A 56,726-nucleotide genomic window follows, 5' to 3' on the forward strand; every position below is an offset into this window, starting at 1 on the left:
ACTTTAGAAGCCAAAGCATTCGTGAACCACCGTTCCGTGACAGCCTAACCATCGCAACCTTCTGATTTAAACATAATAACGTTGCTGGGATTGCAGGACCATTCCCCTCATCTCTCCATTGGTCACACTGTGTTCGGGCCTGTGATTGACAACATTAATCGTTTAAGTTAATTCACCAAAACTTACCCGGCGCAGCCCGCCTATAATGAAAGCAAGCAGTTTAACCGATGAAGTCCACCTCAGATCCTGCCCGACGCATAAAGCTTGGCGACATCGCTCAGCGCCTCGGCATATCGACTGCTGCGGTCTCGATGGCGTTACGTGGCGGCTCGGGCGTCTCTCAGGCGACGAAACAGCGGGTCGAAGCGGTAGCGCAGGAACTGGGTTATGTCTACGACAGGGGTGCAGCGCGTCTGCGCACTGGTCAATCAAATACCGTTGGGGTCGTGATTGGGACGTTGTCCAACAGCTTCTTCGGTGAGCTCGTTTGTGGTGTCGACGAGATAATCGGCGAAGCGCGTAAAATCTCGTTTCTTCTGAACACCCGCGAAGACGCAGGGCGTCAAAAAGAATTACTTGTCAGGATGCGTGAGCAATCGGTTGATGGGCTGATCCTGTGTCCGGCCCCGGGAACACGCAGCGACCTTCTTGATACGATGCACGACTGGGGCATACCCGTCATTCAGATGCTGCGTTCTGTTTCTGACACTAAGGGTGACTTCGTCAGCGCGGACTACCAAACCGGCATCGAGACATTGTGCGCTCACCTGATCCGACTTGGCCACAAGCGTATCGCATTCCTTGGCGGAAACCTTGATCACTCGGCCACGCGCCAGCGCATCAAAGGCTTCAAGGCCGCGCTCGACCGGGCTCAACTGCCTTCGGATCTGATCGTGAAAACGGCAAGCGACAGTAGCGGAGGGCGCGACGGCGCGGCCAAGTTGTTGAGTTCCGAGAACCCACCCACTGCCATCGCATGTTTCAACGACCGCGTCGCACTTGGCGCAATGGCTGCTGTACGTGCAGCGGGCCTTGTGCCGGGGCGCGACATTGCAGTGACAGGCTTTGACAACATTAATGCCGGTGCCGAAGCATACCCTGCCCTCACGACTGTCGAAACACATGCGCGTGATATCGGGCGTGAGGCCGGGCGGCTTCTGTTGCGTCGCATCGAAGGCCCCACCATGTCGAATGAAAGGATCATCGTGCCCACACGGCTGATCATCCGAGAGTCCTGCGGCGCGACGCTTGCCTCCAGAGACATTGAGGGAACAGGCGAGACCTGATCCAGACCGACACACCGCACTTTCGCTTAGGCAATAACGCCAATCCACAAGTAGGGAGGACCCACTGTGAAATTTACCAAGAAACTCTCAATGCTCGTCGCAGGCGCGACGCTGGCCTTTGCCGCTGGCAGCGCCAGCGCGGCCGACCTCACGCTGCGATTTGGCCATCTTGGCGCCGAAGACACGGCATACCAGGCGGGTGCGCTGGAGTTCAAACGGCTGGCCGAAGAGTACTCGGACGGCGCCATTGAGGTTCAGATCTTCCCAAACGGCGTTCTGGGTGGTGAAAGCCAGATGTTTGAACAACAAATGGCAGGTGCGCTTGATGTCTCGGTCATCAACCCAGGAAACATAACGGATTTCGCACCAACAGCGAATATCTTTACGTTTCCGTTCCTTTACAAGGACGAAGCCCATTGGCAATCCGTTCTTTCGGGTGAAGTTGGCCGCGACATTGCCGCAATTCTGAAAGAGGAAAGCAGCGTTCAGGTCATCGGGTATTTCGGTGGCGGTAAGCGGCAGGTCGTGTCCAACCGTCCGCTCGAGTCGCTTGAAGACTTGGCTGATATGAAGCTGCGGACCAACCCGACCGACCCGCTGATTGCGTCCTGGAGTGCTTTGGGCACCCGTCCGACGAATTTTGCCTGGAAAGAAATCTACACAGGTCTTCAACTGGGCTCGATCGACGGGCTGTTGAACGAAGCCGAGTGGATTCACCGGATGCGGTTCCACGAAGTTGCACCGCATATCGGGTTGTCCGAACATGACATCACTGTACGGCTGGTTACATTCTCGGGTGCAACCTGGGACCGTATGACCGATGAACAGCGCGACGTCGTCCTGCGTGCAGGTGCCGAAGCGTCCGCCCTCGCCCGCGAGGTTCAACTTCGCCAGGATGCCGAAGCCATGGAGCTTTTGAAAGCCGAAGGCGCAATCCTGTACAAAATGGATCGCGAAAAAATGCAGGAGATGGTTCGCCCCGCGGTGCTCGACGTTGCCGGACGCATGGGGCTGGCGGAACTTTATGATCGGATTCAGGCAAGCGCGGCTGACAACGCAAGCGGCAGCTAAGTCGCCCTGATCTTTCGGGCCAGCCCCAGAGGCGGGTTGGCCCACTTTTCACAACATCGAAACTTCGCGGACGTCTGCACATGCAGATGACAAGGAGGGTGCGTCATGCTTCGTGGTCTCGACGCCTTTAACAAATGGCTGGAAAAAGTCTTGGAGTGGGTTCTGCTCGGCCTGCTGGGACTGTTTCTAAGCCTCATTCTCTATCAGGTGGTCAGTCGCAACCTGCCGGTCCTGCCTACGATCTATTGGACCGAAGAGTTTTCGCGCTTTTCCTTCCAATGGGCGATCATGTTGGGCACGGCGCTTGGTGTTTATCACTTCGACCACTTTGTGCTGGATGCCTTCCCAAAGAATTCGCGGATTGACAGGTTTACGCGGTATTCACGCGAAATCGTCCTTGTCATCATTGCGGTCTTTTTCATCTGGTCCGGCTGGGAATTCGCCGAAACCGGCTGGCGGCGTCGGTCTACTGCGGCACAGCTTCCGATGTTTTGGGTCTATGTCTGCTTTTTCGCATCCGGTGTTCTTATGGCTTTGTTCTCGCTTCAAAGACTGCTGACGCTTGTCACCAAAGGGTTGGACGCGTTGGAGCATGAGCTGAACGCGTCGCCACCAGAAGAAGTGGCGTTACAGGAAAGCGATGCAGTCCCCAGCATTGCCGTTGACACTCAATCAGAGGATCGCTGAGATGTTGGGTCCTGACTTCTACTTCATCTTTCCATGGCTGCTTTTTGGCCTGCTGTTTCTATACATCACGCTTGGTATTCCGATTGCCTTCAGCCTTGTGCTTGCGGCGATGTCCATGGTGTTCCTGGATGATCGCGTCACCGCCTGGGTCGTGTTTCAACGGATGTACAACGGCATGGACAGCTTTGTCCTTCTGGCGGTTCCAATTTTTCTTTTGGCCGGAAACCTGATCAACAAGGCCGAAGTTACCGACAAGCTCATCCGCTTTGCCTTGAACATTTTCGGCAGGTTCAAGGGTGCGCTCGCGAATGTGAATGTCGCTGTTTCGATCATGTTTGCGGGGGTCTCAGGCTCATCCACCGCGGACAGTGCCGGGGTTGGCGCAATCCTTATTCCGTCGATGAAACGCGAAGGATACCCTACCCCATTTGCTGTTGCGGTAACGGCCGCTTCTTCGGTGATTGGAATCATCATCCCGCCCTCGATCAACATGATCGTCTGGGGCGCGTTGACGAACACGTCGATCGGCGGGTTGTTCCTGGCGGGAATTGTGCCCGGTCTCTTGCTTGGGCTATCGCAATTTGCCGTGAATTACTGGTTTGTCGGCAAATACGACGTTCCGGTTCACGAGCCCGCACCCATGCGTGAGGTATTGTCGTCGGCGCGCGATGGCCTGCTTGCTGCGGCTATCCCGGTTATCATCATCGGAGGTATCCGGATCGGTATATTCACCCCGACCGAGGCTGCCGTTATCGCGGTTCTCTACGCGTTGTTCCTGGGCTTTGTCGTGTACCGCACTTTGAACGGGCGCAAGGTTCTGGAAGCATCCAGTGCAACGGTGCGGCTGGCATCTCTCTCACTTTTCAGCCTGGTCGGCGCATCGGTCTTCGGCTATCTGATTTCCTTCTATCAAATCCCCCCGATGCTGATGGGTGGAATTGAGATCGGCAACCCAACTGTTCTTTTGATTGTCATGGCGCTTGTCATGTTGCTGATTGGGACCTTCATGGACAGCTTGCCTGCCATGGCAATCTTGGCACCGCTGTTTCTACCACTTGCCCTGTCTGCCGGGATTCACCCGGTCCATTTTGGCATCGTTGGAGTCATGGCTCTGGGCTTCGGGCTGATTACGCCACCGTATGGCCTGTGCCTGATGATCGCCTCCAAGATCGGGGGCATCGCCCTGCTGAGATCAATGGGGCCGACATTGGTGTACCTGACCGGCATGCTGGTTGTTTTGCTTGCGATCATCGTTTTCCCCGAGATCACGCTGGGCCTTCCCCGCTGGATTGCACCTGAAATGATTGGACTGCGCTAATGTTAATGCTCCGCTCACCTTTGCAACCGCCTCAGATCACGGATGAAATCCGCGCGCGCTTTGATACGCGTGACGAGGCCGAGGCCTTGGCAATGCCCGAAAAAATCACCGCAGTTGCAACCAAAGGTGACATCGGGTTGCCGGGCGAGGTTATGGCAAAACTCCCCTCGCTGCGCATGATTGCGGTTTATGGAGTCGGTGTGGACAAGATTGACCTTGCCCAGGCACGGGATCGAGGTATCGCAATAACCACGACACCCGGTGTGCTGACCGACGCCGTGGCCGAGCAGGCGATTGCGCTGATCCTTGCTGCAACCCGGCGCATCGCGGAAGGCGACCGCCATGTACGGACAGGGGCCTGGGCCAAGGGGAAACTGGGTCTTGGCTACAGCATCCGTGGGCGCACCTTGGGTGTGCTGGGCTATGGCCGTATCGGTCGGCGCATCGCTGAACTGGCACGGGCCATAGGGATGGACATTTTGTACACCGATCTTCAGGCGGTTGCGGGGGAAGAGGATGCCTTTCGATCCAGCCCTGCCGCGCTGGCGCAAGATAGCGATGTATTGGTGATTGCCGCAGCTGGCGGTTCCGGAACGGACGGGCTTGTCGACCAAAAGGTTCTGGCGGCACTGGGTCCAAACGGCCTTCTGGTTAATGTCGCGCGCGGCGGTGTCGTGAACGAAGAAGATCTGATCGCCGCCCTGAACACTGGTGGCATTTCTGGTGCTGCGCTTGATGTGTTCCAGAATGAACCAAACCCGCGCCCCGACCTTTTGAAAATGCCAAATGTCGTTCTAACGCCGCATCTGGCGTCTGCGACCATTGACGCGCGGATTGCAATGGGACGACTGGTTATTGACAATCTGGCGGCGTTTTTCGACGACCGGCCGCTTGTTACGCCTCTTGAGGTGCTGTCATGAAGACAGTGATCGCCATTGGGGAACCCCTCATCGAATTCACCCAGTCTGACGCAGACGCAGATATTTATCGCCGAGGCTTGGGCGGGGATACTTTGAACACCGCCGTCTATCTCGCGCGGCTGATTGGGCCCGGTGCTATCTCGTACATGACACGGCTTGGCAAAGACACGCAGTCCCGTTGGATTATTGAGACGCTGTCCCAAAATGGCGTCGGTTGCGGCTTGCTTCGTCAGTCAGAGACCGGTGCGCCAGGTATCAGCATGATAGAATGCGACGCGACCGGAGAGCGTTCGTTCACCTATTGGCGCAGCCAAAGCCCGGCCAGACAGATGTTCGCCCTTGATGACGGAGAGGACCTTGCACTGGACAAGGCTGAAGGGCTTTTTGTGTCTGCTGTGACGCTTGCCATCATCGAACCGGCAGGTCGAGAGCGGCTGTATAACGCCCTGAAACGGGCCCGTGCACGCGGCGCGGACATTTGGTTGGATCTCAACTATAGACCGCAGCTTTGGAACTCCACCACTGTCGCCCGCGAGACTATTGCACGTTTCATTACTCTGGCCTCGACCGTTCTTCCGTCTTTCGACGATGTTGCAGCGCTTTGGGATGCAGATACACCCGAGGCGGGTTTGGAAGTGCTTTCGTCCCTCGGTGCAACAGAAATTATTCTGAAAACCGGCGGTGGTCCTGTCTATCACCGTGACGCTCACGGCACCCTGAAAGTTCCCATGCTGCGCAATGAGAGACCCGTCGACACTACCGGCGCAGGTGACAGCTTTAACGCAGGCTATATCGCGGCAAGACTTTCCGGCAAACCCGTTTCCGAAGCGATTGAGCTGGGGCATGAGTTGGCTTCGGTCGTTATTTTGCACAAGGGGGCAATCATCCCGCGTGCCGCCATGCCCGCAATGTCAGAAGAAAGCGAGGCTGTGTGATGGATCGTGTCAGATGGGGCATCATTGGATGCGGTGACCTAACCGAGGTTAAAAGCGGCCCGGGATTTCAAAAGGCCTCAAATACGACGCTCACGGTGGTCATGCGGCGCAATCGCGATCTTGCGGCGGACTACGCAAACCGTCACGGGGTTCCCGAGTGGACGGACGATGCCGAGAAGCTTGCATTCTCACCCAATGTGGATGCAATTTACATCGCAACTCCGCCAGACACGCACCTTGCGCTCACGGAACTTGCAGCGAAGGCAGGTAAGCCGATCCTCGTTGAAAAGCCGCTTGCCAACCGCCTTGCCGATGCCGAGCGCATGGGAGAGTACTGTGCCGAACGCGGAGTACGCCTGTTTTGCGCATTCTACCGACGGGCGCTGCCAAGATTTCTGAAGATCAAGGACTTGCTTGATACAGGGGCCATCGGACAACCCAACTCCTTCAAAATCATGCATGCAAAAGCCCCGCCGAGCGAAGAAGAAGCCGGGTGGCGTCATGCACCGGGCGCAGGTGACGGTGGAATATTCATGGACATGGGGAGCCATGCGATTGACCTTACCCAGTTTCTGCTGGGGCATTTTACCGAATGCAGAGGTACCTCGAAAAACATCTCAGGGCAGTTTGATGTACCCGACGAGGTGACAGCCTCATTTCAGACAGAAACGGGTGTGACAGGCACCGGTGAATGGGTGTACCACAAACACGCCCACGCTGACCGCATCCACATAGAAGGCGAGGCCGGATCACTTGCGTTTTCGGTGTTCGACTCCGAACCGGTTCTGTTGACTTCAGCGGACGGTACGCGCCGGATCGAGGCGGATCTGCCGCCGCATGTGCACCAACCGATGATCCAAGCGGTCACGAACGCCATCGCAACTGGCGCTTCCAGTTCAAACGATTTCTCGGAATCTATACGCACGTCGCGTTGTCTGGATACGATCCTTTGTGGGTACCGCTGATCCTGAAACCCAATCGGTAGGGAAGAGGAAATGACTGAATTGAGGTTCGGGCAAGACGACCCCGAACCCCGCTGGCGGTGTTTTCGCAACCCTCAGACATATCGCCGAAGCTACGTAACGGAACGGTGGTATGCCAACGGTTCCTGTATTTTAGATAGTCTCAAAGTTAAAGCAGGGGCTGGGCCGGTGCGATCGGCCGGGGGACGCTATGTTTGGAAAAGCGATAGGGATTTTCATTGGTGGTTTTGTGGGTATCGCCGTGGTTTTGGTGGGCTACCTGCTGCTTTTTCCGCCGGATCTTCTGCGGGTTGGAACGAACTATTCGGCAAAGATTGTTTGTTCGAACGTGTTCATCGCCGGACGCGATCCAGACCAAGTGTTATCCGTTGACGTTCAGGCCCCGGGGCACCCCTTGCTGAAACAGATTTCTATCGACGTTGACCGTGAGGCGCAAATCGTTGAGGCACGGTTATTCAAGATCTTTGCACCTGCCATTTCGCAATATCGTGCAGGTCTTGGGTGCACGAACGTGCATTTAGCCGGGCTAAGCAACCAAACGCTGGCCGCCTCGCCTGATTTGCCAGACAGTATTTGGCCCCTTGGCAATGATGTCGAACTGTCCGAAAACCCACGGATTGCCGAAGCACTTTCGGATGACGCCCTTTTAGGAGAAGGCTACCGCGCGGTTGTCGTTGTGCGAAACGGACGGATCGTCGGGGAACGCTATGCACAAGGCTTTGATGAGACGACACCTTTGCTTGGATGGTCGATGACAAAAACAGTGACCGCCAGCTTAATCGGGGCGCTGATCCAGTCGGGTGAAATGAGCCTGGGTGAAAGCCTGGTCGAAAGCTTTCCGAATTGGGCCCAAGACGGGCGCGGCGACATCACCATCGCAGATATGTTGGCGATGTCGAGCGGGCTGGAGTGGAACGAAGACTATGGCGATGTCTCGGACGTTACGAGGATGCTCTATCTAAAAGACGATCTGGCGGGTTTTGCGTCGGAGCGTCCGGCGGAAAGCGAAACCGGACGTGTTTTCAACTATTCGTCTGGCACATCCACAATTCTGTCGCGTGTCTGGCAGGACAAGTTGAACGATGGCGGGTTAAGCTATCCAAAAGAGGCGCTATTCGAGCCTTTGGGCATGACATCGGTTGTGTTGGAGACGGACGCCACCGATACGTACATAGGCTCAAGCTATATGTATGCTACGGCCCGGGATTGGGCGCGTTTCGGTCAGTTTTTATTGCAGCAGGGCGTTTGGCAGGGTCAGCAAATCTTGCCCAAAGGTTTTGCGAACTGGATGTTTGAACCTGTGGCCGCGTCAGACGGGATTTATGGTAAGGGGCATCTTTGGATCGAAGCTCCGGGTGATCTGCCGCCATTTGAGGACGCTGTCTGGCTACAGGGTCATGACGGACAATCAATCGGGATTTTCCCCTCGTACGACATGGTGGTTGTCAGGCTTGGATTGACGCCGTCGAAGCTAAGCTACTCTCCGCTCCCATTGGCGAAGAAACTGATCGCGGCGTTTGATAGCCAATAGTAGCGGCGTTTGCCCGAGCGTTGAGTGACTATGAACGCTTCGAATAAGTTAAACTGCTTACGACCCCAGCCTCGCAAAAGCGTAAAAGGTTTTGGATCAAGCCATCAGCGTCGGGCTGAAGTTCGGACCCACCAAGCGCCGAAATCCGCCAGTCCGACGTACACAGCGCCAGCATCGAGGACACGGCGAAAACCAACGCCCCGGCAACCCGTACCGGATCAGCCTCTGGGTGCTTCTCACACAGTTTTTGCACAACCAGCGTGGCGACGGGGTCGAAATGCGTCGCGGCCAATGAACGCCAACGCGTGTCAGCCGAGACAATCGCCACGATGCGCGCATAAGCCAGCCATTGGGGGTCTTTGCCAAAAGCGCGCGTTACGAGCGGGAGCATGAAAGCGGACAAGAGATCACCAACGCCCCACGCGCCCTGCGCTTCCAGAAACCTGATTGCGTCAATACGTTCCTGCGCCAACACCGAAGCGCGTCGCGCAACGATGCGTTCGAACAATTCCTCTTTTGGCCCGCCGTGAAAATTCACGCTGGCCTTCTGAACCCCTGCCCGTTCGGCGATGTCCCGGATTGAGGCGCCGTCGAATCCCCTCTCGGCAAAAACCTGTTCGGCGGCGTCAAGGATTCGCTCTCGCGCAGCGATGGATCGCTGCGACGGTGCTCTTTTTCGTTCTGTTACAGCATGTTGCGCCATTTCAACAACCAGATTGCCTTATTTCGAACGTTCGTTCAAGATAAACGATGTCGCAGGAGGAGAGATGCATGGAACAGGGGCAGGTAGGAGCGGGCCAACCGATCGCGGTGAAGGCCCGCCCACAAGAGTGTTTTGCACTGATAGGTGCCGGGCCGATGGGTCTGGCCATGGCAAAAACACTGAACGAGCAGGGCGTGCCGTTTCAAGGGTTTGAATTGGCCGATGACGTGGGGGGTCTGTGGAACATCGACGCACCGCGGTCCACGATGTACGAGACCGCCCACCTCATTTCCTCCAAGCGGATGACCGAATTTGCGGACTTTCCGATGCGGGACGAGACGGCAGAGTATCCGTCGCACCGAGAAATGAAGTCATATTTTCAAGACTTTGCAAACGCGTTCGACTTGTATCAACACTTTCATTTCGGTGCCGAAGTCCTAAACACCAATCCGCGGCAAGATGGTGGCTGGGAGATAACCTGGCGCGACAAGACAGGTGCGCAGCACACTCAAACATTTGCGGGTCTTCTGATCGCAAACGGTACCTTGTCAGAGCCGAACATGCCAGCGTTCGAAGGCCAATTTTCAGGTGAGCTCATCCACGCCTCGGACTATCGGTATCCGACTCAGTTCACGGGCAAGCGTGTGCTTGTCATCGGTGCGGGAAATTCCGGGTGTGACATCGCCGTAGATGCGATCCATCACGGGGTATCGTGCGACCTGTCTATGCGACGGGGCTATTACTTCGTGCCAAAATATGTGTTTGGTGTCCCGGCCGACACGATGGGCGGGAAAATCCGCCTGCCTATGTGGCTGAAACGAAAGATCGACGGGATAATCCTCAAATGGTTTGTAGGCGATCCGCAGAAATACGGTTTTCCGAAACCGGACTATGCGCTCTATGAGTCGCACCCTGTGGTCAATTCGCTGATCCTGTTTCATGCCGGGCACGGAGACCTGAAAGTACGCCCGGACGTTGCGCGACTAGACGGGAACACTGTTCACTTCCAAGATGGCAGCTCGGCCGACTATGACATGATCCTCGCCGCCACAGGATACAAGCTGCACTACCCTTTCATTGACAAAGAGCTGCTGAATTGGAAGGGCGACGCACCGCATCTGTACCTCAACTGTATGCACCCTGACCGGGATGATCTGTTTGTGCTTGGCATGATCGAGGCTACGGGTCTGGGGTGGCAGGGCCGCCATGAACAGGCCGAAATGGTCGCCCGATACATAGCCGGATTACGTTCTGGCAATGCGGCAGCTAATTCAATCCGTGACGCTAAATCAAAAGGCTACGAGAGAGCGACTGGCGGCATGCACTACATCGATCTTCCTCGCATGGCCTATTACGTCGACAAGGCGACGTACAGGAAGCAAGTCACTGACAAGATCGCTGCTTTGAAGGCAGCCAAAGTATGAACGTGATTGATGAAGTCGCGCTGAACTTCGACGCCGGAAACCTCAGAGTGTTGAATTCCATCCTCGCGATCGTCATGTTTTCGATTGCCTTGGATCTGCGTATTGACGATTTCCGGCGCGTCTTGCGCGGGCCCAAACCGCTGATCGTTGGGCTTTTGTCCCAATTTCTGGTTCTTCCGGCGCTGACGTTTGCAATGATTGTTGCTCTCAAGCCCATACCCTCGGTTGCGATGGGCCTTATTCTCGTAGCAGCATGCCCCGGTGGAAACATTTCGAACTTCATGACGCACCGCGCCAAGGGCAACGTCGCCTTGTCAGTTTCGATGACCGCTTGTGCCACGGTCGCCGCCATTATCGTCACACCGGCAAATATTGCCTTTTGGGGCAATCTTTACGGCCCCACGCGGGACATCCTGCGGCTTACAGAAATCGACCCGGTCGCAGTGGCGATTACGGTCGGCTTCATGCTGATCTTGCCGCTGATTGTTGGAATGGTCATAAACGCACGCTACACGCCTTTTGCTGATCGCATTCGCAGACCTATGCAATGGCTTTCGATGGGCATATTCGTCGCGTTCATCGTGCTCGCGCTCGCTGCAAATTGGGGCAACTTTCTTCAGTTTGCCGGGGCCATCATCGGATTGGTTGTTCTTCACAACGCACTCGCATTTCTTGGCGGGTACGTGACCGCAACTCTGGCCGGCCTGCCCGACCGGGATCGCCGGTCCGTCACAATGGAAACGGGGATACAAAACTCGGGCCTTGGGCTGATCCTGATCTTTGCCTTCTTTGGCGGGTTGGGCGGTATGGCCGTAGCGGCGGCGTTATGGGGTATCTGGCACGCCATTTCGGGCATTGCGCTGGCAAGTTTCTTTGCACAGCGGGAAATACAAGAATGACCAGAATACTGATCACAGGCGCAGCCGGAGCCGTGGGAACGGCGCTTCTTCAACTTTTAGGGCAGCGCACCGACCTTGAGGTGATCGCAACAGATATCCACGAACCTTCAAATCTGCCGTCAAACACGCGCTTTGTGAAACTGGACGTGACCAGCGACGACCCACAGAGCGTGATCTTGGCAGAGCGCCCCGATACAGTCGTGCATCTGGCTTCGATCGTAACACCCGGCCCCAACTCAACGCGGGATTTGGAGTATCTCGTTGACGTAAACGGTACGCGCAATGTCCTTGGCGCCGCGATTGCAGCCGGAGTACAGCGATTGGTCGTAACGTCGTCTGGCGCGGCATATGGCTATCACCCCGATAATCCGGTTCCTTTGTCCGAGACCGACGCCCTGCGGGGCAATAAGGAGTTTGCCTATTCGTGGCACAAGCGATTGGTCGAGGAGATGTTGGCAGAGGCCAGGGAAACCGCCCCGGACTTGGAACAAGTTGTTCTGCGCGTGGGCACAGTGCTTGGTGATAAGATCGAAAACCAGATCACGGCGCTGTTCCACAAACCGAGATTGCTTGGCTTGATGGGTTCAGACAGCCCTTTCGTGTTCATCTGGGATCAAGACCTTGCACAGATACTAGTTCGCGCTGCTACTGACGGACCGGCTGGTATTTACAACGTCTCAGGTGACGGCGCGGTGACTGTTTCGCAGATCGCAGCCGCGATGGGTAAGCGCGTTCTCTGGCTGCCGCCTGGATTGGTCAAAAGCGCTCTGACGCTCGCCCGACCCTTGGGTCTGACGCGATACGGCCCGGAACAGGTGCGCTTTTTGCTGTATCGGCCAGTGCTGGAAAACACCGCCCTTAAATCCCGCTTCGGCTATCACCCCAAGCTTTCAAGCGCCGAGGCTTTCCAACGTTGGTGGGAGCACGCACAATGAAAAAGACAGCAGTCATAACCGGGGGTGCTGGCGGATTGGGGCAGGCGCTTTCGGCCGCGCTGTGTGAGCAAGGATGGCACACGGTGCTGATCGACCTAGCCGGGCCCGAGCTCGATAAGTTGGTCAACGGGAAAAATACCAGCGCTTATGCCTGCGATCTGACCAAGCCGGATCAATGTGCTGCGACATGCGAGGACATAGTACGTAAAAGACCATCTATCGATCTGGTCATCTACAATGCCGGCGTTTCACAAATTTCGGCTTTCGCTGACAGTGACATGAAAACGCATCGTGACCTGTTTGAAATCAACTACTTTGCGGCAGTAGAATGCGCAAAACACTTTCTACTTCCGATCCGGTTGTCGAAAGGAACGCATTTGGCAGTGTCTTCTGTTGCTGGGTTTGCCCCTTTGCTCCATCGAACGGCCTATGCTGCCAGCAAACACGCGCTTGAGGGGTTTTTCAAATCCCTTCGGGCGGAGGAAATGGCGCACGGTGTTCATGTGACCATTGCAGCCCCTTCCTTTGTTGCGACCAATATTGGTCAGCCTCAAGCGGCTGAAAAAGGCTTTGTTCGACCGGGATCAGCGACCGATGGCGTTGACTACATGGAGCCAAACGATGCGGCGCGTATTATTCTTGACGGCATTCAAAAGCAAAGAGACTTCGTACCCGTTGGGCGCATCGCCACGCTGTCCAGTGTAATGAACCGCATAGCGCCTAAATTTTACTTTCGGCAGATGATGCGCACAATTGGAAAGGATTGATCCGCAAAATATCCCACCCATCAAAGCTTGTCTGTCCGCGCCGAATTGAGTTTCGGCACAACGGACATATGTATGCGCTTGTTCGATCCACAGGTCTGGATTATCGCAGCTTTTCCAAAAATTTGTCTAATTTGTTGCACAGCTTATGTGTAGTAGTACAAGTAAGTATTGTGATTGGGTAACGAATGAAAACGCTTGAATGCAATTACCAAAGAAAAGTTGACCTGCCGGATCTGAAGGCCGCCCTTTCAGAAGGCTGTTGTGATCACTGTGGGGTAACCGCTGTGGAATTGGCGCAACAAGGAGAAATTCTTGAAATCTGCGGGCAGGAATACTGCTTTGATTATGAAACTGGCGAGGCCACTGAAACTCCGGTTGCGTTATGTCCCGCCTGCCATGCGGCCAACCACCTTGACGCGAACCAGCAACACAATCCTTGCCACATTTCTGCGCGACGCAGTCGGGAAAATCTCGAATAAGCGAAAAAATTTTTCGCGCTGAAACCCTGAGGCACGAGCAGCGTTACTCCGGTTCCGCAGCGTCATGACGTGCGACTTACATTCGGCATAGCCCGGCATTGGTGTTCAGTAGAAACTGTCTAAAAATGGGGCTACTCGCCGCGCCGATACCACGCGCGTTTTGCCCAACTGCACCCGCCTCGACGACCGGAGGGATCAATCCGCGCTTGTCCTGATTGGCAAGATAGCGGCGCACGCGCGCGACCAGTTCCTCGCGCACCTCAGACGGGAATGCGCCATCTATAAATATGGCCTCAAAATCGATGACGGCGCAAATTGACAAGGCAGCCTTGGCAAGCTCCTGTGCTGTTGTGCCGATCCACGGTTCGACATAGCGGGAAATACTGCTCCAATCCTGTGGTTTTCGCCACAGAATGCCCCGGTCAACGCCTGCCTCGATCAACCTGTCTTCCAGCAGGAACAAAGAGGCGACATCAATCAGTTGCTGGCTTTCGCCCAAAGGACCCGTGGTGCGCATTGCACCCAAGGCTCCAGCGTTACCTTGGTTGCCTTCGAAAACAGTGCCGTTCAATGCGACACCTCCGCCAATCATCGATCCGATGAAAAAATAAAAATAGTCACGGTACTCTGCCCCTCGACCATAGAGATGTTCAGCGTGACACGCCGCCGTGGCGTCGTTGACCACAAAAACCGGAAGATCACTGAACTTGGCGACCTCGGTGAAGAAATTCACATTCTTCCAGGATCTGAATTTCTCTGCCGCAAGGCCCGAAAGATCGTGCCATTTCCAAAGTTCAAAAGGTGTTCCAATCCCGATGCCGCAAACACGATCGCGCAGCTTCTGCGATTCATGGGCCAGAAGTGTGTCCAGCCCTGATTTCAGGAATCCAAATACGGCTTCTGGCAGAGGATAGTCATAGGTTGTGGAAAGCTGCCGACGTGGCTTGCCCGTGAAATCGATCAAAAGAAGATCAGCACTGCGCCGACCAATCTTCATGCCGACCGAAAGGATACCTTCGGGGTTTAGCTCCATCGGAACCGATGGTTTGCCAACCCGACCGCGCAATGGCGTCCCGCGCTTGAGAATCTCATCTTTTTCGAGCTTGCGAAAAATGATTGAAACGGTCTGAGGAGAAAGTCCTGTCAACCGTGCCACATCCGCCCCGGCTGCAGGCCCATGGCGTTGTAAAACAGTCAAAATCAGGCGCTCATTGTGGTCGCGAACCCCACTTTGACTGACACCACCGGTCAGCATTTTCAGCGCTTCTTTCTCCATAGGGTTAAACATAAACACCTCTTTTCGCTATGAAAAGATACTCGATTGAATTAATAAATAAACTTTATTTATTTATTGACAGCGGTGATAGAATCGATTTTTGTTCAAACAAGTGTCTGCATTGTAAGATGCAGGTGGGTCCGGCCCGCAATCAGGGCCGGGCAGAAATTAAAACCGGGAGGAAATGATGAAACATCTACTGAAGATTGGCGCGTCCGCTGTTGCGCTGACCATGGCTGCTGCATCCGCGCAAGCCGCCGGCGAAACTGTCTGCCTGATCACGAAGACGGACACCAACCCGTTCTTCGTAAAAATGAAGGAAGGCGCCACGGCCAAAGCCGAAGAGCTTGGAATGACGCTGAAAGCCTTTGCCGGGAAAATCGACGGTGATCATGAAACACAGGTTCAGGCCATTGAAACCTGCATTCTTGACGGCGCAAAAGGCATTCTGCTGACGGCATCTGATACAAGTTCGATCGTCCCGGCTGTTCAACAGGCGCGGGATGCAGGCCTTTTGGTTATCGCATTGGATACCCCGCTCAGCCCGATTGATGCGGCTGACGCAACCTTCGCGACAGACAATTACAAAGCCGGCCTGCTGATCGGACAATGGGCCAAGGCGAAAATGGGTGATGCTGCCGCCGACGCAAAGATTGCGACGCTTGATCTGAATGTCAGCCAGCCAACTGTGGACGTTCTGCGTAATCAGGGCTTTCTGGACGGCTTCGGCGTTGACTTGGCTGACCCCAATGTCATCGGTGATGAAACCGATGAACGTCTCGTTGGCAGCGATGTGACCGACGGCAACGAAGAAGGCGGACGCCGCGCCATGGAGAACCTTCTTGCCAAGGATCCAACGATCAACGTCGTGCACACGATCAATGAACCGGCTGCGGCGGGTGCATACGAAGCATTGAAGTCTATTGGTCGCGAAAACGACGTTCTGATCGTTTCGGTCGATGGCGGCTGCCCCGGCGTGCAGAACGTACAGGCCGGTGTAATCGGCGCGACTAGCCAGCAGTATCCGCTGTTGATGGCTTCGCTTGGTGTTGAAGCTGTCAAGAAATGGGCCGACGAAGGCGTAAAACCCGAAAATACGCCGGGCAAAGATTTCTATGATACGGGCGTTTCGTTGATCACGGATCAACCCGTAGACGGCGTAGAGTCTATCTCGGTTGAGAAGGGTCTGGAGCTCTGCTGGGGCTAAGGCCGCAACAAAAGGTGGGGCGCGGGTGCGCCTCACCAATCGTTTCACCAAAAACCAAAAACTTCCTGTAAACTAACTTCGTGACTGCAAGTTTGGCCGCGAAAGGGAGAGATATGTCTGACGCAAACCAAGGCGCCGAGGAATTTGAATCTGCCGCTCGTCCAACAGAAACTGTTGCAGAATTTGAGAACCATCGGAGCGGTATTTTAGGGAAGTTTCAGCATCTTCTCCACGTCAATCCATCGTTTGTTCCGCTCATCGTCCTTGTGGGGGCGATTGTGATTTTCGGCCTGCTCCTTGGCTCGAAGTTCTTTTCACCCTTCGCAATGACGTTGATCCTTCAACAGGTTCAAATCGTTGGCATCGTAGCCGCAGCGCAAAGTCTGGTTATCCTGACTGCAGGAATTGACCTGAGTGTCGGTGCGATCATGGTTTTTTCTTCCGTAATCATGGGGCAATTCACCTTCCGCTATGGTATCCCGGTACCGATAGCCGTCATATGCGGTCTTGCTGTTGGTACGCTGATCGGGGCGGTCAATGGTTGGCTCGTCAGCCGCGTGAAGCTTCCCCCATTCATCGTAACGCTTGGGATGTGGCAAATCGTTCTGGCAACGAATTTCCTGTATTCCGCGAATGAAACAATTCGTAGTCAGGACATCGAGACCAACGCTCCGTTCCTGCAGTTTTTCGGCACCAAATTCAGCGTCGGCGGCGCGACCTTTACAGTGGGCGTAATTTTCATGCTCGTTTTGATCTTTGTCTTGGCCTATGCGCTCAAACATACAGCTTGGGGGCGGCATGTTTACGCAGTCGGCGACGACCCCGAGGCTGCAGAGCTGTCCGGTGTAAACGTGCACGGAACACTTATGTCTGTGTATATGCTGTCCGGTTTAATCTGCGCCTTCGCAGGCTGGGCCTTGATCGGGCGCATCGGGTCCGTATCACCAACATCCGGCCAGTTGGCCAACATTGAAAGCATCACTGCTGTCGTTATAGGCGGCATATCCCTGTTCGGCGGCCGTGGTTCCATTTTAGGAACACTGTTCGGAGCGCTGATCGTTGGCGTGTTTACTCTTGGGCTCAGACTGCTGGGGGCGGATGCGCAGTGGACCTACCTGCTGATCGGGCTTCTTATCATCGCAGCTGTGGCAGTGGACCAATGGATCAGAAAGGTTTCGGGCTAATGTCAGACACAACACCAATCGTCCAGGGCCGTGGCATCGTCAAGCGATACGGGCATGTCACCGCCATCGACCATTCCGATTTCGAATTGCGACAAGGTGAAATCCTTGCCGTAATCGGGGACAATGGCGCAGGCAAATCTTCAATCGTCAAAGCGATTTGCGGCGCAACAATTCCGGATGAGGGCGAGATTCTGATCGAAGGCAAGAAGGTTAACTTCACCTCTCCGATCGATGCAAGAAACATGGGGATCGAGATCGTCTATCAGCAGCTGGCAATGTCCCCTGCCCTTTCGATTGCGGACAATATGTTCATGGGGCGCGAAATTCGCAAAAAGGGCTTAATGGGCAAATACCTGCGTCAACTTGATCGGCCCGCCATGGAGAAATTCGCAAGGGAAAAGCTGACCGAGCTTGGCTTGATGACAGTACAATCGATAAATCAGGCAGTTGAGACGCTGTCGGGCGGTCAGCGCCAGGGCGTTGCCGTGGCACGCGCCGCAGCCTTTGCCACGAAGTTCATCATCATGGACGAACCGACGGCTGCTTTGGGCGTCAAGGAAAGCCGAAAAGTTCTTGAGCTTATTCAGGATGTACGCGCACGCGGAATTCCGATCATTCTGATCAGCCACAACATGCCGCATGTGTTCGAAGTTGCCGACCGCATTCATGTGCATCGATTGGGGAAACGGCTGTGTACCATCGACCCGAAGGACTACACGATGTCTGATGCGGTTGCGTTCATGACCGGCGCCAAAGAGCCTCCGAAAGAGGACGCGGCGTGATCGAACAAGACGTAGAACGCGTTTGTAACTTGATAAACACGCGCACGCAGGTTGGGGGCCGGACGATTGTAGCAATTGCCGGCCCGCCCGCCTCGGGCAAGTCGACCTTGGCTAAGGCCGTTGTGGAAGCCCTAAATTTTCAACAACAGTCAGCAACCCCTTGCGCCACCTTGGTGCCGATGGACGGCTATCATCTGGACAACACTGTGCTTGAAGCGCGGGGCCTGTTGGCGAAAAAGGGCGCTCCGGAAACGTTTGATGCGTTTGGATTTTGCAACGCGGTCAAAAACCTTCATGTAGCGCGGCACGAAAGTTTTTTTCCTAAGTTCGACCGACAGAGAGATTTGGCGATTGCCAATGCAATTCCGGTTCACCCTGACACACCCGTCGTCGTTGCAGAAGGCAACTACCTTTTGATGCAAAGCGATCCATGGTCGACTTTGGCCGATATTTTTGCCGTTACGGTTTTTGTCAACCCAACGTTGGATGAGCTGAAAACCCGGCTGCAACAAAGGTGGATAAATCACGGGCTTGATCCGGCAGCTGCGCTTCAACGTGCGCTTGGGAATGACCTGCCCAACGCTGAACGTGTTTTGAAGAACAGCCGAACTGCCGATCTTACGCTCAACCAGAGTTACACAGACATTGGCGCAAGCAACACGTTGCCAGCCCACACACCCAAGCGCACGTGAGCAGGGTTAAAGCTTGTGCTTTGTCTGCCACCCCACAAGGCTGAAACACGCGAACAAAATCGCTGCAACACAGACAATCGACGGACCTGCTGGCGTGTCGAATACGTAGGCGGCCCGTAACCCCGCAACGGCGGAAAACGCGCCGATTGCTGCAGCGATCAAGGCCATCGACTCGGGCGATCGTGCTAAGCTGCGGGCAGCAGCCGCCGGAATGATCAGCAGGGCCGCAATCAACAGGACGCCCACGACCTTGATCGCCACTGCGACGGTAACGGCCAAAGACAATGTCAGGATCAATTGCTCGCATTTAGGATCGTAGCCGCTGGCATAGGCCAGTTCTTCGTTCAACGTCGCTGTCAAAAGCTGCGACCATCGCCATATTATCAGGGCCACAACCAGAGCGGCGCCACCCCAGATCACAAGCAGATCAGAACGCGAGACTGCCAGGATGTCGCCAAAAAGATACGCCATCAAATCAATACGAATACCAGACAGAAGTGAAACGGCCACAAGGCCGAAGGCAAGCGCAGAATGCGCCATAACGCCCAGCAATGTGTCCATGGCGTAGCCACGCCCAGACAACATCGTGACAGTCATCGCCATAAGAAGTGCAACTGCCAGCGCTCCGGTAAAGACCGACATCTGGAATGTCAGTGACAGCGCAACACCCAGAATTGCCGCATGTGCTGTTGCATCGCCAAAATAGGCCATCCGGCGCCAAACGACGAAACATCCAAGGGGCGCTGCGGCAAACGCAACACCAATGCCAGCAAGCGTGGCGCGTGTCATAAAATCATCAAGCATTATTCAGCAGCTTCCCGCGAGTCTTTACTGTGATCATGTTCATGATCGTGTTCATGGCGATAAAGGGCCAGCGCACCACCGGTGCCCGTACCGAATAAAGCCCTGTATTCCGGGGCCGAGGCCACGACTGCCGGTGACCCCTCGCAACACACGTGGCCGTTGAGGCAAATAACCCTGTCCGATGCGCTCATGACCACATGCAGTTCATGACTGATCATCAAAATGGCACAGCCGGTTTTACGCCTGACATCTTCGATCTGATGATAAAAGGCTGCGGACCCCGGTTGATCAAGGCCTTGGGTCGCTTCGTCCAACAGCAAGATGTCGGGCCGGTTGATCAATGCGCGTGCCAACAGCACACGTTGGAATTGTCCCCCGGACAATTGTGACATCTGCCGCGTTAACAGGTCCGGCACACCAGCCGTTTTCAGCGCGTCAACGCAGTTCTTTCGCGAAACGCGATTGGTAAGGCGCATGAACCGTTCAACAGATATCGGCAGCGTCGGGTCGATATGCAGCTTTTGCGGAACATAGCCGATTTTCAGTCCCGGTTTCAGCGTCACCTGACCAGCAGAGGGTTTGGTCGCGCCGATTATGGCCCGCAGCAGGCTGGTCTTTCCCGAACCGTTGGGGCCGACAATCGTGACGATCTCACCGGCCTCGATTACCATGTCGACATGGCGCAAGACAGTGTTTGCGCCATAAGACACGCTGAGGTTTTCAACAGTAATGAGGGTCATTTCTACGCCTTTTCGGTGCAGTCCGGGCAGATTCCCTCGGCTTCTACTACCGTTCTCTCAATCTCGAAACCCACTGCGCGCGCAGCAGCCCCCAGAATTCCCTTTGCTGGAGCAGACTTGGCTTCGGCCACGGCGTCACATTTTCGGCAAATCATAAAGGCCGGGGAATGTTCAGCGCCCGGGTGTGAGCATGCAACGAATGCGTTCAATCGCTCAATCTTGTGGACAAACCCATTCTGAACAAGAAAATCAAGCGCACGATAAGCAACCGGTGGCTGCGATCCAAATCCTGCATCGCGCAACCGGTCAAGAATGGCGTAGGCGCCAAGTGCCCTATGTTCCTGAAGCAGCATCTCAAGAACCTTGCGCCGGACGGGCGTCAGGCGGAGACCATCCTTTTTGCACTGAGCTTCCGCCGCCCCCAGGGCCGTCTGGACGCAAGTGTCATGGTCATGTTTGTGGAACCCGACCGGGGCCGTTGCGTCGACCGGAATGGGGTGCGTCTCACTTGTCATGTTATTCCATATCATGTATGCCGCTCGTAACGTTATAAAATCACACAGAGGGTCTGATGTCCAGAAAGCTTCTCCCACTATCGATCACCGCTGTATTACTAGGTGGAACGGCTATGGCGGATGTGCCGAACGTAGCGGCCGACATCGCGCCTGTTCACTCGCTTGTGGCGCGGGTGATGGAGGGTGTCGGTACACCAGACTTGATCGTCCCGCCGGGTGCTTCCCCGCATGAACACAACCTTCGCCCGTCAGAAGCTGCTGCGCTGCAGGAGGCTGATTTGGTATTCTGGATCGGCGAGGACCTGACCCCATGGCTGGAAGGTGCGGTAGAAACGCTCAGCGAAGGCGCGACTGTCACGACCCTGCTTGAATCAGACGGTACGGTTCTTTTGGACTTCCGGGAAAACGCCCTGTTCGAAGCACACGATCACGGAGATCAAGATGATCACGGACATGACGACGAACACGGCCACGATGATCACGATCATGACGAGCATGCTGAAGCAAATGGGCATGACGACCATGGGCATGATGAGGAACATGCGCATGACGATGCGCACGAAGAACACGCCGGACATGACGATCACGATGACCATGCCGATCATGGCCACGAGGGTCATGCGCATGGTGAACATGATCCCCATGCTTGGCTGTCACCTGCAAATGCAGAAAATTGGCTGAACGTAATTGCGGCACAGCTATCGGCAGCCGACCCGGACAACGCGGGTGCCTACTTTGCCAATGCCGCTGCTGCACGTAAAGAAATGGCCGCATTGTCGGCTGAAGTGGCTCAGACATTGGAACCCGTGCGCGGAGGCAGCTTTATCGTGTTCCACGACGCGTATCAGTATTTTGAGAATGCGTTTGATTTCCCGGCCTCGGGTGCAATTTCAGTGAGTGATGCGACGGACCCAAGCCCGGCCCGCATTGCAGAGATTCAGGCGCGCATCAAGGAAGAAGGCGTCAATTGCGTAATGGCAGAACCGCAGTTCGACCCCGGGATCGTTGCCACTGTGCTGGATGGTACCGAGGCAAACACAGGTGTCATGGACCCTCTTGGGTCTGATCTGGAACCCGGAGCGGCCCTGTACCCCCAAATGATCCGGAACCTGGCCAAGACATTGGCTGATTGTCTGTAGGTTATAAAATCTACCCGGTCGAAACGCAGTTTTCGGCCGGGTTTTGCACAGCGAGAAATTTTGTTTCTGCATTTTCTATTTACTGACTCAACTTCAAAGACACGCAGTCAGTACCGAGCCCGATTTCAGGACAGGTTGTCTTTCCCAGAAATGTTATGTTATCACTTAAATAACCAAGGAGAGAGCAGTGATTTCCCAAGCAGCAACTGGCGTCGAACCCACCAAAGACCGGCGTATCCCCGTCACGGTTCTGACAGGCTTTCTTGGTGCCGGGAAAACAACATTACTGAACGCCGTGCTGGCGGACACCTCCGCTGGCAAAATCGCAGTTATCGTCAATGAATTCGGTGAGGCAGGGCTGGATCACGAAATGATCGAGTCCGTTGAGGATGAAGTCATTTTGATGCAATCGGGATGCCTTTGTTGCTCAATTCGCGGAGATTTGGCCGGTACAATCGCTGATCTGGTTGAACGTCGCGATGACGGACTTGTTCAATTTGAACGGATTGTCATCGAAACCACCGGGCTTGCTGACCCTGCGCCGATTTTGCAGACACTTTTGATCGACCCGGAACTGGCGCGTACAACCCGTATGGATGGGCTGGTCACGATCGTCGATGCGGCCAACGGGTCCGAGACCCTTGACGCGCAATTTGAGGCGGTCTCGCAAGTTGCCATGGCTGACCTGATTCTTCTCAGCAAAACGGATTTGGTTTCTGACGCTGCAGCCCTGGCCTTTTCGAAACGGCTGCGCGGCCTGAACCCCACAGCGCGGATTGAACGGTCGGTCGCTGGGCAGTTCAACCCCAAGAAACTCTGGGGCTTAAGCGGCCTGCGCAAAAGTGTGAACGAGCAAGACGCAATCGCGTGGACCACGAAGGTTGCCACTCCAAAACCCGACCCGCTGGCCAACCTCTCTGGATTGTCCAAGCCAAAGCCTGCACCTTTTGCGCCGACGCCTCACGATGCGCGTATTAGTTCCGCGTCAATCGTCTTGCAGGCCCCAATCAAGGATTCAGTTTTTGACCTTTGGCTGGACACCCTGATCGCCCTGAAAGGACCAGATATTTTGCGCGTGAAGGGCATTGTCTTTCTTGAGGGCATTGACGTGCCTTTCGTCTTTCACGGCGTGCAGCACATCTTTGACCCGCCTGTTCCACTAAAAAACTGGACCGGAGATGACCGTCGATCACGGATTGTCGTCATCGCCCGTGACCTCAGCCGACCCGAATTGCAACGCAGCCTCGACATGCTGCGCGCGCATCAACCTTGCAACGCCAAGAATGAAGAGTTTCTGAGCCAAGTCTGATAATCGTCTTCCGGTCACCGTACTGTCCGGCTTTCTTGGGGCCGGCAAAACCACTCTGCTAAACCGTGTGCTGAATAATCGTGAAGGCCGACGTGTCGCCGTTATTGTCAACGATATGTCCGAAGTGAATATCGATGCTGATCTGGTGCGTGCCGAAACCGAGTTGAGCCGCACGGATGAAACGCTGGTCGAAATGTCGAACGGCTGCATCTGCTGCACCTTGCGCGACGACCTTCTGGATGAAGTGCGGCGGCTGGCGGCAGAAGGACGGTTCGACTATCTTCTGATCGAGTCCACTGGCATATCCGAGCCATTGCCCGTCGCGGCGACCTTCGATTTTCGCGACGAAGCAGGTGAAAGCCTGTCGGACGTTGCCCGTCTCGACACGATGGTCACGGTTGTGGATGCCGTGAACCTGCTTTACGATTTCTCAAGTCACGACTTCCTCCATGACCGTGGTGAAACCATGGGAGAAGAGGACGAACGCACGCTTGTCCACCTGCTGACGGATCAGATCGAATTTGCGGACGTGGTTATTCTTAACAAAGTCGACGACGCAGGACCCGAGCGCACGGATGCGGCGCGCAAAATCATACGCAGCCTGAATGCGGACGCGAAGATTATTGAAACAAACCACTCAGAAGTCGCCAGCGACGACATTCTTGACACCGGTTTGTTCGATTTCGAAGAAGCTCATAAGCATCCCATGTGGGTGAAAGAGCTATACGGCTTCGAAGATCATGTCCCGGAAACCGAAGAATACGGCGTTGCATCATATGTCTATCGGGCACGTCAGCCGTTTGAGCCAGAAAAAATCCTGGCGGTGCTGAACGGTGAATTGCCCGGTGTGATCCGTGCAAAGGGGCATTTCTGGATTGCAACACGCCCTGAATGGGTGGCCGAGTTCTCTCTGGCCGGTGCTTTGTCCAGTGTTCAACCGATTGGTACGTGGTGGGCCTCCGTCCCGGATACCCGATGGCCGGACCACCCCTCGGTGCTGGATTACATCAAGCAGCACTGGATCGAACCATGGGGCGACCGGCGGCAAGAGATTGTTTTTACCGGGGCTGGAATTGACTGGCCAACGGTTAAATCGCGGCTAGACGCCTGCTTATTGTCAGAAGATGCCGCGCCCGGGCAAAGCTCTCTTCCAACCGATCTACCCGACCCATTCCCGGTCTGGCGAAAGGTGGAGGATGCCGCGTGAGCATTATCCGCACTGAAATAAAGAGCGCCGCCGCGGGTGTCGGCGTCACCGACACTCCGGACGGCTTGGCAAAGATCAAGAGGCCGGAGTGCGCCGCCACAATCTGGCGACGGCAGCTGTCTCCAGAGTTTCAGACATGGATTGACGGGCTTGATCCCATGCACCTGCCCAAGGGGCGGCTTGTTTTGCGACCCACCGCAGTCCGCGATGCAGTCGGGCATCTCTGCGATATCGCTGGTATGGACGACACGGTCGAACGTAGATGGCTGGAACACGATATCGCTGATCTGGCCACGCGCTTTGCCGACTTCATGCGGGTACCTTATCTGCGTGTTCGGCTGGATGTAATCAGTACGAACGCTTGCCGAAAATTCCACATCGACGCCATTCACGCGCGCCTTATCTGCACCTACCGGGGTACCGGCACGCAATATGGTGTTCCAACCGACGGTGAAGACCCAGAACGCGTATTCACTGTCGCGACCGGAGCTCCGATGGTCATGCGCGGCACGCTCTGGCCGCAGAACCCGCCATCGGGTCTGCGACATCGCTCGCCCCCAATCGCCGGTACGGGTGAAACCCGGCTTGTTTTGGTGCTTGATCCAATTTTTGATCTTGATGAGGCCGGCTGATGGGCCGAAACCTTGGTCAGACAAAGCTACGGAAACGACGTCGCCGCGAAAACCCCATGCGCGAATTCGATCGTCTTCCACCGATCTTGCGGTCTTGGGTTTCGCAGGCGGCCTTACCCTGGAGGCCACGTTCCGTGCTTCGGGCCTACAACACTGCCTTGGCCAAGACAGGCAGTCAAAGTCGCGCCTTGGAAGAGTTACGGCGGCTTGAAGCCGTTCAACTGGCGAAGGACACGCAGATAGAAACTGCTGTTTGACAGCGCCTTTCGGCTCTGGGGTGTCTTGGAGGTGACATGATCACGCGCAGACAGGCTGCGGCGTTAGCCTTGGCGTCTCTGCGATTTGTATCCCGGTTTAGGTCCCGTCACTCCAAGGCCCATGAAAGACGCCGGGTTTATCGACACGCGCGACCCCGTGGCGGCCGAAAAAGTCCCGTTGACCTTGTATCAAATCGGCGGTTCCGCGCGCTTGGCTCATTGCGTCCAACCAGCCTAGGGCCGCCATCATGACCGGAACCGGCTGAGCGGCGGCAATAGCCGTGGTGACTACTTGGCGCAGCGCGGGAAGACACAACGCAAGCTCATCCGCAAATTCAGGGCAGAAGGCCAGAGTGTCAGCCCGGTCACGACCGCGTAACGCGGTAGCTATTTCATCCAAAAGATCTGAACGGATGATACAGCCCGCCCGCCAAATCTCGGCACAACGCGCGAGGTCCATAGCCCAGTCGAATTCGCTGGACGCAGCTTGCAACAAATCGAAACCCTGACTGTGGCAGACGATACGCGTCGCAAGTACGGCCTGATGCAGCACCGCCGGGTTCAGATCGACCTTGGCGCGTGGTTGTGCAAACAGCGCAGCACCTGTTGCCCGGCCATTGCGGTCCGCTGACCAAACCCGCGCGCCAACCGCAGCCTCGATGGTTGACACCGAAACACCCTGGGTTAGGGCTTCAATAGCCGTCCACCGGCCAGTTCCTTTCTGGCCGGCACTGTCGACGATCAGATCGACAAAGGGCTGGCCGCTATCCGGGTCATGGGTACGCAGAACCGTGGCGGATATCTCCATCAGATAGCTTTTCAGGACACCCTTGTTCCAATCATCGAACAGGTCCGCAATCTGCGTGGTAGACCACCCCGCCCCGTGACGCATCAGCCCGTATGCCTCGGTGATGAGCTGCATGTCGGCATATTCGATCCCGTTATGCACGGTTTTGACGAAATGGCCCGCGCCGTCAGGGCCAACCCGATCAACGCACGGTTCACCCTGGAAATCTGCGGCAATCGCTTCGAGCATCGGACGAACGCCGTTCCAGACGGCCTCGGTTCCGCCGACCATCATGGCTGGACCGGTTCTTGCTCCGTGCTCGCCGCCGGAAACACCCATACCCAAATAGGCCAGTCCCTGTTTCTCGAGCATCGTTGCACGACGCCGCGTGTCGTGAAAATTGGCGTTCCCTGCGTCAATGATCACATCACCGGGTTGCAGATACGGCTGCGCCTCGGTGATCGAGTCGTCCACCGCCTGCCCCGCCGGTACAAGCAATATGATCGCCCTTGGCGACGGCATTGACTTGACCATGTCCGCGAGACTGCGGTGGCCGGTAAAGGCATCCCCAAGACAGTCCGCACGGGCCAGAAACTTGTCCGTATCTTCAGCTACAAAAGAGGCGACATGCAGGCCATAGCCCTTTTCGGCAATGTTCAACGACAAAGCCGAACCCATCGTGCCCAGGCCATAAAGGCCAAAATGCGTAGTGCTCATTTAAGGGTCTTTCGTCTTATTCCCGGGGTGCCTAGTGGATTGCGATGCCGGGGAACAGGATCAGCAAGCCGACTGCGGTGATCTGAAGCATGATGAAAGGCAGCAGCGCACGGAAAATCTCGCCCAGACTGATATCAGGTGGCGCAACACTTTTCAGGTAAAAGGCGGCTGGCCCAAAGGGTGGCGACAAAAAGCTGACCTGCATGTTCATGGCGAAAAGGACACCAAACCAAATTGGGTCATAGCCCAGGCTTGTCACGATTGGGACAAAGATCGGCATGGTCAGAAGAGCCACCCCAACCCAGTCCAAGAACATGCCAAGCACAAACAGGATCAGCATCATGAACAGGATCACAATGGTCGGGTTGTCAGAAATCCCCGTGATCAGCGCCTGCACAAATCGGATGCCACCCATCAGGTTAAACACACCCACCAGAGCCGATGCTCCGATACCAATCCAGACGATCATTCCAACGGTAGCCAGCGTTTGACGCGCGGCGCCAAGGATCAGGGAAAATGTGAACTCACGCCGGATCATGGTCGAAAGGGTCACGCCCAACACACCTACGGCAGAGGCCTCGGTTACGCTGGCGATACCGCCATAGATCGAGCCGAGAACAAAGATCACAACCAGAACCGGGAGGACCAACCCCTTAAGCAAGCGCAGCTTTTCGGCCGTGGATATTTCGTCCGGTTCCGGAATCGGCGCAACCTCGGGGTTGGTATAGGCCCGAAAAAGAATGTAAGCGGCATACATACCGGCAAGCATCAGACCCGGCAAAAAAGAGGCGGTGAACAAGTCGCCGATTGATACGCTGGCGGTCAGGCCATAAATGATCAGAACGATCGATGGCGGGATCATGGTGCCCAATGCGCCACCCGCGCAACAAACGCCGATCGCCAGGCGTCGGTCGTAGCCCAGCCTCAGCATCTGCGGCAGTGCGATCACGCCCAAAAGCACGACTTCGCCGCCGATGATGCCAGACATTGCCGCAAGAACCACTGCGACCAGCAAGGTCTGTATCGCCACGCCGCCGCGCAAGCGTCCACCGACGATACGCATTGCATCGAACAGATCGCGCGCAATGCCGGAACGGTCAAGGATCGCCGCCATCAGGACGAACATCGGCACCGAGACGAAAACAAAGGAATTCACAAAGCTGAAGATACGGCTGACGATCAACGGGATCGCGTTTGGTCCAAACCAACCCAATGCAAAAATCAGCGCCACCAGCAGCGTCACAAACGCCAGCGGCATGCCGGTCAGCAGCAAAAGCAGAAGCGAGCCGAACATCAACAGCGTCGCGGTTTCGATCCCAAGTGACTTGAGATCGGGAATCAGGGCAAGCAGCTCGGTCATTTCCGCCTCAGGTAATTTACGGCAAGAACAGCGAATTGAACGGACATCAGGATCAGGATGCACATGAGAAAAAGTTTCATGAGGCCCGGTGTTGGCGGATCCCATGCGGAACCTGAGGTTTCAAGGCGGAACTCACCCGCCGGCGTCCAGACTGCACGCTGAACAACGAGCCAGGCAGCCCACGAAAACAAGGCTGTAGCGGTCGCACAAACAAGCGAGATGCCGATGTTGAAAGCGCGCCTAAGCTGTGGTGTCAAAAGGTCATAGATAAGAACGACGCGAATGTGCTTGTTGGTCGCGGCCGCATAAAGGCCGCCGAATACAAAGGTGATCGCTGTCAGGAAGATCACCGTTTCATGCGCCCATTTGGTCGGAGCGTTGAAGCCGTAGCGCATGACCACTTCGAAAATCAAGGCACAGGCGGACAGGACGATAGCGATTGCGAATACATCGCCCAGACGAGTTACCAGACGACCCAAAGCTCCGGCCTCGGGTATCGATTCCTGCCTGTTTTCTTTGGCTTCGGTCTGATGTGCCATTTGCTTTTTCCAACTTGAAGACCGACCCGACGGCTGTGGTCGGGTCGGCCCAATGTTACGTTAGGTCGGGGTTATTCGGCCAACAGCCCCTGTTCGACCAGATATGCTGACAGTACGTCGTATACGCGCTGCGCGTTATCCGATTTTCCTGCAATTTCTGCCCACTGCGACTTGGCGATTGCGCGGAATTTGGCGCGCTCTTCCGCGGACCAGTTGTGTACGGTGATGTCAGGATTGGCGATGGCTTCGGCCACGGCGACCGCGTCCCGCATCGCAAGCTGGCTCGTCATGTCACGCGCAAAGTCACGCACCGACATTTCAAGGATCGCCTGAAGATCCGGCGACATGCTGTCCCATGTTCCCTTGTTGATCGATACTTCGACCAGCGGCATTGAGTGGAAGCCGGGGTAGACCGGGTGGCCCGCCACATCATGCATGCCCTGCTGGTGGTTGGTCGAGAATACGGTGTAATCCGCCGCGTCGATGACGCCTTTGTCCAGCGACGTAAACACTTCGGACCCCGGCAGGTTCACAGGAGCGGCTCCTGCAGCCAGGAACACATTCTGCACCAGACCTTCGGGCGCGCGCATCTTCAAACCTTTCAGGTCATCGACGCCATCAAGCGGCACTTTCGAGATGAATGCCTCAAGGCCCGGTGTGGTTGCGCCGATGAACTGCAGACCATAGGGGTTCAAGAGATCATTCATGAGCTCTTTACCGCCGCCGTATTCGATGAAGTTCAGCATCTCGGAAGGCGAGCCATAGGCGCCAACCGGGTTTGCGATCAGGCTGAAAGCAGCATCCTTGCCCGCGAAGTACGACGTGTCAGTCACGTGCCCATCAATGATGCCCGAGGCGACAGCGTCCTGTGTTTCGGTATGCTGAACAATGGAACCCACCGGCAGCATCTCGACCGTGACGCGGCCACCAGTCAGAACGCCGATCCGCTCGGCCCACTGTTGCTGCAGCACGAAGTTGGGGTTGCCCGATGGGTCCGAAGACTGAAAGCGCAACGCAAAGTCGGCGGCCAGTCCGGCCGTCGCCGTGCAGGCCACAACCGCAGTGGCGGCAATGGTTTTCAGAAATGTCATGGTTAGGTCTCCTCCTGTTGAATTTCCGTCAGGCATGGCCCCCCGTCGTGGGTGGCCCAATTAAGTTTGGCTAAAACGTCATCGACGATGCGGCCTTGGCTTAGGCTGGCATCCAAGGCGATGTGATCCTCGGCCGTTGTCGGCGGTTCCAGATCGGCAAGCTGGCTGTCCAGCAACGTGAGCGGCATAAAGTGGTTGGTCCGGGCCGTCATGCGTTCGGCTATAACGTCTCGCGGGGCATTCAGAAAAACGAATTTCGCGTTTGGCAAATCTGATCTCAGGATATCACGATAGGACTGCTTGAGCGCTGAGCAGGCAACAACGATATCCTTGTCAATATCTGCCTCGTGCTGTTGTCTGACCTCACGAGCGATCCCTCTGAGCCATGGACCCCGCATCGCGTCGTTCAATGGCACGCCACGCCGCATGGCCTCAATGTTCTCTGGCGGATGGAACTCGTCGGCCTCGACATAAAGCCCTGACATGCGATCAGCCAATGCCCGCGCGACCGAGGTTTTGCCGACACCGCAAACCCCCATCACAACTAAGGTCAGGCCACATTCGCCGTTCATTCACGTTCCTCCTGCTAAGCATGATCATTAATGATTGCGCAATCATTTTGCAATCAGATTTTTCTGATTATATAATTTCCTTTAAAAACAGGGTCAGAAGCGATGACAAAGCCAACTTTGGTAGATGTTGGAAAAGAAGCAGGAGTTAGCGCAATCACGGTGTCGCGCGCGCTTCGCTCACCCGAGAAGGTGTCCGACTCGCTACGGGCGAAAGTCGATGCGGCGGTGCGCAAGCTGGGTTATGTACCCAATCAGTCTGCGTCAACGCTGGCATCGAGCGAGACCAACTCTATCGTCGTCATGATCCCGTCCATTTCCAACAATGTGTTCACGGATGTTCTGCGCGGAATTGAGGATGCGCTTAAACATACGCGCTTGACCCTACAGATCGGCAACACGGGTTACGACCCGATCGAAGAAGAACGCGTGCTGCGATCCTTCCTTAATCCGGCGCCAAAAGGGGTTATCCTTGCCGGTATCGAACAGACGAATGAAACCCGGCAGATGTTGGCCAATGTCGGGGTGCCGGTGGTGCAGATCATGGATCTGAGTGACGCGCCGATCGATCAAATCGTGGGGTTTTCTCATGAAGACGCGGCTTTTGCGGCTGCGAACCATTTGATCGACAGAGGCTACTGCAACGTTGGTTTTCTTGGTGCGCAAATGGACCCCCGCTCACAAAAACGTCTGGCCGGGTTCCGAAAGGCACTGCAGAACGCCGGTATGTACGATGAGCGGGCTGTCGCGGTCACCAACCGGCCGTCCGACGTGAACATCGGCGCCATTCTTTTTGGAAAGCTGACAACCCAGTACCCGGAATGCGACGCGGTGTTCTGCAACAACGATGACCTTGCGCTTGGCGTCTTGTTCGAATGTCAGCGTCGCGGCATCAGGGTTCCGACCGAGCTTGGGATATGTGGATTCAATGATCTTGGTGTGACGTCGCAATGCGTTCCCACGATCTCGACCGTACGAACACCGCTTTACGATATGGGTGCCAAGGCCGGGAAAATATTGGTCGACGGCGGCGCGGGCACCAAGGACAGGCAAGTCGACCTCGGCTTTTCACTTGAAATTCGAAACAGCTCGCTCCGCTAATTCGCAATTACCGTTGATGAGCTTGCAACCCGATAAGCCCGCTGACCTCGTTCAGTATTCCGGTGGTCGCCGCGACCCAGCCAAATCGAAACACGCAGGCAAGGTAAAGCGAGTGCACCTCAGCCCTGCCTACGGTTTTCGCACTGCCAAACCTTTATTGCGACGTCCACCCACCATCGACGGGAATAGTTGTTCCCGTCACGTTATGCGTGATCGGATCACATAGCCAAAGGGCCAGCGCGCCGATTTCAGAGGGGTTAGATGTGCGGCGCGACGGTTGTTTTTCTGCAAGAAGGTCGGCAATCCCTTTCTCGCGATCCCCGCCGAAATGAGCCGCACGGGCCTCTACTTGGGGTTCGATGATCGCTGTTTCAGTCCAACCTGGCGCGATGCAGTTGACCGTCACTCCGCCGCTTTGTTTGCTACCGGCACGCGCATATTCCAACGCAGCCACTTTACTTAACCCGACGATCCCGAACTTGGAGGCAACGTAGGGGGCCTTGTTTACCGAGGCGACAAGCCCGTGGACCGATGCAATGTTAATCACCCGGCCAAAGCCACGTTCAGCCATCGTCGGCATGGCAAGGCGCATCGTGTGAAAAGCACCTGACAGATTGACTGCCAATACAGCGTCCCAAGTGGCAGCGTCGGCCTCTGCCAGGCTTACGGTCTTTTGAATCCCGGCGTTGTTGACAAGAATGTCTGCCCCGCCCCAATCCGCAACATCACTCATCATCTTTTCGATCGCAAAAACGTCGCGCATGTCTGCGTCGAAGAACCGGACCTCTGGGCTGCCGGCATCTTCCAAAACCTGCGCTGCGGCGTCGACGTCATCTGCGCTTGCCAAGCCATGAAATGCGATGCGCACCCCGGCATCCGCAAGGGACTTTGCGATAGCAAGACCAATGCCTTGGACCGACCCCGTAACAAGCGCAGTTTTTCCCTTAAGCTGACTCATTAGATTGCATCCTTCTGCAACGTGGCGCGTAGTTCAGTTTTCAGTATTTTGCCGTAGTTGTTCTTTGGCAAAGCGCTGGTAAAGCGATAGATTTTCGGCCGTTTGAACCGGGCGATCCGATCCAGGCACATTGCGTCCAGATCATTTTCGTCCACTTGCTCGCCACTACGGCAAACAACAAAGGCAACAACGATTTCACCCCATTCGCTATCTGGTTGGCCCACAACGGCGACCTCTTGCACTCTGGGATGTGAAAGCAAGACTTCCTCAACTTCGCGCGGATACACATTCGACCCACCGGTAATGATCATGTCCTTGGAGCGATCTTGCATGGTCACATAGCCGTCTTTATCCATGCGACCCATGTCTCCGGTCCATAGCCAGCCATTGCGTATAGCTTTTTGCGTAGCTTCCGGATTTTGCCAATAGCCCTTCATAACCGTACGACCACGAACCACGATTTCGCCAATCTCCCCAACAGGCACCTCGTGACCCTCTGTATCGACGATTGAGACCTGAACCTCGGCTTGCGCATACCCCACGGAATTCAGGCGTTCGCGCCAGCGTGGATGCGTTCTGTCCGACACGTCCCCCCGCGGTAGCACGGAAATGCCCATGGGACATTCACCCTGGCCATACACCTGCACAAAACGGGACCCAAGGATTTCCGTCGCCTCAAGAATATCAGCCTCGTACATGGGACCGCCGGCATAAACGATGGTCCGCAAGCCTTCGCCGGACTGCCCGGACGCGCGCGCGGTATCGACCAATCGCTTTACCATGGTCGGAGCCGCAAACATGGACACTGAACCAATCTGCGCGGCAAGATCAAGGATTTCAGCCGCATCAAACCCACCGCTTTGCGGCACCACATGCCGTGCACCTCGCAGCACGTGCATGAAGTTGTAAATGCCTGCGCCGTGGCTCATCGGTGCGGCATAAACGATCGCATCTTCGGGCCAGACTTCATCCACATCCGCAAAGTAGGTCAGCGTCATTGAGGTCAGATTGCCAGCTGTGATCATCACGCCTTTTGGGCGACCGGTCGTTCCAGACGTGTAGAACAACCAGATCAGATCGTCCGCGTCCCGCAAAACCGGAGCGTCGGACCCCGACATATTTCGCTGATCCTGGAAAGTAGCACTGTCGAAAGACAGAAGCACGACATCTTCCGGCAGGCAGTCGGCCAAATCCTGGGATGTTTTCTTATCGACAAAAACCATGCGCGCGCCCGAGTCCGCAATGATCCAGGCGGCTTCTTTTGCGTGCAGCTTGGCGTTGATCGGCACCGCGGCCGCCCCCAACCACCAAATGCCATAAAGCGCCTCAAGATACTCGGTTCGGTTTCCACAGAACAGCGCAATCCGGTCATCTTCTCGAATACCCTGCGCTTTCAACGCTGCAGCCAAAGCCGCTGCACGTTTGTTAAACTCTGCGTAGTCTGCCACGCACTCGTCGGCACGAAACAGCGCCGGCGACTGGGGCATCCGCTTTGCCGTTCGTTCTAACCAGATCGCCGGATTCATGCGACGGCCTCCAGGATTGAGCAATAGTTCGCCACGCCCGAACCGCCCATATTGAACACAGCCGCCAGTTGCGCACCGGGAACCTGCATCGCGTCGGCAGACCCGGTGACTTGCCGAGCTGCAAGAACATGCATCGAGACACCCGACGCGCCCACCGGATGCCCCTTGGCCTTTAATCCGCCCGACAAGTTGACAGGCAATCGCCCACCGCGTGCCGTCACCCCGTCTTCGACCAGCAGCCCGCCCTGCCCTTTGGGGGCAAGGCCCATGGCTTCGTAGATAAGCAACTCGGCGATGGTGAAACAGTCATGAACCTCGGCCAGATCAAGATCTTCCACGGAAATACCCGCCTCAGCAAACGCAGCAGCAAAGGTGTGTTTCGCTGCGGTCAGTTCAGTCAGGTCACGTTGCGACATCGGAAGGACGTCATTCATCTGAACGGCCGCCCGAAACCCGACTGCGCGAGGAAAGTCGCCGACCAGATCGTCGGCAACCATGACCATTGCAGCAGCGCCATCACTGACCAAAGAACAGTCTGTCATTCGCAGCGGGGATGCGATCATCGGGTTTTTATCCGAAATCGTGTTGCAAGCGGCAAACCCCAAGTCTTTTTGCAAATGCGCCAACGGGTTGTCCAATGCGGCCTTGTGGTTCTTGGCTGCTATCACCGCCAGAGCGGCAGACTGATCGCCGTAGGCCTGAAAGTAAGACTGAGCAAAGCGCGCAAAGATTTGCGGAAATGATACTCCGGCCTCTTCGGCCTGATAAGAGGCACCGGCCAAGGCTTCGGTAACACCTTTTGTATCTCGACCAGTCATCTTTTCCGCGCCGATCACCAGCGCCCGACGCACGCGCCCGGACCGGATGGCATCGCGCGCAGCATAGATCGCGGCAGAGCCGGACGCACAGGCATTTTCAACCCGCGTCGCTGGAATAAACCGCATCTTGGGATCAAGTCCCAACACCAGTGACGACCCAAAGGCATCCGGCACCAGCCCGTTGTTGAAATGCCCTAGCCAAATTGCGTCAACGTCCCCGGGGGCCAGCCCCGCGTGATCAAGCGCCTCGCGCGCGGCGTCAATGATCAGGTCTTCAAAGCTTTTGTCATTAAGCGCACCAAAACGGGTGTGGCCCCAGCCAACGATCTTTGCATCCATGCTTGCCTCCCTTATTGCGGCAATGAATACTACGTTGATCGGGGCTACGCCAATTCCGGAAAAATACGTAAAGGATATACATGACGGGTCTGGCTGACATCGCATTCGAGAACGCGCCGGTCGGCCTGATCTATTCCGAGGACAGGATCATTCGGCGCTGCAATCCCTGTTTTGCGGAGATGTTTGGCTATCACCCGGATGAGTTGCACAACACCTCGCTGTCGCGCCTTTACCCGTCAGTTGCTGAGTTCGACCATATCGGAAGGATCGGGCTGCGAAAAATGGCGGGAGGAGGTCGTTACGCTGATGAACGGATCATGCGGCGCGCTTCAGGAGAATTGTTCTGGTGCCGGGTAAGGGGCCAATCGCTGACACCCGATACACCGTTCAACAAAGCAGTCTGGACGTTTTCAGATTTATCAGAAGTCCGCCCAAGTACAGGTCTGACATTACGAGAAAGGCAAGTTGCAAAGCTGATGATCGGCGGCGTCACGACCAAGGAAATCGCGCATGAATTGGGAATATCTCCAAGAACAGCCGAAGTTCACAGAGCGCGCCTGTTGAAGAAAATGGACGCGAAGAACGGCTTGGAACTTGTAGCACGCCTTGTCGGCATCCCTTTGTGATAGAGGCCCCTTTTTTAACACGAAGACGTTTGTTTCCGGGTAACAACGGGAACCGGGTCTGGATGTATTGGTATCAAAGCGTTGGCCTTTGGTGGGCATTCGATCTGTGCCTAAGCTTTTTTAGTTCAGATGCTGGCCGCGTCGGTTTCTGCTGGATACGAGATGAACGCGCGAATCGACCGTTCTACTGTTGGCAGACTGGCGTCATCTGTAGCCAGCCATCCGGCTTCTTTTTCACGCGATAGATTTGCGCCAAAGTAAACGACCCTTTAAACTCGCTTTGGGCTTAGGGGTTAAGAGGACTCAATCGAGACAGGGGAATTCTATGGGATTGGTCATCACCTCGATTTTCGTGCCTCCTGCTGTTGAACAATGCAAACCTTTGAATGATGCTTAGGTTCTAGCGAGAGTTGTAAGCACAATTCGACCTCAAAACAGCACAAGCTGACTTTTTTGAGGCTGAGCCGCTTTACGATTTTCCTCATCAATCGCGGGATATTGGTGACTTGTCACAAACACCTGCTTCACACGTCCGCTTGCAGGGTGAAACCGAATGCGCCGTGCTTTGTTTCCTCCAACCGATGACGAAACACACTCAATACCTTCTTCGGTTAAGTACCTTTGAACGAAGTTTGTGTTTTCCGCTCCGACATCGGGTAGATTGGGAAGCATGTTGCCACCGCCAAAAATCTTGGCACGAAGATTACTGCGTGTCCCACCGAGTTTCAGGATGCCATTGACCAAAAGCTCCATCGCGTTGATACCGTAGCGGCTGCTTTGATCCTCGACCGAACCTGCGGCAAGAAGAAAGTGGTTCATTCCACCAACTCCTTCCTTTATGTCATACAAACACGCTGAAATGCATGATCCCAATATCGTAGAAAAGACTACGTCGGTCTTGTGAGTCACTTTGAACTCGCCCTGCAGCACGCCAACTGCGGGCGCTTTTTCGAGATAGTCCGTCAATGCAGCTCCTATTCTCATTTTTGAATTGAGCTTGCGCCCAACAGCGTTGACGCCATTCGGACAAGAGGCACCTGACGTTGGGCTGCCCCGAGCTGCCACGCAGCGCGCGGCATACCATAAACGACCGAGCTGCGCTCATCCTGAACAAAGGTGGCGGCACCCGCCTGTCGAAGCGCCAGTAACCCTTCGGCCCCGTCCCGCCCCATGCCTGTCAAAACGGCTGCGACCACTCTTGAAGCTATGGGGCGAGCGGACAAGAACACTTTATCCACGGAAGGAACATGCCCTGACACAGGCGGTCCTTCCGTCAGTCTTGCGCGCAGTGGCGTGCCCGAACTCAATTCAAGATGTTGCCTGTAGCCAGCAGCAATGCACACCAGACCGGATTCCAAAACCAAACCGTTTTGGGCCGCAACCACGCGCGCGGGGCAAAGCCGCGACAAAAGGTCAATCAACCCCCCGCCAAAGTCTTCACCCGTGTGTTGAACAATGACTGTCGGTGGGCAATCGGCAGGAAAACGTTTGAGGATCGTACTCAGTGCATCTACCCCGCCCGTCGAAGACCCGATGATAATGATCTTGGAATCCTTATTACTTTTCGACGAGTCTGTGGGACGTTTCATGTGCGTCGCGTTTTTTACTTCTTTGATCCACGACACGTACGAGGCGGCTGTGTCGCTTTTGCGGAAAACCCGTGGACCTGCAGACGTTTTGGCAGATCCTTTTTCTCCAACATATACGCAAACGGATTTTAACTCATGAAACAGTGTCTTCATAGTTTCGAACTCTGGAATATCTGTAAATCCCTGCTCGATAATGACAGCCGAAGGCTGCAGCTCCTCACTCGTTGCGTAGGCCGCCATAAGATTGTCCACTATGAGGATCCGAACGCCGGGCGCCACTTCGCCGAACTGACTTTTCAAGCGCGTCGCCCAAAAGGGATCAGTGCTAACGACCAAGATATTTTTCACTTTCAAACACCCACACTGCATTTGGCGTCAATGGCCCCTTCCACCCAAAGCGCGGGAAAGGGGCCAAACAATTTCAAAACTCCTGCCAGACCTCAGGGCCGTCCAACTGGCCATTGACTGCGATTGGCCGTGCTTCCACTTTTGTGTTCGGGCCCCAATCTGCACCGTGGGCCGTTGGGCGCTTGATCTCGACAACTGTGGACTGTGGTTCATCAAATTCAGTTTCAACTCGGAACCGGGCCACAAGTTCAGACAGTTTTGCCGCATCCGAATTCAACAGGTGACTTGAAGCAGAAGACTCTTCAACCATGGCAGCGTTCTGCTGTGTCACTTCGTCCAGCTGAGTCACGCCGATGTTAATCTCACCCAGCCCTGTGGACTGTTCCGCTGCACCATCGGCGATTTCCGACACCATCTGAGAGATGTGACCGACCCTATCCACAATTCTATTGAGCGCTTCCCCGGCCTTTCCGACAAGATCTACGCCACGTTCAACCTGCTTGGAGCTATTGCCGATAAGTGTCTTGATTTCCATCGCAGCTTCGGAACTGCGCTGAGCCAGGGCCCGAACTTCAGAGGCAACAACCGCGAAGCCACGCCCCGCGTCGCCTGCGCGTGCAGCTTCGACCCCGGCGTTCAAAGCCAGCAGGTTAGTTTGGAACGCAATGTCGTCAATGACACCGATGATCTGGCTGATATGGCTTGCGGATTCTTCGATTTCCGTCATCGCTGCAACAGCGTTCTGGACCACTGCCCCACTGTCTTCGGCTTCCTTGCGCGACTCCGTCATCGTCACCTCAACCGACTTTGCACCTTCAGCTGCGGATTTTACGCTTGCAGTCATTTCATCCAGTGCGGCTGCAGTCTGCTCGAGCGTTGCAGCCTGGCTTTCCGTCCGGTGTGAAAGGTCTTCGGAAGCCTGCGATATCTCAGCCGCGCCCTGGCGGATACTGTTAGACGTGTTGATCACTTCGACCACGGTTGCATTCAGCGTTTGCATTGTTGTGTTGAAGTCTTGACGAAGCTGTTCGTGATCGGACCGGAACGGTACCGTGATGGGTTGCGAGAAATCGCCAGCGGACAAACGTCGCAGACCTATACTCAGTTCTTTGACCACTTCTTCTTGCTCACGCTGATGCTGGTTACGTTCCTCTTCGGCCTTCCGAGCTTCACGCAGGTCATCGCGCATTCGGACAAGTGTCTTTCCGATCGTTCCAAAATCGTCGCGGCGCGTTGCCTCAGGCACTTCGACATCAAGATCGCCTTGGGTCACCTGTTCCATTGTATGGCGAAGCGAATTGATGGGTCCGGTAATTGTACGGGCAAAAAGCCAGCCGACCACCGAAAGAACCAGTGCGCAGGCAATTGAAACCAAAATCTGGAAGTTTCGTTCCGCCCTTACTGGCGCCAGAATTTCATCCAGCGATTGCTCGGCAACTAAAGCCCAGCGGTCGTTGTGAAAAACGATCGAGGACACATAAGAGGCAACTCTGTCGCCGTTGATACCTGTTGCATTGGGGAAAAAGCTGGTGTTGCCGCTCAGCGCGAATTCAATCTGCTCGCTGAACGGCACTTTCTCCAGAACCTTCACACCATTCTCGAATCGGGACGCAATGCGTGTATTGTAATCTTCTCCGACAAGAAGGACTTCACCGGTTTCACCTAGACCAACCGGGTTGTTAACAATGCCGTCCAACACGGCGATTGGCACCTGAATGACCAGAACACCGACATAGTCGCCGCTTTCGTTGGTGACTTTCGTCGCGACGAAACTGGCCGGAACGTTATTGCTTGGCTCGTAAGGAGACAGGTCTGAAAAGTGAACAGTGCCGGGTGCGTCGGTTGCCGCATCCCTGAAGACTTGCCCAAGCCCCGAGTCCCTGAAACGCCCGTTCAGCAAATTGGTTGTAAAGTCTTTTTCTTTTTTCACCGAATAAACAACATCCCCCTGCGGGCTAACCAGCAGAACATCATAGAAACCCTTGGAATCAACGATCGACAAAAAGGGAGGATGAAACCGACCGTGGTGCATGTGATACACTTCAGACCCTTCGGCTTTGCTCAATAACTGGCGCTCGCCGGCAGGATAAGGATTTCCGGAAATGTAGGCTGTGGTCAGGGCTTGCCGTGGATCGCCTTCCGATGTGCTCCAGGTTGCTGAGAACCATTCAAGCGCCGTCGATGTAGAAGGGACCGCCGCCAAGGCCAAAACATCCGCATCCAAGCCTTCTAACCAGCTTTGCAACGTCACTTCACGTTCCAAAACCAACGTTTTGAAGTGTTCTTCGACGTTTTGTAGGGCGGTGTCCCGAAATCGGAGATCGCTTAATGTCACCAACACAACGGTAACCAGTGCGCAAAACCCTACAATCGTGAGTGGAAGTTTCAACGCCAGTTTTGGCGACAAAATCATCTTCATTTTGTTCTCCAACAGTTATCGTGCAGGGGTCTGCCCGCCGCATTTCCTCCTTTTTTCAGCTCAGGTGTTAATTTATCGCTTAACGTCGTCCTTTGGTTTGATCGGAAATTGATTAGACTTTTCTCTTTTTAGTGACTTCAGATTAGTTTACTTCGCGCTATGCCGATCAGCGACGGCGCCTTTGCGATCCTCTTCGACGAGGTGAAGTCACTGACGAGCCCTGACAACCAATCTGTCCCGCCTCCGAAGGCAGGTTACGAGTTGCTCATAGCCATAGCCGAACTAAATCCCGTGGATGAAAACAAACTCGTCAGCCGCCAAAGACGCCAGACTGCTGTTGATTTTGGGCGATCAACTCAGCCTTGATATCTCCTCTTTGCGCGCCGGAAAGCCTGACCGTGATATTGTCCTAATGGCAGAGGTGCAGGACGAAGCGAGCTATGTCCCGCATCACAAAAAGAAGATTGCGTTCGTTTTTTCCGCCATGCGTCATTTCGCAGCCGAATTGGAAGACGCTGGGTGGTCGGTGAGATATGTAAAACTGGACGATCCCGACAATAGTGGCGATCTGCCTGGTGAACTTGCGCGCGCCGTAAAAGATCACGGCATCGACCATGTGCTGATGACAGAGCCGGGAGAGTTTCGACTGAAGGCTGTATTGTCGGACTGGTCCAAAGACGCGAAGACCGAACTGGAAATGTTGGATGACGACCGGTTTCTGGCCTCTCATGCCGAGTTTCGCGATTGGGCCGAGGGGCGCAAGCAGTTGCGGATGGAATACTTCTACCGGGAAATGCGACGCAAAACCGGGCTGTTGATGGACGGGGACGCTCCGGAAGGCGGCAAGTGGAACTTTGACAGCCAGAACCGCAAGCCCGCCAAATCAGACCTTTTCATGCCGCGGCCGCGGGCAACAGAACCTGACGCCATAACGGAAGAGGTCCTGAAACTGGTCGAAGACCGGTTCGATGATAATTTTGGAACCTTGCGCCCTTTTTGGTTTGGCGTGACGCGTGCGGACGCGCTGAAAGCACTGACGATGTTTGTGGAACAGGCCTTGCCGCGTTTCGGCGACTATCAGGATGCGATGCTAGAGGGCGAGCCGTTCCTGTATCACTCGGTTCTGTCGCTATACATCAATGCAGGGCTTCTTGACCCGCTTGAAACCTGCGAACGCGTTGCACAGGCCTATCATGACGGTGATGCACCGTTGAACGCGGTCGAGGGCTATATCCGCCAAATCATCGGATGGCGCGAATACATGCGGGGCATCTACTGGCACAGCGGACCAGAGTACACGCAACAGAATTTTTTCGGGGCAAAGCGGCCATTGCCGGATTTCTATTGGACCGGGCACACAGACATGGCGTGCATGGCCGCTGCGATCGGACAGACAAAAGAAGAAGCTTATGCCCACCATATTCAGCGCCTCATGGTGACCGGGAACTTTGCCATGTTGGCCGGTATCGACCCGCACGACGTGCATGAATGGTATCTGGCTGTTTATGCGGACGCCTACGAATGGGTCGAGGCACCAAACGTGATCGGAATGAGCCAGTTTGCAGATGGCGGATTGCTGGGTTCAAAACCTTACGCAGCCAGCGGAAACTACATCAACAAGATGTCGGATCACTGTGCCAACTGCAGCTATGATGTGAAACAAAAGACAGGGTCCGACGCATGCCCGTTCAACCCGCTCTATTGGGATTTTCTGTTGCGCAACGAAGAAAAGCTGCGCGGTAATCCGCGCCTTGGTCAAGTGTACCGCACATGGGACAAAATGGATGAGGCCAAGAAAAAAGAATACCGTGACAGCGCGCGGGCGGTATTGGACAGGCTTTAGACCGCGTAACCTAAAGACCTAAGAATAGGAGGAATTTTCTTTTTCAGGCCAAAGAAGCCGCGCGTCGCGTGTGGCCACGCCAGGCTGTCATAGTCCCGACGAATTTGACACAGCGTTAGTCCGGCACGGTCGAGTCGCGCGTTCTGTAGTTGCGTGGCGACTGGTCCGACAGGTGCAAAGCCGGTGACAACAGTTTTTACACCTGCCGTTTCGGCCGCTTCGATTATCTGTTCAGCCCAGCTTTCATCTTCGGCCCCAACCGCGCCAACCGCATCCGAGACCGCGCCCGCCGCAAAGGATTGTACAATTGGCCCGATCGCTAAAGATGATCGTCGTTGCGTGGCAAGTAGCCCGATCTCTGCTTTGGGTTGGCGCGGCAATGTTGCACCAATTTGACAATCGTCTTCAGTCACCAGAAGCAGAAAACCTTCGTCCGGCATAGCATCTGGCAAGGGAATTGGAACGCGAGGATGCGTGAACTCTTCAGTCAAAGGCTCTGCTGTCTTAGCCAACTGCCCCTCGGGATTGAACCTGCCATTCGTGTACTTGGCGATATTGGACGGCCGGGCGAGATAGGTTTTCCCCTTGGTGTGCAAACCGGCAACCCAGCGCCAGCTTAGCGTGTTGGACGCAGGGTCGCCGTCAAGCAGATGGCGAATGAAGAAGTCGGCGCCCAATTCCCAGGGCAGACGCAATGTGAACACCCAGATCGAGGCGAACCACATCCTTGTATGGTTGTGCAAATACCCCGTCTTGATCAGTTCGCGGGCCCAGTGATCAAAGCACTCGATGCCAGTTCGCCCTTCGACGGCGTCGTTGTAGTCGGTCGTTCGCGCACAATCGTCCAGTGCGCGATGAAGTCCCTCGTTGTAAGACGTCCAGACACTTGGGTGCTGCTGTAACCAGCCTTTGAAATAGGTGCGCCAGAAAACCTCTTGTACGAACTTTTCCGCCGCTGAATATGAGTGGCGCGCCAATGTTGCGTTCAGAACCTCTTGTTCAGTGATCAGGCGGTGCCGTATCCACGGGGACAGAGCCGAAACGTTGCTGCGTCTGTCGGGACCGAAGTCGAAATTGCGCTGGCTGGCATAGTGCTTGCCTGTACGCGCAGCAAACTGATCCAACCGCAAAAGCCCAGCCTGTCGTGTGGGTGAAAACTCTGCTGCCCTTACATGATCGCCCTGTGTTTCGAACAAGTCCCCGGTACTCATGCGACACGCCTGCAACGTTTCGAACAGTAACGTACTTCGTCCCAAACTTGCGCCCATTTCTTCCGCCACGTGAATGGTCGACCGCAGGTCGCGCAGATCTTAGTGGGCAGATCTGATTTCTTTCGCATTTTCATTGTTGATCCTCGAATGGTAGGGACATTTGGGTATCTGGTTCCCTTTTCCGGCGCCCACCCCGATTGCGTGTTCCGCTTTTCCGGCTGGCATGTTTGGAAACTATGGCAGCAGCTTCCGCCCGAAAGCCTTCGCCTTTTCGCACAGCCCAGATCGCTTCTCGCGCTGCTCGAGCAGCTGCGATGTGGTCGACGATTGGCTCCGGATAAGCCTTCCCCAGCACGTCCGCGGCATTTTCCGCCTTCCACGGTTCTTGCAGAAACCTATCGGGGATCGCGGCCAGTTCTGGCACCCACTTTCTGGTAAAGCGCCCCGTTGGGTCCTGATCGTGGCCTTGTTTCACCGGGTTGTAAATCCGAACCGCGTTAATCCCCGTGGTTCCGGATTGCATCTGAACCTGGCTCCAATGAATGCCGGGTTCATAATCGGTGAAATTGCGGGCAAGGTGCAGCCCCGGAGCACGCCAATCCAGCCAAAGGTGATAGCTTGCAGTTGCCATGACCATCGATCGCATCCGGAAATTCAGCCACCCCGTTGCCCGCAGGTACCGCATGCACGCATCCAGAAACGGCAAACCGGTTTCGCCTTTGGCCCACGCGTCCAGCTTATCTTGATCCGGGGCAGATGGGCGGATTCCCTTGTAGCCGCGATGCAGGTTCTCATATTCAAGTCTCGGCTCAGACTCGAGCTTTTGGATAAAATGACAATGCCAGTGCAGCCGTCCGTTGAACGAAGTCAGTGATCCGCGCCAAGACGATTTTCCTTTTGGCGGAGTGTCCCGCAGCGCACGTTGCCGCGCCCATGTCGCCTGAGCGATTTCGCGCATCGATAGTGTGCCCCATGCCAGATGCGGTGAAAGCCGAGAGCAGGCTGTTTCGCCCTCAACCGGTGACGACATCGCGCGACGATAAGGTTCGCCACGCTTTTGCAGAAAACTGTCAAGCAGGCTTTGCCCTTCTGCCCGCCCGCCTTTCTGACGCAGCGGGCAGTGATCAGGCGCAAGACCAAGTGTTTCCGCGGTCGGAATGTCACCTACATCCAGTGACAGCGGTCCAAGATTCGGAGGGTTTGTTACGGCCTCTGACATGAACGCATCCCAGCGCTCGGCCCATCCATTTCGGGATTTCATTCGCCGGACGACGCCGTGATTCTGAACCTCGTTCCAAGGGATGCTGTGCGCGCGGCACCAGTCTCCGACACGCAGGTCGCGCTGAAACGTCCAGTCATTACCGGTTTCTTCATGTGACCAGAGCGCGGTCAGGCCGTGATCCCGGTGAAGGTCGCTCAGGATTTCAACAGTGTTGCCAGTGCGTACGATAAGAGGCTGACCCAGCTTGTGCAGGTCGGCGCGCAGTTGGTGCAACGTTTCTGCGATAAAGCTCCATTGCCGACCAGACATGTCGGGCGCGCGCCAGAGCTCAGGCTCAGCCACGTAAAGCGGCAAAACCGCGCCATGCGCCGCAGCCCGTGCCAAAGCGCGGTTGTCTTGAACCCGCAGGTCACGCTTGAACCAAACGACGTGCAACGTCACTCCTCACATCCGATTTCTTTCGCTCTGACGTAAGGCGATTTTCGTTTGTCTCAATTCTGAATGTCGCCGCGTGATCTGGAACCAGCATTCCCGCCGGCTGCACGGCGTGTAAACATCTGTTCAAGGTCGACGGTGCCGGGTAAGGCGATAGTGGCGCTGCGACTTCCTAAAGGACTCACACATGATTCACGGCAACCCCGCTCTGATAGACGCAATCCGAAACCGCTTCGCTCATGTCGAAAACTGCCCGTTTCAAGGTAAGCGGATCTTTTTCGAGAACGCAGGCGGTGCATTGACGCTGAAGACGGTGGTCGAGACTTCGGCCTTCTATGCCGCTATTCCAGACAATCCGGGGCGCATAAACCCAGGCGGCCAAGGCACGCAGAATGTAATCGATAAGGCCAAAGCGGATTTGGCAGTGTTCATGAACACCTCGACCGGTCAGTTCTTCGCGGGGGAAAGCGGTACTGAGTTGCTGTTCCGCTTGATCCGTACCGCTTGCCTCGCCGCGCCCAAGGGGGCCAAGGTCATCGGCTCATCGATCGAACACCCCGCCACCCGCAGCGCCGCACGCCGCTGGGCCGAGATTGCCGGTTTGGACTATGTGAACGTTCTGCATGACAACGCAACCGGGTTGGTCACGGCCGAGGACTACACCGCGCAAATGACGCCGGACGTGGCGGTGGCAACGATCCTTCACGCCTCGCCCGTGACGGGTATGGGCATGGATGTAGCAGCGATTTCAAAGGCTATCAGGGCCGTAGCGCCGGATTGTATGATCGTTGTCGATGGCATCCAGCACGCGGCTCACGGACAGTTGGATTTGGATAGCTACAAGGTCGATGGCTACGTGATCTCACCGTACAAAATGTTTTCACGCCACGGATATGGCATCGCCTGGATCTCCGACCGACTGGGCAGCATCCCGCATGATATGCTGATTGACGCGCCCGCAACGGGCTGGGAATTTGGAACGCGTGACGCGGGTTCATACGCCACAGTCTCGGATGTCGTGTCGTATTTCGACTGGCTGGGCGGAGAAGTCTCGGATGAAACTGACCGGCGCAAACGGATCGAAGCCGCAGGGCATGCCATCCGTGACTATGAAACCCATCTGACCAACACTGCAATCAACGGCACCGGTAACCTGCCGGGACTGAGAGAGATGGAACACGTCACAATTCTGGCTGGGCCCGATAATCCCGCGCGCGAAGGGCTTGTTTCCATCGTGGTCGAGGGAAAAGCTTCGGAAGATGTGGTGGAAATCCTGAACCAACAAGGTATCCGAACCCATACGCGCAAAGCAGACCACTATTCCGGCAACGTGCTCACGCCGCTGGGCTTGTCGGATTGTATCCGCATCTCCTTTTGTCACTACAACACCGAACAGGAAATCGCGCGCCTTCTGGCTGCGATCAAAGTGCTGGGCCCCGACGATTGACCGCGGTCGCGAGGCTTTGGACGCGTTGCGATCCAGCCCGTGATTAAAGCGTCTCGCGTTATAAACACGCGATGTTCGTTCAGAAAAAAGGCGCCCGGAATTGGGCGCCTTTCGTTTGCCTTTTGGCTTATTCCGCCGCGATGGCTCGGTCGGCATCTAAACCAGTCTGGATCGGAGACCATTTCAAGTCGCCATCGTAACGCCAGGACAGCTTGCCCTGATCGTCCATCGCGATCAGGTGCAACCATCCATTGTCGAACAAAGCGCGCACCTCGGCGTGGCGCGACAGGATGTCGGACATCGCCTCGCGCGGGGCTTCGATGATCACCGACAGGCGCAGCGGATCGTGCTGCAAACGCTCGCCGTCGTGCACCGACTGCCATGGAAGGCCCGGACGCGGGGCACCACCATTGCCTTCGAGCACTCCAATACCGCCAACCACGTTGTGCAACAGCTTGTTACCCCCGCCGAACAGCTGCGGTGCAACGGTAGACCCGTAATATTGCAGGCTGATCCAACTTACGACCACGACAGGCGCGGTCATTATCAATTCCAACACGCCGAACCCGTCATCCTTGCGCCAATTGTAATTGTGCAAGAACGCCTGCCCCTCCAGATCCGCACTATCGGTGCGGTTGCGAGGTGCGGCAATGAAGGCACGGCACCCTGCCAGACCCCATTCGGGGCGGGTTTCGGCCCAGTCCTGCGCCCGCCGCTGAATATCGGTGGCCTTGTTCGCGCGCGGCAGGCGGGCGGCGCGTTCGGCGCGGGTGAGCTGCCCTGCGGCGGCAAGCCAGTTTTTCAACTGCTCCAGATCGCTGGACCAGTCGCCCTCGGGCAGGTCCTGTTCGAACAAACTGACCCTGTCGGTTGTGGTGAAGTGCATCGCCGGCAGGAAAACCGTGTCAGCAGGGATTTTGATCCCCTGCCCGCGCAATCCGGTCCTTATATCAGCATCGTTCAGCAGACCTGCCAAAAGCCGCGCGTTGACGTCGCCCGCATGGCCACCACAAGCCCCGCAGTGCAACGCGCTTTCGTGCGGGTTGTTGGTCACGTCCGCGCCATGCCCCGCCAGCATCACGATCCGTGCGAAATTTTCCGTCAGTGACATGGCGTTCAGGACCGTCTTGGCCATGCCAATACGGGTTTCAATATCCAGGCTCGGGTCCAGTTGCGGGGCCGGGTCTGTCTTTGTTTTGCCAACCAAACCCAGCGCGTCACGCATCAGCTTGCCTGCGTATAAAGGCCCGGTTGCTTCGACAAACGCAAACGAGGACACAGCCGCCAACTTGAACCGCCCCCAGGCCCGTTTGGCCCGCGCAGTGTAGCGCCGTGTCAGATCGGCTTTTTCGGGCTCAGCGGCGTGCGAGCAAACGCCGGGCCGCAACAGAACCGGCCCGTGCTGTTCAACTACGTCCGACCCAGCGGCCCTATGAGCGCTGGCAAGGCCGAAGAACCCTGCAAAGCCAAGGGTTTCAATGCCGCTGTCCTGCGCTTCAAACGCGCGGCGGAACACCTCGGACCGGACGTCTATGCAAAACGCAGCCTGCACCTGCGGGCGATCTGGGACCTTGCGAACGGAACCCGGCAGCAGCCGCGTGGCCAGCTGGCGCTGCTGCGCACGCTCGGCGGCCTCTTGCAGCACTGCGTCGATGACAAAATCGGTGGTTGGTGTAACTGGCGCTTCATGCGCAGCGACAACATCGGCCCATTTGTCAGCGATCTGGTCTTCATAAAGCTCATGCAGCGCCTCATCGAATACCATTCGCAGGGCCAAAAGCTCGGTTACGGTATTGTCTTGCTCTCCCTTCAGTTCGGCGTCCCACAAGAGGTAGCGTGCGTATTGCGCCCACCCGCCCATGGTGCTGAGCCAACGATGATACGCCGTAGCTGAGGCTTCGGTGCTCAGGCCCAGCCGTTCGGAGGCCCGGCCAATCGCGCGCCAATGCGAGCGGTTCGTATCGGCCACAAAGGCACCAAACCCTTTCAGACCATGGATTTCTGGCGTCAGGTCGCGCGTTGCAAACTCGCGCCACGCGCTGAACGTCCCCCCGGCCCGCGCTTGCTGCCAAAGTGCCTGCCCCTGGTCGAAATGGCTGGCCGCCCAAACACCGATCCGGTCTTCGATCAGGCCGGGCCAGTCTGTACCTGACACATCCGCCGCCAGCTCGGCCACGGTGGGCAGCGATTTGGGTTGCTCAGCCGGCTGACGCAAAGCGGCAATGACATCGTCAAGACTGGGGGCGTTGAACTTTCCTTCCAGCCCGGACAATGCATCCAGTATGTCGGCCTCGGTGATGTGACCAGCGTCCAGCTTCTCTCCCCAATATGACCGATCTGGCGTGATCCGCGCGCCCGCAACCCGTGCCAAACGCGCCGAAGTTACGGCCAATGGCTCATTGGCCTGTCCAAGGAACGGGTTCACTGCAACATTCGCAGACAGCGGGAAAAGCGGCGGGATTGCCTTGGCGGCTGATTTTGCTTCGGCCACCAGTTCCAGCAGCGGCGCCGGGTAAGATTCGAGTTTGGCAAACATGTTTTTGTCCCTTCTCAGGCTGCGGACCGCTTGGACCAACCGTCCAGCAGCTTGTCGAAAATCGCGTTGACATATAGGCCATTGGACAGGTGTACACGCAGGCCCGCAGCCGCAGGGTGCGGTGCCCAGAGCGGGAAGGTCGCTTGCGCCACGGCGACAAGGCCAAAACTGATCAAGGCAAGTACGATCAAAGCCCACTCCAGCGGCCCCGGCGCGGGCGTTGCAGGCAGCGCATCGGCAGTCAGGTGAAGGGCTATGACTTGCAACGCGAAGTAGCTGACCGACGTCACCAAAGCATAAACCACCGTGCGCTGCGTCAGCTGGCGCGGGGCCGCGTCTGCAAAACCCTGGGCCAGCAGGTAGGCAACACCAAAGATCAGGATAACGCCCAACGCGATGGCTTGAACGGATTTGCCGTCAAAGCCCAGAACCGCGCCAACCAAGGCATAGATGATGATCGCAGTAGCAAAGGCACGCAGAACGTTGCTTGCACTGGGCACCGCGATCGGGCCGGGCCGGTGAATGGCCGCGACATTGCGCACGGCTTCGCCAGAGCTCAGGAAGGCATGGGCCTTGTACAGGGAATGCGCCACGATATGCAGCAGCGCCAAAGGAAACAGCGCAAGGCCACATTGCATCACCATGAAGGCCATCTGCGCAATCGTTGACCAAGCTAGCGATGTTTTCACAGCAGGCTGGGTCAACATCACAAGGCCGCCAAACAACGCAGTGAACCCGCCCAGCATCACCAAAAGGGCCATAACTCCGGGCGCGACCAGCATCACATCGGCAAAGCGGATCAACAGGAAGCCTCCAGCATTAATCACGCCCGCATGCAGCAGGGCCGAGACGGGCGTGGGTGCCTCCATTACTTCGGTCAGCCACCCATGCACAGGGAATTGCGCCGAGGCCAGCACCGCGGCAACAGCAACAAACAAGGCCGCTGTCAGCACCATCCAATTGGCCTGAACCGTGGTCAGGATCGTGTGGATATCGGTTGTGCCTGTGGCAGCGATCAGCAGGATAACGGCAGCCGCCAAGGCACCCTCGCTCAGCCGCGCCACAAGCGTTTTCTTGCGGGCAGCGCGTTGGGCAGTTGCGCGCTCGGGGTAAAACAACAGCAGCTTGTTCAGGGCAAGACTGGTTGTCGTCCAGGCGACCAGCAACTGAACCAGATTGCCCGACATGACCAGGAACAGAACCGAGGCAAGCGTCAGGACCATCCACTGGGTGAACATGCCCTGCCGTGCTTCGCCATCCATATAAGTTGCTGAATAGCGCAGGACGATCCAACCGATAAAGCTGACCAGTACCAGCATCACTGCGCTGACCGCGTCCAACCTTACGGAAACCCCGACACCGAACGCGCCGATCAGGGCCGAGGTGCCGGGCCCCAGGATCACAAGACAGACGGCCGAGATCGCGGCCACCAGAAACGCTGTAAATGCAGCAGCTTCGGCCACTTGCGGCACGCGCCCCGGACGAAGACCCGGATTGCGCCCAGCATAGATCGCAGCGGCGAACAGGACCAGCGGGCTCAGCAGAGGAAGAAAAAGGTATAACATGGTGGCGTTCCCAGCGTCTTAGGTTTGAGCCAACCAGTTAAGACAGATTATTTGACATTAAAAATTCATTGTTCTTTGGATATCGTTCACTTAAATAGAACAATATGCCTTTGAACTATCATCATCTGCGGTATTTCTGGGCCGTCGCCCATGACGGGAACCTGACCCGAACAGCGCAGCGGCTGAATCTGTCGCAATCGGCCTTGTCTGTGCAGATCAAACAGTTGGAAGAACGGCTAGGGCACGACTTGTTTGAACGCCGGGGACGACAGCTTTACCTGACCGAGGCCGGGCGCATTGCATTGGATCATGCGGATGCGATTTTCTCGACCGGGCAACAACTGGTCGCGACCCTCACCGAAACCGTCCAAACCCGAAAGGCGCTGCGCGTTGGGGCGTTGGCCACCCTTTCGCGCAACTTTCAAATCGGATTTCTCAGGCCAATTCTATCGCGCATGGACGTCGAAGTTGTCTTGCGCTCGGGCAGCCCGACCGAATTGATGGAGGGGTTAGAGACCTTGAATCTCGATCTGGTGCTAATGAACCGGCCGCCCCCGGATGACAGCCTGACCCCATTTGAAACCCACCAAATCGCCGAACAGTCTGTCAGCATTGTTGGCACGCCCGACCGGTTGGACCCGCAGAGCCCGATTAAGGAGTTGCTGCGTACGCAACCCTTCATCCTGCCCACCACTGACAACAGCGTGCGGTCGGCCTTTGATGCTCTGGCCAGCCGGTTGTCAGAGCGACCACAGATCGCAGCCGAGGTGGATGACATGGCGATGCTGCGTCTCATGGCGCGCGAGGATATCGGTCTGGCCCTTGTGGCCCCGATCGTCGTCAAGGATGAGCTGACCTCGGGGCGGTTGGTTGAGGCGCAAGAACACCCGCGCATCAAGGAAACCTTCTACGCTGTAACCTTGCGGCGCCGCTTTCCCAATCCGCTGGTGCATGATCTGCTATCCTACGATCCTGATCCCATGCTTTTGCCCTGACCTTGTGGATTGGTCGCAAGGTTGCTCATACCATCGCAGTCCATGGGCAAATATATTGATTTTCTTGAATGTTTTTGCCTATCCTGCCGGTGGAGCAAAAATCTGAGGGGTGCATATGGACGCTTCTATTCCCGACGAAGCCCTGGCCCGACTGCCCTTTTGGGTCACACCACCGGGAGAGACCGATGGCTTTTTGATCACGGTCGGCATCCTGCTCGTCCTTATCCTGCTGGGGTTCGGGGCGCTTTACTTCACGATCCAAGCCATACCTGACCGAATGGCAGCAGGCGCCCATAAAGTTCAAATGCAAGTAGTGGGTGTTTTAGGGCTGATTTCCCTGTTCACTCTGAACAATGCCTTTTGGATCGCTGCCATACTCATAGCCGCCGTGCCCTTGCACGAGATATTCCCGTTGCAGCGCGAGTCTGAGACGCCCGATGCTTGAGCTTATCTTCTCAGCCTTAATCACGATCATCCCGGATTACCTCTATCGCCGGTACAAGCAAGGCAAGCGTTGGGGCAAGGAAATAACTCTGTTCAATGTCTGGTACGAGCTGCGCTGGGGTCTTACCGCTTGTGCAATCCTTGCGGTGTCTCTGATCACAGTCATCTTTTACTTCCACCCCTCTACACAAAATGTATCCGCAGCTTTTCGCACCGTCACCATATTGTCGGATCGGCCTGGCCGTGTGGCCGAAGTTTACGTGGGCAACAATGAAAACGTTAATGCGGGACAAGCAATCTTTCGGCTGGACACATCAAGGCAAGAAGCCGCCGCCGAGACCGCCCGCCGCCGGATAGAAGAAATCGACGCAGCTCTTGGCGTGATTGAAACGGATGCTGCGGCCGCTCAGGCGCAGTTGAACGCGGCCGAGGCTGATTTTCGTCAGGCCGTGGACGACCTCGACCGCCGCCAATCCTTGGCCGAGCGCAATAATGCCACCGTCAGCGAACAGGAGTTGGAGCGCTTGCAAACCGCGGTCTCTCGCACTGACAGTCAACGCGCCGCCGCCGCTGCGGCGTTGGACGGGATTAAACTGCGCCAAACCACTCTGCTGCCGGCTCAACGGGCCAGTGCCCGTGCTGTTTTGACGGAAGCCGAGACCGAAATCCAAAAATCCACCGTGTTTGCCGAAGTCGATGGCACCGTCACACAGTTTCTGCTCAAGCCGGGCGACATTGTGAACCCGATCCTGCGGCCCGCTGGCATTCTTGTGCCCGAGGTTTCGGGTCAGGGGCGTTTCGTGGCGGCGTTTCGCCAAATCTCGGTCAGTGTGATCAAGCCGGGTATGCTGGTCGAGATCACCTGCCCGGCCAAACCGCTGGTCGTCATTCCGATGGTGGTGGATGAGGTGCAAGGCGCTATTGCGGCCGGGCAGTTCCGCCCCGGGGATACGCTTGTCGATCAACAGGATCGGGCGCGTCCCGGTACGGTAACGGCTTTCCTTGCCCCGGTTTTCCCTGCGCATCTTGACCAGATTCCGCCGGGCAGCGCCTGCGTTGGGGTCGCCTATTCCAATCGCTCCCAACAACTTAAGAGCGGAGAGATCACCGGCTTTTCAGCGTTCCTCACCCGCATCGTTGATGGAATGGGCATTGCAAACGCCATTGTCCTTCGGGCGCAAGCCATACTGCTGCCGGTAAAATCTCTCGTGTTCAACTGACGCCATGCCTTGACCAATCAGCCCTTTGGCCCGTTGAAACAGATTTCAACCGCACCGAGCACGCTATCCTACGTGCCCCGTTTTTCACGGAGCCATTGTTTTCCCAACATCTGAACGACTTGAATACTGCTATCCCTAGTACTATTGTCGGGAATTGTACAAGCAAGCAGTCCCACATCATGATGCAGGCAATCAGTTTCTCAAACACGGACGACTTTCGCGCCCCACCCTCTCCGCAACTAGAGGCGCGGACGATGCAGATCATAAACCATCTGCGGATGGTTGCGCTGCGATGCCGGTCTGCCGCACGGGTAGATTTGGATCAGGCTTGTGCTTTGCTATTGGCTGATCCGTCAGATGAATGGATGCGCCACGCCGAAACACTGATGCGGGGATTTCGTCAGGCTGTAGAAAGGCGGCCTGTGTTCTATCGTCCCGGAGTTGCAGAATTGTCTTTTGATGAGGCATGGCTAGGTCGGTTATTCGAAGCGGTTGAGCAAAAAGATCAGGACAGTTTCCGCTTTCTCATCCGGTCGCGCGTGCCACGTTGGACACAGCGGAATTTTGCCTTTCTGGTCGGGTCGATTTCCAAGAATTTTAGCCATTTTTAGAATTATTCTAAAAACCTCTTGGAATTTGGCTGCAATCCCCTAATTTAGGGATCAGAATATTGATGTTGCGGCATTCCGGCGCGACGAAAATTAAGAACCAGGGAAATATTATGACGTAAACAGCCATCGACCTGACACCCGATTCCCGCGCTGCGATTGCCGAGGCGCTGAACCAATCCGTGGCCGAAACTGCCGTCACCACCATGCTGGCGCAGAATTTCCATTGGAACGTGACCGGCATGGCCTTTGGCCCGTTGCACGAATTGTTCCAGAAAATCTACGAGGATCACTTCCAGGCGCAGGATGATCTGGCCGAGCGTATCAAAGCTCTGGACGCCCATGCCGAAGGCATGCTGGCTGGTATGCTGAAGCGGTCGAAAGTGGCTGAACATGACGGATCCGCCACTGACAAAGACATGGTCAAAATGATGCTCGACGCTCAGGAAACCTTGGCCGCGACCCTCGCCGGAGCGGGCGAACTTGCCGCCAGCCACGGCGACGCATTGACCGAGGATCTGTGCATCAGCCGCGGCCAAACCCATGAGAAATTCGCGTGGTTCCTGCGTTCACATCTGCGCTGAGCTAACCATCCAAGGTAATTTTCACCTTGGCTTTTTTCTTCCTCAGCTTCTTCAGATAGGCCGGTCCCCAATGGGTGTACCGGCCCATTTGTTTCTGCTGACAAACCAGCATCTGAACAAATGCCTCTTGCTGATCGGGGCGTTTGATCGCCTTGAACAGCTTTTTCTGGCTCTTTGTCATGGAACACCCAATGCAATGTCCCGCGCGGCGGAACTTGCACACGTCAATGCAGGGGCTCGGAATTTTTTTGCTCATCAATGACTCTGGTTGATGCAGGTTGTTGGCATTACAAATTGGACGTGCCGCAAACCCGGAAAAGAGGCCAAAGCGTCGCGGCCAGGTATTTTCAGGTGGATAAACACCTCTAAACCCGTCAGCCGAGCCTCGGTGGTTTCGGAAAAACATCACCGAGACGTCGTGGCAGAAAGGCGGCGACACAGAAAACAAGGCCGCAAGGCGTGTCCAACGGGTCGGTGAACCCGAACATATTGGATGGGCCCGCGTGCAGGTAAGAGTTTTGTTCGGCAGAGCTAAGCTGCTTCCGAATTCACCCGATTCAGCAGCCCGTTTAACCCTTTTCGGATGAGGTCCTCGTCCAATCCACCCACAAGAGCATCGCAAAGGCACAGCCCAAGGCAAGGACCGCGGCCGACAAGCCGAAAATCAATAAACCCGAAACCTGGTCAATCTCCATGACGATCAGTTTTCTGACCACGGCGAGGATGCCGATCATCAAGACAACCCGGACCTGTTCGTAACCTTTGCTGCCCTTCACCATCAAATGCACGGAATGGGCCAGTTCCAACGCAATAATCGCCCCCAGCAGCAGGGCAAAAAGCTGTTGCAGGTCCTCGTATGTCACCCCGGCGCCAGAGGCCATCACAACGGCCGCGGTTTCCCGAAGGAAACTGGCTGTCGCAAGCAGAATGACAATCAATGTTCCTGCCAACAGCAAGACGGCCACAGCCGCAGAAAACCAAGCATAAGCCTTGTCAATCGTTTCGCGCATATCGAAGAAGTAAATCGAAATGCGCAGAAGTCATCTTGAAATTGCTGAGATTCAAGCGCCGATAGTGTACCGCAAAGGTTCAGTCATAGCGCAGCTCCGTCGCCTTGCCGCGAAAGATCGTATATGACAAGACCGTGTACCCGGCGATGACGGGCAACACAAAAATCGCGCCGATAAGGATGATGAACAGGCTTTCTGGCGCACTGGCCGCCTCGTAAATCGTCAACTGCTCGGGGACGACGTAAGGGTAGAAACTATAGGCCATCCCAAAGAACGCGAGCGTGAACAAAACAATCGACGCCGCAAACGGGAACCAAGCCCAACTGTCGTTCCTAGTCGGCAGGTGGCGTAAGGCATACCACAGCAACGCGATCAAGATCCCTGACATCAGAGGCAGCGGCAACAGCAGGAAAAACTCGGGGAAGGTAAACCATTTCTCGAAGATACGAGGGCTGACCAACGGTGTCACCAACGAGACGGCACCGAGCCCGATAATAAGCCCCCAGATGCCCCCTTTGGCCCATCGAACGGCTTTTTCCTGTAGTTCTCCGTCAGTTTTGAGGATTATCCAGCAGGCGCCGATGAACGAATACCCAACAGCCAGAAAAACAGCCGTGATCATCGCAAAGGCCCATGTGGCCCAACTGCTTTCCAATCCCATGATGTACTTACCCAACATGAAGCCCTGCGCCAGGGCGGTCATCGAAGAACCCGCGAAAAAGGCCAGATTCCAGTAGTATTTATGATGCGAGGGCGCTTTGACCCAAAACTCGAACGCAACGCCCCTTAGGATCAGACCGATCAGCATGATGGCGACTGGCAGGTAAAGCGACGTCAGGATCACCCCATGGGCGGCTGGAAAGGCCACCAGCAGAATGCCGATAGCCAGAACCAGCCACGTCTCGTTAGCGTCCCAGAACGGCCCGATCGAGGCGACCATCCGGTCTTTCTCCGCGTCATCGGCGAAGGGCAACAGGACCCCTACGCCAAGGTCGAAACCGTCCAATATGACATAGACCAGAATCGACACCCCCATGAGTGCCGCAAAAGCGAGCGGCAGCCAGTGGGTTGGATCACCAAAAAGTTCCATCGCGTCTTACTCCGCCGGTACCGCTTTGACGCCCCGGAGCGCCGAAG

56 protein-coding genes (1 of these 56 only partly in view) are annotated in these 56,726 nt (G+C 55.9%); 31 read left to right on the forward strand and 25 right to left on the reverse strand.

What is annotated here, in order from left to right; translation table 11 throughout:
• Window positions 1–227: 227 nt before the first annotated feature.
• The 8 genes from LCM21_RS07480 (at window position 228) to LCM21_RS07515 (ending at window position 8,731) form a co-directional block, all read left to right on the forward strand.
• The gene (locus LCM21_RS07480; protein ID WP_224890041.1) at window positions 228–1,286 is read left to right on the forward strand and encodes a LacI family DNA-binding transcriptional regulator; all 1,059 of its coding nucleotides are present in this window, start codon (window positions 228–230) and stop codon (window positions 1,284–1,286) included.
• 66 nt (window positions 1,287–1,352) lie between these two features.
• Window positions 1,353–2,357: a TRAP transporter substrate-binding protein gene (locus tag LCM21_RS07485; RefSeq protein ID WP_224890042.1), complete on the forward strand. Its 1,005-nt coding sequence runs from the start codon at window positions 1,353–1,355 to the stop codon at window positions 2,355–2,357.
• Window positions 2,358–2,462: 105 nt separating this feature from the next.
• A complete protein-coding gene (locus tag LCM21_RS07490; protein ID WP_224890043.1) occupies window positions 2,463–3,044 on the forward strand; it encodes a TRAP transporter small permease in 582 nt (193 codons plus the stop codon).
• 1 nt (window position 3,045) lies between these two features.
• Entirely contained in the window at window positions 3,046–4,362 is a 1,317-nt protein-coding gene (locus LCM21_RS07495) for a TRAP transporter large permease (RefSeq protein WP_224890044.1), read from the forward strand.
• Window positions 4,362–5,282: a 2-hydroxyacid dehydrogenase gene (locus LCM21_RS07500; RefSeq protein ID WP_224890045.1), complete on the forward strand. Its 921-nt coding sequence runs from the start codon at window positions 4,362–4,364 to the stop codon at window positions 5,280–5,282. The genes LCM21_RS07495 and LCM21_RS07500 overlap by 1 nt, the downstream gene beginning before the upstream one ends.
• The gene (locus LCM21_RS07505; protein ID WP_224890046.1) at window positions 5,279–6,217 is read left to right on the forward strand and encodes a sugar kinase; all 939 of its coding nucleotides are present in this window, start codon (window positions 5,279–5,281) and stop codon (window positions 6,215–6,217) included. Before LCM21_RS07500 ends, LCM21_RS07505 begins: the two co-directional genes overlap by 4 nt.
• Entirely contained in the window at window positions 6,217–7,182 is a 966-nt protein-coding gene (locus LCM21_RS07510) for a Gfo/Idh/MocA family protein (RefSeq protein WP_224890047.1), read from the forward strand. The genes LCM21_RS07505 and LCM21_RS07510 overlap by 1 nt, the downstream gene beginning before the upstream one ends.
• 208 nt (window positions 7,183–7,390) lie before the next feature.
• Complete coding sequence (locus LCM21_RS07515; protein ID WP_224890048.1) at window positions 7,391–8,731, forward strand: serine hydrolase domain-containing protein; 1,341 nt, start codon at window positions 7,391–7,393, stop codon at window positions 8,729–8,731.
• A gap of 28 nt (window positions 8,732–8,759) precedes the next feature.
• On the opposite strand, the gene LCM21_RS20760 is transcribed toward LCM21_RS07515, so the two are convergent.
• Entirely contained in the window at window positions 8,760–9,434 is a 675-nt protein-coding gene (locus LCM21_RS20760) for a TetR/AcrR family transcriptional regulator (protein ID WP_276530243.1), read from the reverse strand.
• 68 nt (window positions 9,435–9,502) lie between these two features.
• On the opposite strand from LCM21_RS20760, the gene LCM21_RS07530 reads away from it, so the two are divergent.
• From LCM21_RS07530 to LCM21_RS07550, 5 genes are all read left to right on the forward strand, one after another.
• A complete protein-coding gene (locus tag LCM21_RS07530; protein WP_224890049.1) occupies window positions 9,503–10,858 on the forward strand; it encodes a flavin-containing monooxygenase in 1,356 nt (451 codons plus the stop codon).
• Window positions 10,855–11,757: a bile acid:sodium symporter family protein gene (locus LCM21_RS07535; RefSeq protein ID WP_224890050.1), complete on the forward strand. Its 903-nt coding sequence runs from the start codon at window positions 10,855–10,857 to the stop codon at window positions 11,755–11,757. Before LCM21_RS07530 ends, LCM21_RS07535 begins: the two co-directional genes overlap by 4 nt.
• Window positions 11,754–12,692 (forward strand): SDR family oxidoreductase, encoded by a 939-nt coding sequence (locus LCM21_RS07540; RefSeq protein ID WP_224890051.1) that lies wholly within the window; start codon window positions 11,754–11,756, stop codon window positions 12,690–12,692. The genes LCM21_RS07535 and LCM21_RS07540 overlap by 4 nt, the downstream gene beginning before the upstream one ends.
• Window positions 12,689–13,459 (forward strand): SDR family NAD(P)-dependent oxidoreductase, encoded by a 771-nt coding sequence (locus LCM21_RS07545; RefSeq protein WP_224890052.1) that lies wholly within the window; start codon window positions 12,689–12,691, stop codon window positions 13,457–13,459. Before LCM21_RS07540 ends, LCM21_RS07545 begins: the two co-directional genes overlap by 4 nt.
• Before the next feature lie 185 nt (window positions 13,460–13,644).
• Window positions 13,645–13,938 carry a hypothetical protein gene (locus LCM21_RS07550; RefSeq protein WP_224890053.1) on the forward strand — a complete coding sequence of 98 codons (294 nt, stop codon included), beginning with the start codon at window positions 13,645–13,647 and terminating at the stop codon, window positions 13,936–13,938.
• 76 nt (window positions 13,939–14,014) lie between these two features.
• Here LCM21_RS07550 and LCM21_RS07555 read toward each other — a convergent pair whose 3' ends face one another.
• A complete protein-coding gene (locus LCM21_RS07555) occupies window positions 14,015–15,214 on the reverse strand; it encodes an ROK family transcriptional regulator (RefSeq protein ID WP_224890523.1) in 1,200 nt (399 codons plus the stop codon).
• Between the two features lie 187 nt (window positions 15,215–15,401).
• On the opposite strand from LCM21_RS07555, the gene LCM21_RS07560 reads away from it, so the two are divergent.
• The 4 genes from LCM21_RS07560 to LCM21_RS07575 all read left to right on the forward strand — a co-directional run bounded on the left by LCM21_RS07560 (window position 15,402) and on the right by LCM21_RS07575 (window position 19,079).
• On the forward strand, window positions 15,402–16,421 hold the full coding sequence (locus tag LCM21_RS07560; RefSeq protein ID WP_224890054.1) for a sugar ABC transporter substrate-binding protein: 1,020 nt from the start codon (window positions 15,402–15,404) through the stop codon (window positions 16,419–16,421).
• Window positions 16,422–16,534: 113 nt separating this feature from the next.
• Window positions 16,535–17,605 carry an ABC transporter permease gene (locus LCM21_RS07565; RefSeq protein WP_224890055.1) on the forward strand — a complete coding sequence of 357 codons (1,071 nt, stop codon included), beginning with the start codon at window positions 16,535–16,537 and terminating at the stop codon, window positions 17,603–17,605.
• The gene (locus tag LCM21_RS07570; RefSeq protein WP_224890056.1) at window positions 17,605–18,387 is read left to right on the forward strand and encodes an ATP-binding cassette domain-containing protein; all 783 of its coding nucleotides are present in this window, start codon (window positions 17,605–17,607) and stop codon (window positions 18,385–18,387) included. The genes LCM21_RS07565 and LCM21_RS07570 overlap by 1 nt, the downstream gene beginning before the upstream one ends.
• Window positions 18,384–19,079, forward strand: coding sequence for a nucleoside/nucleotide kinase family protein (locus tag LCM21_RS07575; RefSeq protein WP_224890057.1), 696 nt, complete (start codon window positions 18,384–18,386; stop codon window positions 19,077–19,079). The genes LCM21_RS07570 and LCM21_RS07575 overlap by 4 nt, the downstream gene beginning before the upstream one ends.
• A 6-nt stretch (window positions 19,080–19,085) precedes the next feature.
• Here LCM21_RS07575 and LCM21_RS07580 read toward each other — a convergent pair whose 3' ends face one another.
• From LCM21_RS07580 to LCM21_RS07590, 3 genes are read right to left on the reverse strand one after another with little or no spacing between them, the layout of a single operon-like run.
• Entirely contained in the window at window positions 19,086–19,883 is a 798-nt protein-coding gene (locus tag LCM21_RS07580; RefSeq protein WP_224890058.1) for a metal ABC transporter permease, read from the reverse strand.
• Window positions 19,883–20,623, reverse strand: coding sequence for a metal ABC transporter ATP-binding protein (locus LCM21_RS07585; protein WP_224890059.1), 741 nt, complete (start codon window positions 20,621–20,623; stop codon window positions 19,883–19,885). The genes LCM21_RS07580 and LCM21_RS07585 overlap by 1 nt, the downstream gene beginning before the upstream one ends.
• Window positions 20,624–20,625: 2 nt before the next feature.
• A complete protein-coding gene (locus LCM21_RS07590) occupies window positions 20,626–21,138 on the reverse strand; it encodes a Fur family transcriptional regulator (RefSeq protein WP_224890060.1) in 513 nt (170 codons plus the stop codon).
• A gap of 56 nt (window positions 21,139–21,194) precedes the next feature.
• On the opposite strand from LCM21_RS07590, the gene LCM21_RS07595 reads away from it, so the two are divergent.
• From LCM21_RS07595 to LCM21_RS07615, 5 genes are all read left to right on the forward strand, one after another.
• Complete coding sequence (locus tag LCM21_RS07595; protein ID WP_224890061.1) at window positions 21,195–22,277, forward strand: zinc ABC transporter substrate-binding protein; 1,083 nt, start codon at window positions 21,195–21,197, stop codon at window positions 22,275–22,277.
• 187 nt (window positions 22,278–22,464) lie between these two features.
• Complete coding sequence (locus LCM21_RS07600; RefSeq protein WP_224890062.1) at window positions 22,465–23,586, forward strand: CobW family GTP-binding protein; 1,122 nt, start codon at window positions 22,465–22,467, stop codon at window positions 23,584–23,586.
• Window positions 23,587–23,608: 22 nt separating this feature from the next.
• A complete protein-coding gene (locus LCM21_RS07605; protein WP_224890524.1) occupies window positions 23,609–24,793 on the forward strand; it encodes a GTP-binding protein in 1,185 nt (394 codons plus the stop codon).
• Window positions 24,790–25,425, forward strand: a complete 636-nt coding sequence (locus LCM21_RS07610) for a DUF1826 domain-containing protein (RefSeq protein ID WP_224890063.1) — start codon at window positions 24,790–24,792, stop codon at window positions 25,423–25,425. The genes LCM21_RS07605 and LCM21_RS07610 overlap by 4 nt, the downstream gene beginning before the upstream one ends.
• Window positions 25,425–25,682: a DUF6525 family protein gene (locus LCM21_RS07615; protein WP_224890064.1), complete on the forward strand. Its 258-nt coding sequence runs from the start codon at window positions 25,425–25,427 to the stop codon at window positions 25,680–25,682. The genes LCM21_RS07610 and LCM21_RS07615 overlap by 1 nt, the downstream gene beginning before the upstream one ends.
• A 97-nt stretch (window positions 25,683–25,779) precedes the next feature.
• On the opposite strand, the gene gndA is transcribed toward LCM21_RS07615, so the two are convergent.
• The 5 genes from gndA to LCM21_RS07640 form a co-directional block, all read right to left on the reverse strand.
• Window positions 25,780–27,186 (reverse strand): NADP-dependent phosphogluconate dehydrogenase, encoded by a 1,407-nt coding sequence (gndA, locus tag LCM21_RS07620; RefSeq protein WP_224890065.1) that lies wholly within the window; start codon window positions 27,184–27,186, stop codon window positions 25,780–25,782.
• 31 nt (window positions 27,187–27,217) lie between these two features.
• Window positions 27,218–28,546, reverse strand: a complete 1,329-nt coding sequence (locus LCM21_RS07625) for a TRAP transporter large permease (RefSeq protein ID WP_224890066.1) — start codon at window positions 28,544–28,546, stop codon at window positions 27,218–27,220.
• Window positions 28,543–29,085, reverse strand: a complete 543-nt coding sequence (locus LCM21_RS07630; RefSeq protein WP_224890067.1) for a TRAP transporter small permease subunit — start codon at window positions 29,083–29,085, stop codon at window positions 28,543–28,545. The genes LCM21_RS07625 and LCM21_RS07630 overlap by 4 nt, the downstream gene beginning before the upstream one ends.
• Before the next feature lie 71 nt (window positions 29,086–29,156).
• A complete protein-coding gene (locus tag LCM21_RS07635; RefSeq protein ID WP_224890068.1) occupies window positions 29,157–30,176 on the reverse strand; it encodes a TRAP transporter substrate-binding protein in 1,020 nt (339 codons plus the stop codon).
• 2 nt (window positions 30,177–30,178) lie between these two features.
• A complete protein-coding gene (locus LCM21_RS07640; protein ID WP_224890069.1) occupies window positions 30,179–30,748 on the reverse strand; it encodes a gluconokinase in 570 nt (189 codons plus the stop codon).
• Window positions 30,749–30,850: 102 nt separating this feature from the next.
• Here LCM21_RS07640 and gntR point away from each other — a divergent pair, with 102 nt between their 5' ends.
• Window positions 30,851–31,846, forward strand: a complete 996-nt coding sequence (gntR, locus tag LCM21_RS07645; RefSeq protein WP_224890070.1) for an HTH-type transcriptional regulator GntR — start codon at window positions 30,851–30,853, stop codon at window positions 31,844–31,846.
• A gap of 154 nt (window positions 31,847–32,000) precedes the next feature.
• On the opposite strand, the gene LCM21_RS07650 is transcribed toward gntR, so the two are convergent.
• Genes LCM21_RS07650 through LCM21_RS07660 form a run of 3 tightly spaced genes read right to left on the reverse strand, consistent with a single transcriptional unit; the run spans window position 32,001 to window position 35,487 of the window.
• The gene (locus tag LCM21_RS07650) at window positions 32,001–32,804 is read right to left on the reverse strand and encodes an SDR family NAD(P)-dependent oxidoreductase (protein ID WP_224890071.1); all 804 of its coding nucleotides are present in this window, start codon (window positions 32,802–32,804) and stop codon (window positions 32,001–32,003) included.
• Entirely contained in the window at window positions 32,804–34,330 is a 1,527-nt protein-coding gene (locus LCM21_RS07655) for an AMP-binding protein (protein WP_224890072.1), read from the reverse strand. Before LCM21_RS07655 ends, LCM21_RS07650 begins: the two co-directional genes overlap by 1 nt.
• Complete coding sequence (locus tag LCM21_RS07660) at window positions 34,327–35,487, reverse strand: acetyl-CoA acetyltransferase (protein ID WP_224890073.1); 1,161 nt, start codon at window positions 35,485–35,487, stop codon at window positions 34,327–34,329. Before LCM21_RS07660 ends, LCM21_RS07655 begins: the two co-directional genes overlap by 4 nt.
• An 80-nt stretch (window positions 35,488–35,567) precedes the next feature.
• Here LCM21_RS07660 and LCM21_RS07665 point away from each other — a divergent pair, with 80 nt between their 5' ends.
• The gene (locus LCM21_RS07665; protein WP_404818121.1) at window positions 35,568–36,113 is read left to right on the forward strand and encodes a LuxR C-terminal-related transcriptional regulator; all 546 of its coding nucleotides are present in this window, start codon (window positions 35,568–35,570) and stop codon (window positions 36,111–36,113) included.
• A gap of 429 nt (window positions 36,114–36,542) precedes the next feature.
• Here the strand turns inward: LCM21_RS07665 and LCM21_RS07670 are convergent, their stop codons facing one another.
• The 3 genes from LCM21_RS07670 to LCM21_RS07680 all read right to left on the reverse strand — a co-directional run bounded on the left by LCM21_RS07670 (window position 36,543) and on the right by LCM21_RS07680 (window position 40,469).
• Entirely contained in the window at window positions 36,543–37,079 is a 537-nt protein-coding gene (locus LCM21_RS07670) for a chemotaxis protein CheD (protein ID WP_224890074.1), read from the reverse strand.
• Between the two features lie 14 nt (window positions 37,080–37,093).
• The gene (locus tag LCM21_RS20770) at window positions 37,094–37,702 is read right to left on the reverse strand and encodes a CheB methylesterase domain-containing protein (RefSeq protein ID WP_319003907.1); all 609 of its coding nucleotides are present in this window, start codon (window positions 37,700–37,702) and stop codon (window positions 37,094–37,096) included.
• A gap of 421 nt (window positions 37,703–38,123) precedes the next feature.
• Window positions 38,124–40,469, reverse strand: a complete 2,346-nt coding sequence (locus tag LCM21_RS07680) for a methyl-accepting chemotaxis protein (RefSeq protein ID WP_224890076.1) — start codon at window positions 40,467–40,469, stop codon at window positions 38,124–38,126.
• Between the two features lie 295 nt (window positions 40,470–40,764).
• Between LCM21_RS07680 and LCM21_RS07685 the strand changes: the two genes are divergently transcribed.
• Window positions 40,765–42,312, forward strand: a complete 1,548-nt coding sequence (locus tag LCM21_RS07685) for a cryptochrome/photolyase family protein (RefSeq protein WP_224890077.1) — start codon at window positions 40,765–40,767, stop codon at window positions 42,310–42,312.
• Here the strand turns inward: LCM21_RS07685 and LCM21_RS07690 are convergent.
• From LCM21_RS07690 to LCM21_RS07700, 3 genes are read right to left on the reverse strand one after another with little or no spacing between them, the layout of a single operon-like run.
• On the reverse strand, window positions 42,309–43,523 hold the full coding sequence (locus tag LCM21_RS07690) for an FAD-binding domain-containing protein (RefSeq protein WP_224890078.1): 1,215 nt from the start codon (window positions 43,521–43,523) through the stop codon (window positions 42,309–42,311). The genes LCM21_RS07685 and LCM21_RS07690 overlap by 4 nt on opposite strands.
• Window positions 43,520–43,651, reverse strand: coding sequence for a DUF2256 domain-containing protein (locus LCM21_RS07695; RefSeq protein WP_455431318.1), 132 nt, complete (start codon window positions 43,649–43,651; stop codon window positions 43,520–43,522). Before LCM21_RS07695 ends, LCM21_RS07690 begins: the two co-directional genes overlap by 4 nt.
• A gap of 2 nt (window positions 43,652–43,653) precedes the next feature.
• Complete coding sequence (locus LCM21_RS07700; protein ID WP_224890080.1) at window positions 43,654–45,186, reverse strand: FAD-binding domain-containing protein; 1,533 nt, start codon at window positions 45,184–45,186, stop codon at window positions 43,654–43,656.
• A gap of 181 nt (window positions 45,187–45,367) precedes the next feature.
• On the opposite strand from LCM21_RS07700, the gene LCM21_RS07705 reads away from it, so the two are divergent.
• Window positions 45,368–46,627 carry an aminotransferase class V-fold PLP-dependent enzyme gene (locus tag LCM21_RS07705; protein WP_224890081.1) on the forward strand — a complete coding sequence of 420 codons (1,260 nt, stop codon included), beginning with the start codon at window positions 45,368–45,370 and terminating at the stop codon, window positions 46,625–46,627.
• 127 nt (window positions 46,628–46,754) lie between these two features.
• Here LCM21_RS07705 and LCM21_RS07710 read toward each other — a convergent pair whose 3' ends face one another.
• Both LCM21_RS07710 and LCM21_RS07715 read right to left on the reverse strand, forming a co-directional pair.
• Window positions 46,755–49,163, reverse strand: a complete 2,409-nt coding sequence (locus tag LCM21_RS07710; protein ID WP_224890082.1) for a YbcC family protein — start codon at window positions 49,161–49,163, stop codon at window positions 46,755–46,757.
• A gap of 14 nt (window positions 49,164–49,177) precedes the next feature.
• Entirely contained in the window at window positions 49,178–50,728 is a 1,551-nt protein-coding gene (locus LCM21_RS07715) for a proton-conducting transporter transmembrane domain-containing protein (protein WP_224890083.1), read from the reverse strand.
• Window positions 50,729–50,832: 104 nt separating this feature from the next.
• On the opposite strand from LCM21_RS07715, the gene LCM21_RS07720 reads away from it, so the two are divergent.
• The 5 genes from LCM21_RS07720 (at window position 50,833) to LCM21_RS07740 (ending at window position 54,579) form a co-directional block, all read left to right on the forward strand.
• Window positions 50,833–51,723, forward strand: a complete 891-nt coding sequence (locus tag LCM21_RS07720) for a LysR family transcriptional regulator (RefSeq protein WP_224890084.1) — start codon at window positions 50,833–50,835, stop codon at window positions 51,721–51,723.
• Window positions 51,724–51,838: 115 nt separating this feature from the next.
• Window positions 51,839–52,168 carry a hypothetical protein gene (locus LCM21_RS07725; RefSeq protein ID WP_224890085.1) on the forward strand — a complete coding sequence of 110 codons (330 nt, stop codon included), beginning with the start codon at window positions 51,839–51,841 and terminating at the stop codon, window positions 52,166–52,168.
• Complete coding sequence (locus tag LCM21_RS07730; RefSeq protein WP_224890086.1) at window positions 52,161–53,387, forward strand: HlyD family secretion protein; 1,227 nt, start codon at window positions 52,161–52,163, stop codon at window positions 53,385–53,387. The genes LCM21_RS07725 and LCM21_RS07730 overlap by 8 nt, the downstream gene beginning before the upstream one ends.
• A gap of 179 nt (window positions 53,388–53,566) precedes the next feature.
• Complete coding sequence (locus tag LCM21_RS07735) at window positions 53,567–53,998, forward strand: hypothetical protein (RefSeq protein ID WP_224890087.1); 432 nt, start codon at window positions 53,567–53,569, stop codon at window positions 53,996–53,998.
• Between the two features lie 125 nt (window positions 53,999–54,123).
• Complete coding sequence (locus LCM21_RS07740; RefSeq protein ID WP_224890526.1) at window positions 54,124–54,579, forward strand: Dps family protein; 456 nt, start codon at window positions 54,124–54,126, stop codon at window positions 54,577–54,579.
• 1 nt (window position 54,580) lies between these two features.
• On the opposite strand, the gene LCM21_RS07745 is transcribed toward LCM21_RS07740, so the two are convergent.
• The 4 genes from LCM21_RS07745 to LCM21_RS07760 all read right to left on the reverse strand — a co-directional run.
• A complete protein-coding gene (locus tag LCM21_RS07745) occupies window positions 54,581–54,835 on the reverse strand; it encodes a DUF1289 domain-containing protein (protein WP_224890527.1) in 255 nt (84 codons plus the stop codon).
• A 313-nt stretch (window positions 54,836–55,148) separates the two neighbouring features.
• On the reverse strand, window positions 55,149–55,589 hold the full coding sequence (locus LCM21_RS07750; RefSeq protein ID WP_224890088.1) for a phosphate-starvation-inducible PsiE family protein: 441 nt from the start codon (window positions 55,587–55,589) through the stop codon (window positions 55,149–55,151).
• Between the two features lie 79 nt (window positions 55,590–55,668).
• Window positions 55,669–56,679, reverse strand: coding sequence for a cytochrome d ubiquinol oxidase subunit II (locus tag LCM21_RS07755; protein WP_224890089.1), 1,011 nt, complete (start codon window positions 56,677–56,679; stop codon window positions 55,669–55,671).
• A gap of 6 nt (window positions 56,680–56,685) precedes the next feature.
• Window positions 56,686–56,726, reverse strand: the 3' end of a protein-coding gene (locus tag LCM21_RS07760; RefSeq protein WP_224890090.1) for a cytochrome ubiquinol oxidase subunit I. The gene runs 1,345 nt beyond the window's last position; only the last 41 of its 1,386 coding nucleotides appear in the window; its start codon lies off the right edge, out of view; its stop codon occupies window positions 56,686–56,688.

Origin of the sequence: Ruegeria profundi, from assembly GCF_020171505.1 — a bacterium.
GTDB classification, from domain to species: domain Bacteria; phylum Pseudomonadota; class Alphaproteobacteria; order Rhodobacterales; family Rhodobacteraceae; genus Ruegeria; species Ruegeria profundi.

Bases quoted from the DNA above. Each gene is read 5' to 3' on its own strand.
- LCM21_RS07540 (WP_224890051.1), top strand. From the start codon at position 11,754: ATGACCAGAATACTGATCACAGGCGCAGCCGGAGCCGTGGGAACGGCG.
- LCM21_RS07695 (WP_455431318.1), bottom strand. From the start codon at position 43,651: ATGCGAAAGAAATCAGATCTGCCCACTAAGATCTGCGCGACCTGCGGT.
- LCM21_RS07635 (WP_224890068.1), bottom strand. From the start codon at position 30,176: ATGACATTTCTGAAAACCATTGCCGCCACTGCGGTTGTGGCCTGCACG.
- LCM21_RS07745 (WP_224890527.1), bottom strand. From the start codon at position 54,835: ATGAGCAAAAAAATTCCGAGCCCCTGCATTGACGTGTGCAAGTTCCGC.
- LCM21_RS07730 (WP_224890086.1), top strand. From the start codon at position 52,161: ATGCTTGAGCTTATCTTCTCAGCCTTAATCACGATCATCCCGGATTAC.
- LCM21_RS07715 (WP_224890083.1), bottom strand. From the start codon at position 50,728: ATGTTATACCTTTTTCTTCCTCTGCTGAGCCCGCTGGTCCTGTTCGCC.
- LCM21_RS07535 (WP_224890050.1), top strand. From the start codon at position 10,855: ATGAACGTGATTGATGAAGTCGCGCTGAACTTCGACGCCGGAAACCTC.
- LCM21_RS07590 (WP_224890060.1), bottom strand. From the start codon at position 21,138: ATGACAAGTGAGACGCACCCCATTCCGGTCGACGCAACGGCCCCGGTC.
- LCM21_RS07510 (WP_224890047.1), top strand. From the start codon at position 6,217: ATGGATCGTGTCAGATGGGGCATCATTGGATGCGGTGACCTAACCGAG.
- LCM21_RS07480 (WP_224890041.1), top strand. From the start codon at position 228: ATGAAGTCCACCTCAGATCCTGCCCGACGCATAAAGCTTGGCGACATC.
- LCM21_RS07625 (WP_224890066.1), bottom strand. From the start codon at position 28,546: ATGACCGAGCTGCTTGCCCTGATTCCCGATCTCAAGTCACTTGGGATC.
- LCM21_RS07750 (WP_224890088.1), bottom strand. From the start codon at position 55,589: ATGCGCGAAACGATTGACAAGGCTTATGCTTGGTTTTCTGCGGCTGTG.
- LCM21_RS07710 (WP_224890082.1), bottom strand. From the start codon at position 49,163: ATGTTTGCCAAACTCGAATCTTACCCGGCGCCGCTGCTGGAACTGGTG.
- LCM21_RS07665 (WP_404818121.1), top strand. From the start codon at position 35,568: ATGACGGGTCTGGCTGACATCGCATTCGAGAACGCGCCGGTCGGCCTG.
- LCM21_RS07655 (WP_224890072.1), bottom strand. From the start codon at position 34,330: ATGAATCCGGCGATCTGGTTAGAACGAACGGCAAAGCGGATGCCCCAG.
- LCM21_RS07735 (WP_224890087.1), top strand. From the start codon at position 53,567: ATGATGCAGGCAATCAGTTTCTCAAACACGGACGACTTTCGCGCCCCA.
- LCM21_RS07650 (WP_224890071.1), bottom strand. From the start codon at position 32,804: ATGAGTCAGCTTAAGGGAAAAACTGCGCTTGTTACGGGGTCGGTCCAA.
- LCM21_RS07595 (WP_224890061.1), top strand. From the start codon at position 21,195: ATGTCCAGAAAGCTTCTCCCACTATCGATCACCGCTGTATTACTAGGT.
- LCM21_RS07530 (WP_224890049.1), top strand. From the start codon at position 9,503: ATGGAACAGGGGCAGGTAGGAGCGGGCCAACCGATCGCGGTGAAGGCC.
- LCM21_RS07545 (WP_224890052.1), top strand. From the start codon at position 12,689: ATGAAAAAGACAGCAGTCATAACCGGGGGTGCTGGCGGATTGGGGCAG.
- LCM21_RS07515 (WP_224890048.1), top strand. From the start codon at position 7,391: ATGTTTGGAAAAGCGATAGGGATTTTCATTGGTGGTTTTGTGGGTATC.
- LCM21_RS07705 (WP_224890081.1), top strand. From the start codon at position 45,368: ATGATTCACGGCAACCCCGCTCTGATAGACGCAATCCGAAACCGCTTC.
- LCM21_RS07660 (WP_224890073.1), bottom strand. From the start codon at position 35,487: ATGGATGCAAAGATCGTTGGCTGGGGCCACACCCGTTTTGGTGCGCTT.
- gndA (WP_224890065.1), bottom strand. From the start codon at position 27,186: ATGAGCACTACGCATTTTGGCCTTTATGGCCTGGGCACGATGGGTTCG.
- LCM21_RS07585 (WP_224890059.1), bottom strand. From the start codon at position 20,623: ATGACCCTCATTACTGTTGAAAACCTCAGCGTGTCTTATGGCGCAAAC.
- LCM21_RS07720 (WP_224890084.1), top strand. From the start codon at position 50,833: ATGCCTTTGAACTATCATCATCTGCGGTATTTCTGGGCCGTCGCCCAT.
- LCM21_RS07690 (WP_224890078.1), bottom strand. From the start codon at position 43,523: ATGAGTACCGGGGACTTGTTCGAAACACAGGGCGATCATGTAAGGGCA.
- LCM21_RS07640 (WP_224890069.1), bottom strand. From the start codon at position 30,748: ATGAACGGCGAATGTGGCCTGACCTTAGTTGTGATGGGGGTTTGCGGT.
- LCM21_RS07755 (WP_224890089.1), bottom strand. From the start codon at position 56,679: ATGGAACTTTTTGGTGATCCAACCCACTGGCTGCCGCTCGCTTTTGCG.
- LCM21_RS07490 (WP_224890043.1), top strand. From the start codon at position 2,463: ATGCTTCGTGGTCTCGACGCCTTTAACAAATGGCTGGAAAAAGTCTTG.
- LCM21_RS07565 (WP_224890055.1), top strand. From the start codon at position 16,535: ATGTCTGACGCAAACCAAGGCGCCGAGGAATTTGAATCTGCCGCTCGT.
- LCM21_RS07560 (WP_224890054.1), top strand. From the start codon at position 15,402: ATGAAACATCTACTGAAGATTGGCGCGTCCGCTGTTGCGCTGACCATG.
- LCM21_RS20760 (WP_276530243.1), bottom strand. From the start codon at position 9,434: ATGGCGCAACATGCTGTAACAGAACGAAAAAGAGCACCGTCGCAGCGA.
- LCM21_RS07555 (WP_224890523.1), bottom strand. From the start codon at position 15,214: ATGGAGAAAGAAGCGCTGAAAATGCTGACCGGTGGTGTCAGTCAAAGT.
- LCM21_RS07570 (WP_224890056.1), top strand. From the start codon at position 17,605: ATGTCAGACACAACACCAATCGTCCAGGGCCGTGGCATCGTCAAGCGA.
- LCM21_RS07495 (WP_224890044.1), top strand. From the start codon at position 3,046: ATGTTGGGTCCTGACTTCTACTTCATCTTTCCATGGCTGCTTTTTGGC.
- LCM21_RS07505 (WP_224890046.1), top strand. From the start codon at position 5,279: ATGAAGACAGTGATCGCCATTGGGGAACCCCTCATCGAATTCACCCAG.
- LCM21_RS07685 (WP_224890077.1), top strand. From the start codon at position 40,765: ATGAAAACAAACTCGTCAGCCGCCAAAGACGCCAGACTGCTGTTGATT.
- LCM21_RS07580 (WP_224890058.1), bottom strand. From the start codon at position 19,883: ATGCTTGATGATTTTATGACACGCGCCACGCTTGCTGGCATTGGTGTT.
- LCM21_RS07550 (WP_224890053.1), top strand. From the start codon at position 13,645: ATGAAAACGCTTGAATGCAATTACCAAAGAAAAGTTGACCTGCCGGAT.
- LCM21_RS20770 (WP_319003907.1), bottom strand. From the start codon at position 37,702: ATGAAACGTCCCACAGACTCGTCGAAAAGTAATAAGGATTCCAAGATC.
- LCM21_RS07725 (WP_224890085.1), top strand. From the start codon at position 51,839: ATGGACGCTTCTATTCCCGACGAAGCCCTGGCCCGACTGCCCTTTTGG.
- LCM21_RS07630 (WP_224890067.1), bottom strand. From the start codon at position 29,085: ATGGCACATCAGACCGAAGCCAAAGAAAACAGGCAGGAATCGATACCC.
- LCM21_RS07500 (WP_224890045.1), top strand. From the start codon at position 4,362: ATGTTAATGCTCCGCTCACCTTTGCAACCGCCTCAGATCACGGATGAA.
- gntR (WP_224890070.1), top strand. From the start codon at position 30,851: ATGACAAAGCCAACTTTGGTAGATGTTGGAAAAGAAGCAGGAGTTAGC.
- LCM21_RS07615 (WP_224890064.1), top strand. From the start codon at position 25,425: ATGGGCCGAAACCTTGGTCAGACAAAGCTACGGAAACGACGTCGCCGC.
- LCM21_RS07680 (WP_224890076.1), bottom strand. From the start codon at position 40,469: ATGAAGATGATTTTGTCGCCAAAACTGGCGTTGAAACTTCCACTCACG.